General features: G+C 69.3%; 48 protein-coding genes and 2 pseudogenes (2 of these 50 only partly in view). 31 read left to right on the forward strand and 19 right to left on the reverse strand.

Features of this window, described 5'->3' with window-relative positions; all coding sequences use genetic code 11:
- From ATK30_RS25210 to ATK30_RS25245, 8 genes are all read left to right on the forward strand, one after another.
- Positions 1-1,190: the 3' portion of a serine hydrolase domain-containing protein gene (locus ATK30_RS25210; protein WP_101437691.1), read on the forward strand. It extends 202 nt beyond the left edge of the window; the window shows 1,190 of its 1,392 coding nt (coding positions 203-1,392); the start codon falls outside the window, past its left edge; its stop codon occupies positions 1,188-1,190.
- Complete coding sequence (locus ATK30_RS25215) at positions 1,187-2,080, forward strand: serine hydrolase (protein WP_101437692.1); 894 nt, start codon at positions 1,187-1,189, stop codon at positions 2,078-2,080. Before ATK30_RS25210 ends, ATK30_RS25215 begins: the two co-directional genes overlap by 4 nt.
- 10 nt (positions 2,081-2,090) lie before the next feature.
- The gene (locus ATK30_RS25220) at positions 2,091-3,689 is read left to right on the forward strand and encodes an ABC transporter substrate-binding protein (RefSeq protein ID WP_101437693.1); all 1,599 of its coding nucleotides are present in this window, start codon (positions 2,091-2,093) and stop codon (positions 3,687-3,689) included.
- 8 nt (positions 3,690-3,697) lie between these two features.
- Complete coding sequence (locus ATK30_RS25225; protein WP_101441057.1) at positions 3,698-4,678, forward strand: ABC transporter permease; 981 nt, start codon at positions 3,698-3,700, stop codon at positions 4,676-4,678.
- A gap of 1 nt (position 4,679) precedes the next feature.
- The gene (locus ATK30_RS25230) at positions 4,680-6,587 is read left to right on the forward strand and encodes a dipeptide/oligopeptide/nickel ABC transporter permease/ATP-binding protein (protein WP_101437694.1); all 1,908 of its coding nucleotides are present in this window, start codon (positions 4,680-4,682) and stop codon (positions 6,585-6,587) included.
- Positions 6,584-7,555, forward strand: coding sequence for an ABC transporter ATP-binding protein (locus tag ATK30_RS25235; RefSeq protein WP_101437695.1), 972 nt, complete (start codon positions 6,584-6,586; stop codon positions 7,553-7,555). The genes ATK30_RS25230 and ATK30_RS25235 overlap by 4 nt, the downstream gene beginning before the upstream one ends.
- The gene (locus ATK30_RS25240; RefSeq protein WP_101437696.1) at positions 7,552-10,860 is read left to right on the forward strand and encodes a serine hydrolase; all 3,309 of its coding nucleotides are present in this window, start codon (positions 7,552-7,554) and stop codon (positions 10,858-10,860) included. The genes ATK30_RS25235 and ATK30_RS25240 overlap by 4 nt, the downstream gene beginning before the upstream one ends.
- A gap of 546 nt (positions 10,861-11,406) precedes the next feature.
- On the forward strand, positions 11,407-12,174 hold the full coding sequence (locus ATK30_RS25245; RefSeq protein ID WP_101437697.1) for a S1 family peptidase: 768 nt from the start codon (positions 11,407-11,409) through the stop codon (positions 12,172-12,174).
- A 4-nt stretch (positions 12,175-12,178) separates the two neighbouring features.
- Here ATK30_RS25245 and ATK30_RS25250 read toward each other — a convergent pair whose 3' ends face one another.
- Positions 12,179-12,919, reverse strand: a complete 741-nt coding sequence (locus tag ATK30_RS25250; protein ID WP_101437698.1) for an IclR family transcriptional regulator — start codon at positions 12,917-12,919, stop codon at positions 12,179-12,181.
- 120 nt (positions 12,920-13,039) lie between these two features.
- Here ATK30_RS25250 and ATK30_RS25255 point away from each other — a divergent pair, with 120 nt between their 5' ends.
- The 3 genes from ATK30_RS25255 to ATK30_RS25265 all read left to right on the forward strand — a co-directional run bounded on the left by ATK30_RS25255 (position 13,040) and on the right by ATK30_RS25265 (position 16,960).
- On the forward strand, positions 13,040-14,317 hold the full coding sequence (locus tag ATK30_RS25255; protein ID WP_101437699.1) for an MFS transporter: 1,278 nt from the start codon (positions 13,040-13,042) through the stop codon (positions 14,315-14,317).
- Positions 14,314-15,207, forward strand: a complete 894-nt coding sequence (locus ATK30_RS25260; RefSeq protein WP_101437700.1) for a 2-hydroxyacid dehydrogenase — start codon at positions 14,314-14,316, stop codon at positions 15,205-15,207. Before ATK30_RS25255 ends, ATK30_RS25260 begins: the two co-directional genes overlap by 4 nt.
- 574 nt (positions 15,208-15,781) lie before the next feature.
- A complete protein-coding gene (locus tag ATK30_RS25265; RefSeq protein ID WP_101441058.1) occupies positions 15,782-16,960 on the forward strand; it encodes a thioester domain-containing protein in 1,179 nt (392 codons plus the stop codon).
- 642 nt (positions 16,961-17,602) lie between these two features.
- Here ATK30_RS25265 and ATK30_RS25270 read toward each other — a convergent pair.
- Entirely contained in the window at positions 17,603-19,075 is a 1,473-nt protein-coding gene (locus ATK30_RS25270) for an LCP family protein (RefSeq protein ID WP_101437701.1), read from the reverse strand.
- 209 nt (positions 19,076-19,284) lie between these two features.
- Between ATK30_RS25270 and ATK30_RS25275 the strand changes: the two genes are divergently transcribed.
- Both ATK30_RS25275 and ATK30_RS47770 read left to right on the forward strand, forming a co-directional pair.
- Entirely contained in the window at positions 19,285-20,295 is a 1,011-nt protein-coding gene (locus tag ATK30_RS25275; RefSeq protein ID WP_101437702.1) for a glycosyltransferase, read from the forward strand.
- Positions 20,292-20,735 (forward strand): annotated as a pseudogene (locus ATK30_RS47770) (polysaccharide deacetylase family protein); the annotation flags it as partial. The gene ATK30_RS25275 and the pseudogene ATK30_RS47770, both read left to right, overlap by 4 nt.
- Positions 20,736-20,891: 156 nt before the next feature.
- Here ATK30_RS47770 and ATK30_RS47775 read toward each other — a convergent pair.
- Together ATK30_RS47775 and ATK30_RS25290 are read right to left on the reverse strand one after the other, a co-directional pair.
- The gene (locus ATK30_RS47775; RefSeq protein ID WP_208637419.1) at positions 20,892-21,890 is read right to left on the reverse strand and encodes a M56 family metallopeptidase; all 999 of its coding nucleotides are present in this window, start codon (positions 21,888-21,890) and stop codon (positions 20,892-20,894) included.
- Positions 21,891-21,893: 3 nt separating this feature from the next.
- Positions 21,894-22,271 carry a BlaI/MecI/CopY family transcriptional regulator gene (locus tag ATK30_RS25290; RefSeq protein WP_101437703.1) on the reverse strand — a complete coding sequence of 126 codons (378 nt, stop codon included), beginning with the start codon at positions 22,269-22,271 and terminating at the stop codon, positions 21,894-21,896.
- A gap of 90 nt (positions 22,272-22,361) precedes the next feature.
- Between ATK30_RS25290 and ATK30_RS25295 the strand changes: the two genes are divergently transcribed.
- Genes ATK30_RS25295 through ATK30_RS25310 form a run of 4 tightly spaced genes read left to right on the forward strand, consistent with a single transcriptional unit; the run spans position 22,362 to position 24,636 of the window.
- Positions 22,362-22,964 (forward strand): DedA family protein, encoded by a 603-nt coding sequence (locus ATK30_RS25295; protein ID WP_101437704.1) that lies wholly within the window; start codon positions 22,362-22,364, stop codon positions 22,962-22,964.
- Positions 22,961-23,530 (forward strand): phosphatase PAP2 family protein, encoded by a 570-nt coding sequence (locus ATK30_RS25300; protein WP_101437705.1) that lies wholly within the window; start codon positions 22,961-22,963, stop codon positions 23,528-23,530. Before ATK30_RS25295 ends, ATK30_RS25300 begins: the two co-directional genes overlap by 4 nt.
- Entirely contained in the window at positions 23,527-23,895 is a 369-nt protein-coding gene (locus ATK30_RS25305) for a DUF1707 SHOCT-like domain-containing protein (protein ID WP_101437706.1), read from the forward strand. Before ATK30_RS25300 ends, ATK30_RS25305 begins: the two co-directional genes overlap by 4 nt.
- Before the next feature lie 9 nt (positions 23,896-23,904).
- Positions 23,905-24,636: an SDR family oxidoreductase gene (locus ATK30_RS25310; protein ID WP_101437707.1), complete on the forward strand. Its 732-nt coding sequence runs from the start codon at positions 23,905-23,907 to the stop codon at positions 24,634-24,636.
- On the opposite strand, the gene ATK30_RS25315 is transcribed toward ATK30_RS25310, so the two are convergent.
- From ATK30_RS25315 to ATK30_RS25325, 3 genes are read right to left on the reverse strand one after another with little or no spacing between them, the layout of a single operon-like run.
- Positions 24,627-26,177 (reverse strand): acyl-CoA synthetase, encoded by a 1,551-nt coding sequence (locus ATK30_RS25315; protein ID WP_101437708.1) that lies wholly within the window; start codon positions 26,175-26,177, stop codon positions 24,627-24,629. The two genes, ATK30_RS25310 and ATK30_RS25315, sit on opposite strands and share 10 nt — an antisense overlap.
- A gap of 16 nt (positions 26,178-26,193) precedes the next feature.
- Complete coding sequence (locus ATK30_RS25320; protein ID WP_101437709.1) at positions 26,194-27,315, reverse strand: DUF5938 domain-containing protein; 1,122 nt, start codon at positions 27,313-27,315, stop codon at positions 26,194-26,196.
- 29 nt (positions 27,316-27,344) lie between these two features.
- Positions 27,345-28,193, reverse strand: a complete 849-nt coding sequence (locus tag ATK30_RS25325; protein ID WP_244194720.1) for an SDR family NAD(P)-dependent oxidoreductase — start codon at positions 28,191-28,193, stop codon at positions 27,345-27,347.
- Positions 28,194-28,271: 78 nt separating this feature from the next.
- Between ATK30_RS25325 and ATK30_RS25330 the strand changes: the two genes are divergently transcribed.
- The 4 genes from ATK30_RS25330 to ATK30_RS25345 all read left to right on the forward strand — a co-directional run bounded on the left by ATK30_RS25330 (position 28,272) and on the right by ATK30_RS25345 (position 31,426).
- Positions 28,272-28,886: a TetR/AcrR family transcriptional regulator gene (locus tag ATK30_RS25330; RefSeq protein ID WP_101437710.1), complete on the forward strand. Its 615-nt coding sequence runs from the start codon at positions 28,272-28,274 to the stop codon at positions 28,884-28,886.
- Positions 28,887-28,981: 95 nt separating this feature from the next.
- Entirely contained in the window at positions 28,982-30,013 is a 1,032-nt protein-coding gene (locus ATK30_RS25335) for a Dyp-type peroxidase (RefSeq protein WP_101437711.1), read from the forward strand.
- On the forward strand, positions 30,010-30,807 hold the full coding sequence (locus ATK30_RS25340; protein WP_101437712.1) for a family 1 encapsulin nanocompartment shell protein: 798 nt from the start codon (positions 30,010-30,012) through the stop codon (positions 30,805-30,807). Before ATK30_RS25335 ends, ATK30_RS25340 begins: the two co-directional genes overlap by 4 nt.
- Before the next feature lie 82 nt (positions 30,808-30,889).
- Positions 30,890-31,426, forward strand: coding sequence for a M15 family metallopeptidase (locus tag ATK30_RS25345; protein WP_101437713.1), 537 nt, complete (start codon positions 30,890-30,892; stop codon positions 31,424-31,426).
- Between the two features lie 22 nt (positions 31,427-31,448).
- Here ATK30_RS25345 and ATK30_RS25350 read toward each other — a convergent pair whose 3' ends face one another.
- The gene (locus ATK30_RS25350) at positions 31,449-32,654 is read right to left on the reverse strand and encodes a glycosyl hydrolase family 8 (protein WP_101437714.1); all 1,206 of its coding nucleotides are present in this window, start codon (positions 32,652-32,654) and stop codon (positions 31,449-31,451) included.
- Between the two features lie 580 nt (positions 32,655-33,234).
- Here ATK30_RS25350 and ATK30_RS25355 point away from each other — a divergent pair.
- A complete protein-coding gene (locus ATK30_RS25355) occupies positions 33,235-34,110 on the forward strand; it encodes an ion transporter (RefSeq protein WP_101437715.1) in 876 nt (291 codons plus the stop codon).
- A gap of 355 nt (positions 34,111-34,465) precedes the next feature.
- Entirely contained in the window at positions 34,466-34,606 is a 141-nt protein-coding gene (locus tag ATK30_RS46345) for a hypothetical protein (RefSeq protein WP_220816877.1), read from the forward strand.
- 111 nt (positions 34,607-34,717) lie between these two features.
- Here ATK30_RS46345 and ATK30_RS25365 read toward each other — a convergent pair whose 3' ends face one another.
- From ATK30_RS25365 to ATK30_RS25385, 5 genes are all read right to left on the reverse strand, one after another.
- A complete protein-coding gene (locus tag ATK30_RS25365) occupies positions 34,718-34,951 on the reverse strand; it encodes a hypothetical protein (protein ID WP_101437717.1) in 234 nt (77 codons plus the stop codon).
- Positions 34,952-35,096: 145 nt separating this feature from the next.
- The gene (locus ATK30_RS25370; protein WP_101437718.1) at positions 35,097-36,479 is read right to left on the reverse strand and encodes a GH1 family beta-glucosidase; all 1,383 of its coding nucleotides are present in this window, start codon (positions 36,477-36,479) and stop codon (positions 35,097-35,099) included.
- A gap of 2 nt (positions 36,480-36,481) precedes the next feature.
- Positions 36,482-37,336 (reverse strand): carbohydrate ABC transporter permease, encoded by an 855-nt coding sequence (locus tag ATK30_RS25375; RefSeq protein WP_101437719.1) that lies wholly within the window; start codon positions 37,334-37,336, stop codon positions 36,482-36,484.
- Positions 37,333-38,313 carry a carbohydrate ABC transporter permease gene (locus tag ATK30_RS25380; protein WP_101437720.1) on the reverse strand — a complete coding sequence of 327 codons (981 nt, stop codon included), beginning with the start codon at positions 38,311-38,313 and terminating at the stop codon, positions 37,333-37,335. The genes ATK30_RS25375 and ATK30_RS25380 overlap by 4 nt, the downstream gene beginning before the upstream one ends.
- A gap of 2 nt (positions 38,314-38,315) precedes the next feature.
- On the reverse strand, positions 38,316-39,572 hold the full coding sequence (locus ATK30_RS25385; RefSeq protein ID WP_463672427.1) for an ABC transporter substrate-binding protein: 1,257 nt from the start codon (positions 39,570-39,572) through the stop codon (positions 38,316-38,318).
- A gap of 200 nt (positions 39,573-39,772) precedes the next feature.
- On the opposite strand from ATK30_RS25385, the gene ATK30_RS25390 reads away from it, so the two are divergent.
- Complete coding sequence (locus ATK30_RS25390; protein WP_167442219.1) at positions 39,773-40,801, forward strand: LacI family DNA-binding transcriptional regulator; 1,029 nt, start codon at positions 39,773-39,775, stop codon at positions 40,799-40,801.
- 71 nt (positions 40,802-40,872) lie between these two features.
- Here ATK30_RS25390 and ATK30_RS46920 read toward each other — a convergent pair whose 3' ends face one another.
- The 3 genes and pseudogenes from ATK30_RS46920 to ATK30_RS25400 form a co-directional block, all read right to left on the reverse strand.
- Positions 40,873-41,562 carry a cytosine permease gene (locus ATK30_RS46920; RefSeq protein ID WP_279630017.1) on the reverse strand — a complete coding sequence of 230 codons (690 nt, stop codon included), beginning with the start codon at positions 41,560-41,562 and terminating at the stop codon, positions 40,873-40,875.
- Between the two features lie 148 nt (positions 41,563-41,710).
- Positions 41,711-42,217, reverse strand: a pseudogene (locus ATK30_RS46925) (purine-cytosine permease family protein); the annotation flags it as partial.
- A gap of 237 nt (positions 42,218-42,454) precedes the next feature.
- The gene (locus ATK30_RS25400; protein ID WP_101437721.1) at positions 42,455-43,357 is read right to left on the reverse strand and encodes a CE1 family esterase; all 903 of its coding nucleotides are present in this window, start codon (positions 43,355-43,357) and stop codon (positions 42,455-42,457) included.
- Positions 43,358-43,456: 99 nt separating this feature from the next.
- On the opposite strand from ATK30_RS25400, the gene ATK30_RS45675 reads away from it, so the two are divergent.
- On the forward strand, positions 43,457-44,887 hold the full coding sequence (locus ATK30_RS45675) for a tetratricopeptide repeat protein (protein WP_208637422.1): 1,431 nt from the start codon (positions 43,457-43,459) through the stop codon (positions 44,885-44,887).
- A 19-nt stretch (positions 44,888-44,906) separates the two neighbouring features.
- On the opposite strand, the gene ATK30_RS25410 is transcribed toward ATK30_RS45675, so the two are convergent.
- Positions 44,907-45,878: a glycoside hydrolase family 3 N-terminal domain-containing protein gene (locus ATK30_RS25410; RefSeq protein WP_167441998.1), complete on the reverse strand. Its 972-nt coding sequence runs from the start codon at positions 45,876-45,878 to the stop codon at positions 44,907-44,909.
- A 402-nt stretch (positions 45,879-46,280) separates the two neighbouring features.
- On the opposite strand from ATK30_RS25410, the gene ATK30_RS25415 reads away from it, so the two are divergent.
- From ATK30_RS25415 to ATK30_RS25430, 4 genes are read left to right on the forward strand one after another with little or no spacing between them, the layout of a single operon-like run.
- The gene (locus tag ATK30_RS25415; protein ID WP_101437723.1) at positions 46,281-46,874 is read left to right on the forward strand and encodes a helix-turn-helix transcriptional regulator; all 594 of its coding nucleotides are present in this window, start codon (positions 46,281-46,283) and stop codon (positions 46,872-46,874) included.
- Positions 46,875-46,888: 14 nt separating this feature from the next.
- Complete coding sequence (locus ATK30_RS25420; protein WP_101437724.1) at positions 46,889-48,154, forward strand: ABC transporter substrate-binding protein; 1,266 nt, start codon at positions 46,889-46,891, stop codon at positions 48,152-48,154.
- Between the two features lie 5 nt (positions 48,155-48,159).
- Positions 48,160-49,044, forward strand: a complete 885-nt coding sequence (locus ATK30_RS25425; RefSeq protein WP_167441999.1) for a carbohydrate ABC transporter permease — start codon at positions 48,160-48,162, stop codon at positions 49,042-49,044.
- 26 nt (positions 49,045-49,070) lie between these two features.
- The gene (locus ATK30_RS25430; protein ID WP_341867358.1) at positions 49,071-49,868 is read left to right on the forward strand and encodes a carbohydrate ABC transporter permease; all 798 of its coding nucleotides are present in this window, start codon (positions 49,071-49,073) and stop codon (positions 49,866-49,868) included.
- A gap of 108 nt (positions 49,869-49,976) precedes the next feature.
- Here ATK30_RS25430 and ATK30_RS25435 read toward each other — a convergent pair whose 3' ends face one another.
- Together ATK30_RS25435 and ATK30_RS25440 are read right to left on the reverse strand one after the other, a co-directional pair.
- Positions 49,977-53,597 carry a BTAD domain-containing putative transcriptional regulator gene (locus ATK30_RS25435; RefSeq protein ID WP_208637423.1) on the reverse strand — a complete coding sequence of 1,207 codons (3,621 nt, stop codon included), beginning with the start codon at positions 53,595-53,597 and terminating at the stop codon, positions 49,977-49,979.
- Positions 53,598-53,660: 63 nt separating this feature from the next.
- Complete coding sequence (locus ATK30_RS25440) at positions 53,661-56,900, reverse strand: BTAD domain-containing putative transcriptional regulator (protein WP_101437728.1); 3,240 nt, start codon at positions 56,898-56,900, stop codon at positions 53,661-53,663.
- 319 nt (positions 56,901-57,219) lie between these two features.
- On the opposite strand from ATK30_RS25440, the gene ATK30_RS25445 reads away from it, so the two are divergent.
- Positions 57,220-57,513 carry a WXG100 family type VII secretion target gene (locus ATK30_RS25445; protein ID WP_101437729.1) on the forward strand — a complete coding sequence of 98 codons (294 nt, stop codon included), beginning with the start codon at positions 57,220-57,222 and terminating at the stop codon, positions 57,511-57,513.
- Positions 57,510-57,671 carry the 5' portion of a WXG100 family type VII secretion target gene (locus tag ATK30_RS25450; protein WP_101437730.1) on the forward strand. It continues 102 nt past the right edge of the window, so 162 of the gene's 264 nt are visible here — the first part of the coding sequence; it begins with the start codon at positions 57,510-57,512; the stop codon falls past the right edge of the window. The genes ATK30_RS25445 and ATK30_RS25450 overlap by 4 nt, the downstream gene beginning before the upstream one ends.

Genomic DNA, 57,671 nt, shown 5'->3' on the forward strand with positions numbered 1-57,671 from the left:
GGACGACCACGCTGGCCATGCAACTGGTCGACGAGGGCAAGCTCGACCTCGACCGGCCGGTGCGCGACTACCTGCCGGAGTTCGCGCTCGGCGACGACGAGGCCGCGGCGGCGATCACCGTCCGGCAGCTGACCTGTCACACCGCCGGTTTCGAGGGCGACATCTTCACCGACACCGGACCCGGCGACGACTGCGTGGAGAAGCTCGTCGCGACGCTGTCCGACGTGCCGCAGCTTTTCCCGCCGGGCGAGCGCTTCTCCTACAACAACGCCGGTTACTGCGTGCTCGGCCGCGTCATCGAGGTGCTGCGCGGCAAGTGCTGGGACGACTGCGTGCGCGACCACCTCTTCGCGCCGCTCGGCCTGACCCACGCGGCGTCCGGTCCGTACGACGCCATCCGCTACCGCGCCGCGATCGGCCACGTCTCGCCGAAGCCGGGCGAGGACCCGGTGCCCGCGCCGGTCTGGGCGCTCACCCGCTCGAACTCGCCGGCCGGTTCGACGCTCGCGATGCGCCCGCGCGACCTGCTGACGTTCGTCCGGATGCACCTGAACGAGGGCAAGGCCGACGACGGCGCGCAGGTCGTGCTGCCGGAGTCGCTGCTCGCGATGCGCGAACCCCAGGTGGACGTGCCGTCCCTCGGCATCATGTCGTCCCACTGGGGTCTCGGCTGGATGCTCTTCGACTGGGACGGCGGCAAGGTGATCGGCCACGACGGCGGCACCATCGGCCAGTCCGCGTTCCTGCGCGTGGTGCCCGAGCGCGGGGTGGCGGTCGCGCTGCTGACCAACGGCGGGAATCCGATCCACGTGTACCACGAGATCTACACCAAGCTGCTGGACGAACTCGCCGGCGTGACGGTCCCGCCACTGCCCGAGCCGAACCCCGCCGCCGCGCCGGCCGAGCTGTCCCGGTACGTGGGCGAGTACTCGTCGATGGTCGCCGACACGGTCGTCGTCGAAGAGGACGGCGAGCTCTGGATGACGCGTACCCCGAAGGGGATCTTCGCGGAACTCAGCAGCGCGCCTCCGACGAGGGAAGAACTGCTGCCCTGCCAGGGCGACACGTTCGTCGCCAAAACCGAGCAGCTTCCCGGTGTCTACCTGGCACACGCGTTCGTCGGCGATGACGGCAACGGTCGCGCTCAGTTCCTCCACACCGGACGCGCGGACCGGCGGGTTTCCCCGTGAGCGGGATCCGCGAACAGATCGAAGCTGTCTTCGCCGACGCCGGCGCGGAAGGATTCCTGCACGCCAGGGAAATCGGCGTGCCGGGCCCCGAAGTGTCGGCCGGCGGGGACGCCCCGGTCGTCCTCGCGTCGGTGTTCAAGATCCCCGTGGCGCTCGCCTATGCCCGCGAGGTCGCCGCCGGACGGCTGGACGACACCGAACGGACCAAGGTGGCGGCGCGGTACCGGATCGGCGGCATCGGCACCGCGGGCTGCGCCGACGACGTCGAGATGAGCTGGCGCGACCTCGCGCACTTCATGCTCACGATGAGCGACAACGCCGCGACCGATGTGCTCTGTCACCGGCTCGGCCAGGAAACGATCGACCGGGTGCTGGCCGACCTCGGGCTCGCCCGCACCCGGCTGATCGGCTGCTGCGAGGACCTGTTCGCGTCCGTCGTCTCCGATCTCGGCGGCACTCCGGAGTCCGATCTCGAAGCGCTGCTGGGCGAAGCGACTCCCGAGCAGCTGGACAAACTGTCGGTCCGGGATCCGGCACGCACCACGTCGTCGACGCCGCGCGAGATCACCGCGTTGCTCGACGCGATCTGGACCGACCGGGCGGGCGAACCCGAAGCCTGCGAACGGGTCCGCACGATCATGGCGCAGCAGATCTGGCCCCACCGGCTGTCGTCGGGCTTCCCGTCCGGTGTTCGGGTCGCGGCGAAAACCGGGACGCTGCCCGGAATCCGCAACGAAGCAGGCGTGGTGACCTTGGGGGACGGCCGCCGGTTCGCGGTCGCGGTGTTCACTCGCGCGCACTCTCTCGAAGACCGCCTTCCCGCGGTCGACGCGTCCATCGGCGCCGCCGCCCGGCTGGCTGTCGACCACCTCCACAGCGTGACCCCGTAGGAGAAATCCCATGAAAACTGCCCGGCTCACCGCCGCGATGGCGGGCGTGGTGGCCTTGACCGTGAGCGCGTGCGGGGGATCAGCGCAATCCGGGACGGACCGGACCGCGAACCAGAAACTGGTCGACGGCAAGACTTTCACCTATGCCATCCCGACCGATCCGGGAACGCTCGACCCCGCGATCACTGTGCTCTCGGTCGCCCGCAACCTCGACGGGTTCCTCTACGACAGCCTGATCAATCTCGACTCCAAGGGGCAGCCGGAGGCAGCGCTCGCGGAGAAGTGGGAAGCCACCACGACCACCGCGTCCTTCACCCTGCGCAAGGGCATCACCTGCGCCGACGGGAGTCCGCTGACCGCGTCCGACGTGGCGGCGAACATCAACTACGTCGGCGACCCGGCGAACAAATCCCCGCTCGCCGGCGTCACGGTGACGACGGGCACGAAGGCCGTCGGCGACACCGCGGCGGGGACCGTCAAGATCACCAGCGGGTCTCCGGACGCGTTCCTGCTCCGCAACCTCTCCGGGCTGCCGATCGTCTGCGCCAAGGGACTGGCCGACCGGAAGACGCTCGCCAAGGGCGAAAACGGCACCGGCATGTTCACCATGTCCGAGATAGTCCCGAACGACCACTACACGCTGACCCGGCGCAAGGACTACACGTGGGGCGCCGGCCAGTTCGACTCGAAGCAGAAAGGGCTGCCGGACAAGGTCACCATCCGGGTCATCCCGAACATGACGACGTCGTCGAACCTGCTGCTGTCCGGCGAGGTCAACGCCGCGTCGATCAACGGGCAGGACCAGCAGCGGCTGCGGGCGCAGCGGCTGTTCCACTCCGACATGGTCGCCCCGTTGGGCGAGCTGTTCTTCAACCAGGCGCCCGGCCGGGTCGGGGCCGACCAGGCGATGCGCCGCGCGCTGGTGCAGGCGGTCGACCTTCCGCAGGTCGCGAAGGTGCTGACCCGGGACGGCAGCGCGCCGGTCAAGGGCATGGTCACCATCGAACCGCGGCCGTGCGACGGCGATTCGGTCACCGGGAAGATCCCCGGCTTCGACGTCGCCGCGGCCAAGGCGGCGCTCGACGCCGCGGGCTGGAAACCGGGACCGGACGGCATCCGGGTGAAGGACGGGAAGCGGCTCGCGCTGACCGCGGTCTACGGCACGCAGGTCGGTCCGACGATGGCCCCGGGCGCGGAGTTGATGCAGCAGGGCTGGAAGAACGTCGGCGTCGACGTCACGCTCAAGGGCCTCGACAGCCCGGGCATCAGCCAGGCGCTGTTCGCCACCGGCGAGTGGGACATCTCGATGGCGCCGCTCGGTCTCACCCTGCCCAGCCAGCTGGTGCCGTTCGTCTCCGGCGGGCAGCCGCCGCAGGGCACGAACTTCGCGCACATCAAGAACCCGCAGTACGAAGCGCTGGTTGCCAAGGCGGCCTCGCAGGCCGGCGAAGCGGGTTGTGCGGACTGGACGGCCGCCGAGTCGGCGCTGTTCGAGAAGCAGGACGTGGTGCAGTTCGCGAACTCGGTGGTCCCGACCTACGGCAACAACGCGAAGTTCGAGATCGTCAACGGCTACCTCAAGCCGACGACCATCCGGATGTACGCCTGATGACGGGAATGACGGGCACTGTCGCCGTCGCGGGCCCGAAGGTCAGTCCCTGGCTGACCTTCGGCGCCCGCCGCCTCGGGCGGTTCGTGGTGTCGCTGTGGGTGCTGGTGACCATGGCGTTCCTGATGATCCAGCTGATCCCCGGCGATCCGGTGCGCGCGGCGCTCGGGCTGACCGCGCCGATCGAGCTGGTCAACGCCCGGCGGGCCGCGCTGGGGCTGGACCATCCGCTGTGGCAGCAGTACCTCGACTACTTCGGCGGGCTCTTCCGCGGCGATTTCGGCACGTCGATGCTGAGCGGGCAGCCGGTCAGCGACGTCATCTCGGACCGGCTGCCGGCGACGCTGCAGCTGGCGCTGCCCGCGTTCGTGGTGGTCATCGGGCTCGCGATCCCGCTGGGCCTGACCTTCGCCGTGCTGACCCGCGGCGGCCGGCGGCGCGGAGCCGAGCTGGGGTTCACCTCGACCACCGTGCTGCTCGCCGCGATCCCGGAGTTCCTGGTCGCGGTGGCGCTGGTGGCGTTCTTCGCGGTGCAGCTCGGCTGGTTCCCGGTGGCCGGACACGACGGCGCGGGTTCGCTCGTGCTGCCGGTCATCGCGCTGGCGCTGGGCCCGACCTCGACACTGTCGCGGATCGTCCGCGTGGAGACGCTTTCCGTGCTGGGCAACGATTTCGTCCGCACCGCGCGGGCGAAACGGCTGCCCGCCCGGCTGGTCTACCTGCGCCACGCGCTGCCCAACGCGCTGACCGCGACGCTGACGCTCGGCGGGTTGATGCTCACCAGCCTCGTCGCGGGAACCGTGCTGGTGGAGAACGTGTTCTCCTGGCCGGGCCTCGGCTCGACGATCTCGCAGTCGATTCTGCAGAAGGACTACCCGCTGGTGCAGGGCATCGTGCTCGTCTACGGCATCGGCGTGCTGCTGGTGAACCTCATCGTGGACCTGTTGCTGGCGGTCCTCGATCCGCGTTCGACGATCCGGGAGAACTGAGATGGCGAAACGGCGCGGACACCAGTGGCTGGCCGCCCTGCGCACCCCGCTCGGCGCGTTCGCGGCCGCCATGCTCGTGCTGGTGGTCGCGGTCGCGGTGCTGGGCCCGATTCTGTGGCAGGACGCGGCTTCGGCGGTCGACACCAACGCGATCAGCCAGGGCCCGTCGGCGGAGCATCTGGTCGGCACCGACGAACTGGGCCGCGACATCTTCTACCGCGTGCTCGTGGCGACCCGGCTTTCGGTCATGCTGGCGCTGATCGCCGCGGCGCTCGGCGTCGCGACCGGCCTGGTGCTCGGCATGCTGCCCGCGGTACTGCCGCGGCCGCTCGGCAGGCTGCTGACGGCGGCGGTGAACATCGCGGTCGCGTTCCCCGGACTGCTGCTGGTGTTGTTCTTCGCGGTGATTTTCGGCGTGGGCACGCGAGGCGCGGTGATGGCGATCGGGTTCGCGCTGGCCCCGCAGTTCGCCCGGTTGACGCAGACGCTGTCGGCCTCGGTGGCCGGGCGGGACTTCGTGTCCGCCGCCCGGGTCGCCGGAGTGGGCCGGGTCCGGTTGCTGTTCCGGCACATCCTGCCGAACATCGGCGAGCCGCTGGCGATCAACGCGACGATCGGCGCGGGCGGTGCGCTGCTGGCGTTCTCCGGGCTGTCGTTCCTCGGGATCGGCGTGCAGGCCCCGGAGTACGACTGGGGCCGGCTGCTCAACGAAGGCCTCAACGGCATTTACGTCAACCCGGCGGCGGCGCTCGCACCCGGCGTCGCGGTGGTCCTCGCGGGGCTCGCGTTCAACCTGTTCGGCGAGACTGTCGCCGGGGTGATCGGCGTGCGGACGCGGTTGCCGCGACTCGCTCCCCGGGTCCTGCGCAAGTCCAAAGTGGATTCTTCACCTGCGGACGACTCCGTGCTGGTGGTCGAGAATCTGGAAGTCGCCTTCCCCCGGCCGACCGGCTGGACGGTTCCGGTGCGCGGCGTGAGCTTCACCGTGCGGGCGGGCGAGGCGATCGGGGTCGTCGGCGAATCCGGTTCGGGCAAGAGCTTGACCGGGCTCGCGGTGTCGCGGCTGATCGAAGCGCCCGGTTCGGTGACCGCGGACCGGCTGGACTTCGCCGGGACTCCCGTGCTCACGACGCCGGAACGCGAACTGCGGACGCTGCTCGGGACGTCGCTGGCGATGGTGTTCCAGGACCCGATGACGTCCTTCAACCCGACCCGGCGGATCGGCCGCCAGCTCGCCGAGGTTTCCGAACAGCACCACGGGCTTTCCCGGGCCAAGGCGTTCGAGAGGGCGGTCGACCGGCTGCGCGCGGTCCGCATCCCGGCCGCGGAACGGCGGGCGAAGCAGTACCCGCACGAGTTTTCCGGCGGCATGCGGCAGCGCGCGATGATCGGCATGGGCCTGATGGGCGACCCGCGGCTGATCATCGCCGACGAACCGACGACCGCGCTGGACGTGACCGTGCAACGGCAATTGCTGCGGTTGCTGGCCCAGACCCGGGCCGAACGGGACACCGCGATCATCCTGATCAGCCACGACATCGCGGTCGTTTCTCAGACGTGCGAACGGATTCTGGTGATGTACGCCGGACGGATCGTGGAGGACCTGCCCGCCGCCGGACCGGACCTCGCGCCGCGGCATCCGTACACGCGGGCGCTGCTGGCCACGACGCTCGACCTGGAAACGGACCCGGACGCGCCGCTCGCGGTGATCCCCGGCCGCCCTCCCGAGCCGGACCAGATGCCGTCCGGCTGCGCGTTCGCGAGCCGGTGCCCGGTGGCGACCGACCGATGCCGCGAGGAAGACCCGGAACTGACCGTGCTCGCGCCGGAACACCGGGTGGCGTGCTGGCACCCGGATGCGGCACTGTCGGAAGCAGTCGGCGCGACCGCCGCCGGAGGTGGGGAATGAGCGAACTGGTCTTCGATTCGGTCAGCGTCCGGTACGGCGGACGGCGCGGGCTCACCGCGGTGGACGGCGTTTCGCTGACCGTCCCGGCGGGCAAGGTCGTCGGCCTGGTCGGCGAATCCGGCTCGGGCAAGTCGACGCTCGCCCGGGCGGCCGTCGGATTGTCGCCGGTGAGCGCGGGACGAGTGCTGCTCGGCGGCGTGGACGTGCGGAAACTGCCGCGCCGACGCCCGCTGCAGATGGTGTTCCAGGATCCGTATTCCTCGCTGAATCCGCGGATGACCATCGGCGAGTCGATCGCCGAAGCCATGCCGCGCGGGACGGACCGCCGAGCCGAGGTGGCCCGGCTGCTGGAACTGGTCAACCTCGATCCCGAACGGGCCACGCACCTGCCGGGGCAGCTGTCCGGCGGGCAGCGGCAACGCGTCGCGCTCGCCCGGGCGCTCGCGGGCCGGCCGGAGGCGCTGATCGCCGACGAGATCACCTCCGCGCTCGACGTTTCGGTGCAGGGCGCGGTGCTCAACCTCGTGCGGTCCGTGCAACGGCAGTTCGACCTGTCGATGCTGTTCATCTCGCACAACCTCGCCGTGATCCGCTACCTCAGCGATTTCGTCGCGGTGATGTACCTCGGCCGGATCGTGGAAGCGGGACCGGCCGCACAGGTGCTCACCGATCCGCAGCATCCCTACACCCGTGACCTGCTCGACGCCGCTCCCTCGGCGCACAAGCCGCTGTTCGACCTCGACCCCGGCGCGACCGCGGACGCGGAACCGCCGGACCCGCACCATCCGCCGGCCGGATGCCGGTACCACCCGCGCTGCCCGGTCGGCCCGCTCGTGCGGAGCGACCGCGAGATCTGCCTCCGGGCCGATCCGGCCGAGGACGCCGCGCCCCGGAAGCACGCCGCGGCCTGCCACTTCTCCGAATCAGAGGGCCACGAGCCCGCGATCTCCCAAGGAGCCAGCGTATGACCCGCCGTCTCGGCATCGATGACCTGTACGACCTCGCCGCGCCCAGCCAGCCCGCGCTCTCGCCGGACGGCAGCCGGATCGTCTACGTACTCCGGACCGCGGACCGGGAGGAGGACCGGAACGTCGACGCGCTGTGGACGGTCGGCGTCTCCTCCGGCGAGGCTCGCCAGCTCACGCGCGGAAACGCCGACGCCGCGCCGAAATGGGCTCCGGACGGTTCCCGGCTCGCGTTCCTGCGCGCCCAGGACGGCCCGCCGCAGGTCTGGGTCCTCCCGGCGGACGGCGGCGAAGCCGAGCAGCTCACCAAGCTTCCGCTCGGCGCGGGAGCACCGGTGTGGAGCCCGGACGGCAGCAAGATCGCGTTCTCCGCGGCGGTCGACCTCGCCGCGATTGTCGAAGAGCCGCCGGCGAACACGCCGATCGTCGCCGAGCGGCTGGACTACAAGTCCGACGGTTCCGGCCTGCTGAAGACTCTCCGCAGCCACGTGCACGTCCTCGATGTCGCCACCGGCGAAGTCCAGCAGCGCACCTTCGGCGATTGGCACGCGGGTCAACCTGCCTGGTCGCCCGACGGCACGCACGTGGCGTTCACCGCCGCGCTGGACGACGACGCCGATCTCACCCTCCGGTCCGCCGCCTACGTCCTCGACGTCACCGAGCGGAACGCCGAACCGCGGCTGGTCGGCACCGACCAAGGCATGGCGGGCACGGCCGGCTGGACCAAGGACGGCAAGGCGTTGCTGGTGGTCGGCCGCACCGACACCGCCACCGGCCACCTCGGTCTGCTGCGGGTTCCGCTGGACGGCGGAGAGACGGTCGACCTGGCCGCCAGCCTCGACCGCAACGTGATGCCCGGCGGTCCCGGCTACCCGGGCGCGCTGCCGCAGCTGACCGCGGCGGGCGACGTCGTGCTGTTCGCGATCCGCGACCGCGGCTGCACTCATCTGTACGAAGTGGACCTTGCCGGTGGCGAACCGCGTGCGGTGCTGACCGGCGACGGCAACGTGGTGTCCGGAGTGGACTTGGTCGGCGACCAGGCCGCGATTGTGCTGGCTACCGTCGATTCCTTCGGCGAGATCGCCGTCCTGGACCGCGCCACCGGGTCGGTCGACGTGCGCACGAAGCACGGCGAGACAGTGTCCGAAGTGGAATTGTTCACCCGCGAATCGCGCGAATTCACCATCAGCGACGGCACGGTCGTGCAGGGCTGGCTCATCCGGGACCCCGAACGCACTGGCGCGCAGCCGTTGCTGATCGACATCCACGGCGGCCCGCACAACGCCTGGAACGGTGCCGCGGACGCGATTCACCTGTACCACCAGACCCTTGCCGCCCGCGGCTGGGCAGTGCTGCTGATCAACCCGCGCGCCAGCGACGGTTACGGCGAAGCGTTCTACACCGCGGCGATCGGCGCGTGGGGCCACGCGGACGCGCCGGACTTCCTCGAACCGATCGACCAGCTCGTCGCCGAGGGCCTCGCCGACCCCGACCGGCTCGCCGTCACCGGGTACAGCTACGGCGGCTACATGACCTGCTACCTGACCAGCCGCGACGACCGGTTCGCCGCCGCGGTCGCCGGTGGGGTGGTTAGCGACCTGACCAGCCTGGCCGGCACGTCCGACGGCGGGCATTTCATGGCAGTCAACGAATTCGCCGGGCTCTCGTGGGACAAGTACGAGAAGTCGTCGCCGCACGCGCAGGTCGAGCAGGTCCGCACGCCGACGCTGATCCTGCAGGGCGGCGAAGACGTCCGGTGCCCGGTGGGCCAGGCCGAGCAGTGGTTCACCGCGCTGCGCGAGCGCGACGTGCCGTCCCGGCTGGTGCTGTACCCGGGCGGCGCACATCTGTTCATTTTGGACGGTCCGCCGTCGCACCGCGCCGACTACAACCAGCGCGTGGTCGACTGGGTCGAGCAGTACGCGGGTTCGCGAGTGCCGATCGACGCCGCGCACTGGAGCCGACGGCTGGCGGAACTGGCGCGCAAGCACGACGTTCCCGGTGCGTCGCTGGGAATCCTGCGCGTCGACACCGGCGAGGAGGTATTCGCGGCCCACGGCGTGCTGAGCAAGACGACCGGCGTCGAGGTCACCGAGGATTCGCTGTTCCAGATCGGCTCGATCTCCAAGGTGTGGACGTCGACCGTGGTGATGCAGCTCGTCGACGAGGGCCTGCTCGACCTCGACGCGCCGATCATCGACGTGCTGCCCGAACTGCGCCTGTCCGACCCGGAGGTGGCCAAGCGCGTCACCATGCGGCATCTGCTGACGCACACCAGCGGCATCGACGGCGACATTTTCACCGACACCGGCCGCGGCGACGATTGCGTCGAGAAGTTCGTGGACTTGCTGGAGGACGCCGCGCAAAACCATCCTCTCGGCGCGACTTTCTCCTACTGCAACTCGGGTTTCGTCCTGATGGGCCGGGTGATCGAGAAGCTGACCGGGAAGACCTGGGACGCCGCGCTGCGGGACAAGCTGTACACCCCGCTCGGCCTCACGCACACTGTCACGCTGCCGGAGGAAGCGCTGCTGTTCCGCGCCGCCGTCGGACATGTCGACGCGGACGGCGGGGACCCGACTCCGGCACCGGTCTGGCAGCTGCCCCGCTCGGCCGGACCGGCCGGCCTGATCACCGCACGTGCCGCGGACGTCCTCGCCTTCGCCCGCCTGCATCTCACCGGCGGCCTGACCGCGGACGGCACGCGGATCCTGTCGGCGGAATCGGCCGCGGCCATGGCGGAAAAGCAGGCCGACGTCCCGGACAAACACACCCTCGGCGATTCGTGGGGCCTCGGCTGGATCCGCGACGAGTGGGGCGGCCGCCGCGTCATCGGCCACGACGGCAACACGATCGGCCAGTCGGCGTTCCTGCGCTTGCTGCCGGACGCGGGCCTCGCCGTCACGCTGCTGACGAACGGCGGACACGCGCGCGACTTGTATGTCGAGCTGTACCGGGAGATTTTCGCCGAACTCGCCGACGTCGCCATGCCGCGTCCGCTTGAACCCCCGGCCACGCCGGTCACCGTGGACGCGAGCCGGCACCTGGGCGTGTACGAACGGGCTGGCGCGCACATCGAGGTGGTGGAGCGCGAGGGCGGCTTGCGCCTGATCCACACGACGACCGGAGCGCTGGCGGAGCTGATGCCGGAGAAGTCTCAGGAACTCGACCTGGAGGCGGTCTCGAACACGCTGTTCGTGTGCCGCATGCCGGGCGGCCAGTTCTGGACGCCGGTGCTGTTCTACACCTTGCCGACGGGCGAGCCGTACCTGCACTTCGGCGCGCGGGCGACGCCCAAGGTGGCCTGAGGCTCGAGGGGCTGGGCTTCGCGGCCCAGCCCCTTAGCCGGTCAGCCCTTGCGACGGGCAGAAAACGCACGAGCAGCGGGGGAGAGCGAACCAGGGCGCGAACCCCCAGTTCGTGGTAGCGCTACCGCTCCGCACATAAGCGCCGTCACCGGGCTCAGCCCCACCGCGGTGCGACGCCACTCTGGGTGCATGGACTCGTGGGTGTTCCGCTGATCGGGAGCCGCTCCCACAATTCGGCCCCTGCCGCCGAATGGCCCAGCTTCCTAGGCGAAACGCCTGCGCACCGAGAGCAATCCGTGATCACACCCGAACGCCGCGTATCGGCGGCGTCAGTTTCTACCCTGGTCATCGGATTAATCGGGCACACTCACTCATTCGGCTTAACAACTTCGCTATCTTGGTCTCCGTGGTGAACGCAAAGTCACGCTCCGCTCAGCGGGCGAGCCGTCGGCTGGGTGCCGTGGCGGTTGCCACCATCCTGGGGCGGGGCTCGCCGGGGCCTACGTCGGCCTGCAGCGGACCGCTCAGGCCGAGACCGCCAAACCGGTGCCGAACCTCGCCGTCGCCCGGGGCGCCGGCGGCAACGCGGGCAACGCCAGCGGCACGGTCAGCGGCGGTCCGGGCGGCACCGGCGCCACGGCGTCCGCACTGCCCGATCACCCGACCCCGTTCAGCGTCAAACTGTCCTCAAAGGACATTCCGGAGAAGGACGGCGGCGTTCGCACCGGCGGGTGCAGCGGTTCGCTGATCGCCCCGCAATGGGTCGTCACCGCGGGCCACTGCTTCCACGACCTCGACGGCACGCGCGTCAGCGGCAAGCCCGGCTACACCATGACCGCCGCGATCGGGAAGCTCACCGACTCCGACCCGCGCGGGCATGTGCTGAAGATCGTGGACACGCGCCAGTCCGCGGTCAACGACCTCGCGCTCGCCAAACTGTCCGAGCCGGTCACCGACATCGAACCGCTCGCGCTGCCGGACGGTCCGCCGGAGCCGGGCGAGCACACGACCTTCGTCGGCTGGGGTTCGCTGTCGTCGAAGGTCATCGTGCAGACCGACCACATCAAACGCGGCGATTTCCAGGTCGCCGAAGTGCGCAAGGACGAGATCACCCTGGAGCCGCTGAAGAAGCGGACCGTGGAGAACAGCCCGTGCCCGGACGATTCGGGTTCGCCGTTTTTCGTGCCGGTGAAGGGCAAGAACACGCTGATCGCGGTCGAGGACTTCGGCCCCGACTGTCCTCAGCCCGGCATCGAAACCGCGGCGCGCGTCGACCAGCTCGTCTCGTGGATCAAGGGACAGATCGGCGAGTAGGCCGTCACCGGGGCAGCACGGCCGCCAATTCCCGGGCAGCAGCGCGTAAAGCGGGCACGAACTCCTCTAGCTGCGCCACTGTCAGCCGGTAAGCCGGTGCCGCGGTGGACAACGCGGCGATCGCGGTCCCGTCCGGCGTCCTGATCGGAACGCCGACCGCGCGGATGCCCTCCTCGTGCTCCTCGTCGGCGATCGCGAAACCACGTTCGCGCACCGCCGCGATCTCCGCCGCGAACGCCTCTCGCTCGGTAATGGTGCGCGGACCCAGCGCGGGCAGTTCCAGCGAAGCGACCAGCTCATCGCGGTTCGGTGCGAACGCGACCAGGCATTTGCCCATCGACGTGCAGTGCAACGGTCCGCGCGCACCCGGTTCGCCGCGGATCTGCAGCCGCTGCGACCCCTGAACCGAGTGCACGTAAACCTGGTTGTGCCCGTCGAGCACGGCCAGCAGCGTCGGCTCGCCGGTCTCCGCGGACAGCTTCTGCATCACCGGCAGCGCGACGCCGGCGAATCCGCGCGCCTGCGACACCGACTGGCCCAGTTCGAACAGCCGCAACCCCAGCGAATACCGCTTCGACACCGGGTCGTTGCGCGCGAATCCCTCGCTCTGCAAGGAACTGAGCAATCGATGCGTGGTGCTCACCGGATACCCGGCCGCGCGCGCGAGCTCGGACAGCGGCACGCCCTCGGGGTAGCCGCCGAGCAGGGACAGCACCCGCAAAGCCTTGCCGACCATGTCCGCCATCGGACCCCCTTGACGTCCCGCGCGCGGCGACGCACACTGCTGCTCACCGCATTGCGGAATAGCTTTCCATATTACGGAAAGCACGTCAAGGACTTGGGTCAGCGGCGACAGGAGTACCGGATGAACACCGTCGAGCAGGCGGGCACGCTCGGGCGGCAGCGCTGGCTGCGCCTGATCCCGATCGTCTTCGTCACCTACAGCCTCGCCTACCTCGACCGGTCGAACTTCTCGATCGCGACCGCGGGCGGCATGGCCGAGGAACTGCACCTCACGCACACGACGTCCGGGCTGATCGCCGCGTCGTTCTTCCTCGGCTACTTCCTCCTGCAGGTCCCCGGCGTGCTCTACGCCGACCGCCGCAGCGTGCGGAGCCTGATCTTCTGGTCGGTGCTTGCCTGGGGCGTCCTGGCGACCGCGCAGGGCCTGCTCAGTTCGGTGCCGGTGCTGATCGCGGTCCGGTTCCTGCTCGGCGCGGTCGAAGCGGCGGTGCTGCCCGCGCTCGTCGTGCTGCTCGCGCGGTGGTTCACCAAGGCGGAACGCGGCCGTGCCAACGCGTTTCTGATCCTCGGCAACCCGGTCACGGTGATGTGGCTGTCGGCGGCGTCCGGGTACCTGATCGAGGCGACGTCCTGGCGCGGCATGTTCATCATCGAGGGAATCCCGGCGCTGATCTGGGCTTTCGTGTTCCGTGCACAGGTCCGCGACCGGCCCGCCGACACGCAGTGGCTTGACCCGGCCGGTCGCGACGCGGTCGAGCGCGCGATCGCCGCGGAGCAGGCGCACCTGCCGGAACCGGCTGAGCGTCCGGTGCGGGAAGCGTTGCGCTCCAAGGCGGTCCTGCTGCTGTCGGCGCAATATCTGTTGTGGAGCATCGGGGTTTACGGCTTCGTGTTCTGGCTGCCGTCGATCGTCAAGGCGGGTTCGTCGGCCGGGATCGGCGCGACCGGTTTGCTGTCGGCGATCCCGTACGCGTTCGCCGTGGCGGCGATGCTGATCAACTCGCGCGGTTCGGACCGCTCCGGGGTGCGGCGGAAGTACGTGTGGCCGTGGCTGATCGCCGGTGCGGTCGCGTTCTACGGCTCGTACCTCTTGGGCAAGCAGCACTTCTGGTGGGCATTCGTGCTGCTGGCGATCGCCGCGGTGGCGTTGTACGCGCCGTACGGCCCGTTCTTCGCGATGATTTCCGAACTCTTGCCGCAGCGGACCGCTGGGGTCGCGGTAGCGGTGGTCAACGCCGCCGGAGCGCTCGGCGGGTTCCTCGGGACCTACCTGGTCGGCTGGCTCGAATCCGCCACCGGCAGCACGGCCGCCGCGTTCTTGATGCTGGCGGGGACAATGGCCGCAGCCGCGGTGCTGGTGCTCGCGGTTCCGGTGAAGACGAAGGAAAGGCGAGCATGACCGCGCGTGTACTGGTGCCCTGGTCCGACATTTCCGTTCCGGCGGAACTGGACGCGGTCGTCTGGGACGGCCGCGGCGCCCCTCCGGACGGCCTCGACGACGTCGAGTTCTACGTTCTGCCCTACGACCAGGGTCCGGCGGCCGCGAAGCTCATCCCGCACCTGCCGTCACTGCGCGCGGTCCAGACGCTCTCCGCTGGCTACGACAACCTGCTGCCGCTCGTCCCGTCCGGGGTGCGGCTGGCGAACGGCCGGGGCCTGCACGACCTCAGCGTCGCCGAGCACGCGCTCGCGCTGATCCTTGCCGCGCAACGGTATTTCCCGCGCTGGTTCGCGCAGCAGCGGACCGGTTCGTGGGACCGGGTGCACACGCGCTCGCTCGCGGACTGCCGCGTTCTGCTGGTCGGCTACGGCTCGATCGGCCGAGCCATCGAGCGGTACCTGGAGGCCGGCGAGGCCGAGGTGGTCCGGGTCGCCAGCGCGGCTCGCCCCGGCGTGCACGGCATCGCCGAACTGCCGGATCTCCTGCCGACGGCGGACATCGTGTTGCTGGTCCTGCCGGACAACCCGCGGACGCGCGGTCTCTTCGGCGCCGCGGAACTGGCCCTGCTGCCGGACACCGCCCTGGTCGTGAACGTCGGCCGCGGCACCGCCGTGGACACCGACGCCCTGACCGCCGAGGTCTCCGCCGGCCGCCTGCGCGCGGCGCTCGACGTCGTGGACCTGGAACCGCTGCCCGCCGACCATCCACTGTGGACGCTCGACGGCGCGATCATCACCCCGCATATCGCGGGTGGTTCGGACTCGTTCTACCCGCGCGCGAAGCGGCTGGCCGAACGCCAGCTCGCGCACTACGCGAAGGGCGAGCCGCTGGAGAACCTGGTCAACTGAGCACAGCCGGGACGGCGGCGCGCCAGACGGCGGATCACCGTGGGCAACTCGACCGGCGGCGAGCGATCGGGTCGGGGAGCATCCGGGGCGTCGACGGGCACCTCCGCCCGGCGACGCGGTCTGGGGATCTCCGGACGCGTTCCCATCGCCGAAAGGTCGCTGATGGGAACGCGCTGTGCGCGCCGCCGCGTTTGCGGAGCGAATTCCACCGGTTTCCGCACCGCGTCCGCGACCTGCCAAGCGCTGCCTTCCAGTCGAACCCGCACCCCGGCGCGGCCGAACGCCGCCAGCACGTCCGCCGGGCGGCGTAATCCATGTTGCGTGCCCAGCGTTCCACCCGGTTTCCGCAGCTCTTTCCACCTCTGCCCAGAGCAACACAAGGGGTGGAACGACTCCGACTGGTGGTACGAAAGCGCATTCAGGGGACCACCGAGAGTGCATATGTGAGCCCTGTGTATGCTTCGCCATCGCTTGACTGGGTGGATTCTTCACCCGAATTGGTGGCCGTCGTGGTCGGGGAGATGTGGTCTCACGCGGTCCGTCGTTCGTGGTTCGGGACTGGATGGGAGAAAGCATGCACGGCAGGTCAATGCTGGTCCGGGGAGGGGCCGCGGTGGTGTCCGCGGCGGCGGCGCTCATGATCGCCGCACCGGTTGCCCTCGCGGATGACAACGCCCCCTCGGCGCGCAGCGGCGCGGCCTCGGGCACCTTGGAGCACGGCGGTTCGTCGGGCTTCGACGTCAACATCACCGGCAAGAAGGACGCGCTTCAGACGACGCTGTTCAACCTGAAGCTGTCCGACGGCGCCGTTTCGAAGATGTACTGCGTGCAGATCGAGGTCGGCGCCCGGTTCGGCGAGACCATGGTCGAGCACGCGTGGAACGACTACCCCGACGCGGGTTCGCCGTTCCGCAAGAACAACAAGAACATCAACTGGGTGCTGCACCACAGCTACCCGTCCGAGGACACCGCGTCCCTCGAGAAGACGCTGACCGGCAAGGGCATCACGCTCCACGACGGTCTGTCCGAGAAGGAAGCGCTGACCGCGACCCAGGCCGCGGTGTGGCACTACAGCGACGCGGCCGACCTCGACGCCAAGAACCCGCTGGCCAACGGCTCCCCGGACGACGCGGCCGACGTGCTGGCGCTGTACGACTACCTGACCGGCGACGCCAACACCGGCGTCGAGGAGACGAAGCCGGCGCTGAGCATCACCCCGGCCAAGGCGACCGGCGAAGCGGGCACGAAGATCGGCCCGTTCACCATCGCCACCACCGGCAGCGTCACCGACTTCACGAGCAAGCTCCCCGAGGGCGTGGAGGTCGTCGGCGAGAACGGCGAAGAGATCAAGTCCTCCGCGATCAAGAACGGCACGAAGCTGTTCCTGGACGTCCCGAAGGACGCGAAGGCCGGCACGGCCGAACTCGCGGTGAAGGCCACGGGCGACGTCAACACCGGTCGCCTGTTCGTGGCCAAGAACTACGCGGACAAGCCGGCGCAGTCGCTGATCGTGGCCCAGTCGCAGAAGAGCAGCGTCCAGGCCGCCGCGACCGGCACCTGGACCGAAACCGGCCCGGTGACCACCGCGCCGGCGACGACCGCCCCCGCCGCCCCGGGCGGCAACAACTCGGGCCAGACCCCGCTGGCGAACACCGGCGTGAACGCCGCGCTGCCCATCGGTGTCGGCGCAGCCCTGGTGATCGCAGGCGGCGCGATGCTGCTGGTGGTCCGCCGCCGGCGCAGCAACGCCTGAGTCACGCATAACCGCTAGAGCAACGGGCCGGTCCGCACAGGACCGGCCCGTTTTGCTTTCCCCCCGGCCCGGCCCCCCGCAGTGTCCGCCGACGGTTCCCCCGCTCCGCCGAAGTCCGTGAAGGACTCCTTGCGGGAATCAGATTCCCTCAAGGAGCCCTTCACGGACTCCAAGTCCCTTCAAGGGTTCCCCTCGCAGCCGCATGAGGAGTCGGGTGGGTTCCGTTCTCCTGGACCGGAGTTGGTCTGCACGTGCCACCGGCGACCCGCAGCGCGTGGCGAGGGGAACCCCTTCGCGGACTTAGCTTCCCGCAAGGGGTCTTGGGCCATGGGATTGTTGCAACGCTGCCTGGTTTGAAGAAGTGGGTTGTGATGGCGAGGGTGCGGAAGCGCCACCGGTGGTTGCCGCATTCGGCGCGTCGCATGCAGCCAATGCCACATCGGGGCTAACCGCAGCCCGCACACCCAACCAGCCGAGCACCCACACCACCCCCGCACCCCGATACGAAGCCAAAAACGCGGTCTGGGGTGGCTTGTCAAGGCATCTTTCCCGCCTTGACAAGCCACCCCAGACCGTCGTCACACTCAGCTACGGGGTGCCCCCACGCACCACTCATCCCCGCGATGTGCGAAGCACGAGCCGTCAGTTCACGCAAGTAACCCCGTCAGCAGTAATCTCCGGCGCACTCCCGGCCGGAGGCTCCATCACCGCCGGAGCGGCAGCCGGATGCACCCCGGAATCATCCGAATACTTCTGCCCCAAATAGACCCGGAAATGGTCCTTCTCAAGAGAATTGTCCGAAGCCACCGCAACCCCGCCCAGCTTCTCGGCGATCGCCTCGGCCTGGCTGCGCTGTCCCCGCCCGTAGTACACCGTCGACGTCCGGCGAGTAGCGCTGTTAGTGACCGACCCTCGCTGATACCCAGCAGCGGCAAGCTTGTCCGCCACCCGGTTGGCCAATCCGTCCACCCCAGACGAGTTGCGCACGTCCACCACATACGAAGCCAGCGACGGATCCCCAGCGGACGAAGACGGCGGCGCAGAAGCAGAAGAAGACGGCGACGAAGGGGAAGCCCCAGTCTGCTCTCGAATAAACTGCTGAACCTGCTGAGGATCAACCTGAACCGCATCGCCGTCGTTAGGTGTCTTCAACGTAATGCTGACCACCGGCACGGTGACGAAGTTGATGCTCCCCGCACTCATCCCGTGCAACTGCTGAGCAAACCCGAGCAAATCCCAGTTGGTATCGACAACAACAGCCTTCTTGACCGCGCCGATCAGCGCGTCCAGCTTGCTCGGATCAGTGAGCGTCCCCGCGGAAAGGATCGTCTTGGCCATGCTGGCCATGAAAACCTGCTGCCGCTTGATCCGGTCCAAGTCGCCATTGGGCAACCCGTGCCGCTGCCGCACGAACTGCAACGCCTGGGCCCCGGAGACATTCTGCTGCCCAGCCCGGAAATCCGCCCCCGAGTAACTGTCCTTGACCGGAGCTTTGAGACAGACCGGAACTCCGCCGACAGCCTGGCTCACGTAGTAAAACCCAGCCAGGTTCACCGCGGCGTAGTGCGTGATGGTCAACCCGGTCAACTGCTGCACGGTCTCGATCGCGGTCTTCGCCCCGGCCTGAGCCGAGTCCGTCTCCAGCTGCGTCCCGGATTCGCCCTGCGCCTTCAGCTCGTTCTTCCGAGCTATCTGGCCGTAGGTGTACGCCGAGTTGATCTTGTGCTTCCCGAACTTCCCGGCGAGCTGGACATACGAGTCACGCGGGATCGAGATGGCGGTGGCGTTCCCGCCGCCCGCCGGGATGTGCACGACGATCATCGTGTCGGTCGTGTCGCCGCCGTCCTCGGCGCCGCCCGCGTGCAGCTGGTCGAGCACGTCCTCCGGCAGCGGGTTGCCCTGCGCGTCGGTGCGCGTGTCGAGGCCGACCAGCAGGATGTTCTGCTCGCCCATCGGCGAGTCCGCACCGGCGCCGATCACGTCGGACCTGGTCAGGCCGTCGGTGATCTGGTTCAGCTTCGACCAGGCGAACGCGGTGCCGCCGAGGACCAGCAGCGAAACAACGGCCAGGAGCACCTGGGCGACACGCAGCGCGCTGGAGGTCTTGCGACGCATCGGGGTTCCTCTTCCTGCCACTTCCGGTGGTCGAAAGACCCACGGTAGCGGGCGTCTCACCTGGACGGGTTACCGCTTACCCCAAATTGCGGAGACGGTGCCCGGAATGTCGGACCGAGGGTGCATCTGTGTGCCCGGGTCGGTCTCGACTCTCATTCTACAGCGATGTAGTTTTACTACAGTCGTGTAGAAGCAGAAAGAGGTGCCCGATGGCCCGCGTGGTGATCGTGTCCGCCCGGATCGGAGCGGGCCACGACGGTGCCGCCAGGGAGCTGGACCGGTGGTTCTCCGGCCGCGGCGCGCACGTCGTCCGCGCCGATTTCCTGGACCTGCTGCCCGGAAGACTCGGCGAGCTGCTCTGCGGCGCCTACCACCAGCAGCTGAACACGGCACCGCGCAGCTGGGACTGGTTGCTGGCCGCACTGGGCACCCCCGCGCTGGCCGGTGCCGCGCGACGGTTCGCCGGTCTCGCCACGCCCCGGCTGCGGGAACTGCTCGGACAGGACACCGATGTCGTCGTATCGACCTATCCGCTCGCCACGCACGCGGTCGCCCGGCTGCGGCGGTCGAACGAACTGACCGCGCCGCTGGTCGTCTACCTCACCGACCCGTCGGTGCACCGGCTGTGCGTCAGCCCGGACGCGACGCTCACGGTCGCTCCCAACGAAACCGCCGCGCGCCAAGCCAAAGCGCTTGGAGCCGGTCGCACGCTCGTCTCGCGTCCGCTGGTCGCGCCCGCGTTCCGGCCCGCCACCGGGATCACCGAACGGCTGCGGCTCCGGCTCGCGTTCGGTCTTCCGCACGACCGCCCGCTCGCGTTGGTGGTGGCCGGATCCTGGGGCGTCGGCCAAATCGAACAGACTGCCGACGACCTCCTCGCGACCGGCCTCGTCGAGCCGGTGGTGGTGTGCGGCCGCAACGAAGCACTGGCCGAAAAGCTGCGAAAAACCGGACATCGGCACGTATTCGGCTGGGTCGACCGGATGCCCGAGCTGATCCGCGCATGCGACGTCGTGGTGCAGAACGCGGGCGGGCTGACGACGTCGGAGGCGCTCGCGACCGGTCTTCCGGTGTTGACTTACCGCTGCCTGCCCGGCCACGGCCGCGCCAACGCCGCCGTGCTGCACAACGACGGCATCGTGCCGTGGGTCCATTCGCCGAGCGAACTGACCGAGGCGCTGGAGTGGCTGCTGCGCCGGCCGGTCAAGGCGGCGGGATGATCCGGGGACTCGCCGCGGCGGCCGTCGCGCACGCTGCTCCGGCCGCGTTGTTCCTACCGCAATTGCGCCCGCCCCGGCTGGCTGGGCGAGGCGACTCCGGTCATGTGGCCTTGACCTTCGACGACGGCCCGAACCCGGAATCCACCCCGCAGTTCCTCCGGGCGCTCGAAAAACTGGACGTCCGCGCGACCTTCTTCGTGCTGGGCCGGGAGCTCGCCGCCGCGCCCGAACTAGGCCGGGAGATCGCCGCGGCCGGGCACGAAATCGCGGTGCACGGCTGGGATCACCGCTGCTTCCTGCGCCGCTCCCCGAAGGCTCTGCACGAGGAGCTGACGCACACCGTCGACCTGATCGAACTCGTTACCGGCACGCGACCGCAGTGGCTGCGCGCGCCGTATGGAGTGTTCAGCGCGAGCGCCCTGGTGTCGGCGCGCATGCTCGGACTTCAGCCCGTTTTGTGGAGTACCTGGGGATTCGACTGGACCAGTCGCGCCACTCCGCGCTCGGTCGTGCGCACCGTGTGCCGAAGGCTGACCGGCGGTGGCACGATTCTGCTGCACGACTCCGACATCGCCGCCGCGCCGGGAGCGTGGCGATCAGCGCTTGGCGCAGTCCCGGTGCTCGTGGCGGAATGCCGGGAACGCGGGCTCGCTGTGGGGCCCCTGTGCGAGCACGCAAGCGGCCTGCTGCGCGGTCTCGAGTCCGGAATGGAGATCGGTCGCCGCGTCGAGAGTGCAGGCCGCTGACCAGGTGCACGCACCGAGCACGACCGCGACGGCGACCGCCGCCAGTGGCTTCCGCCGCGAACCTGGCGAGGGGGAGGAAAGCAGCGCGCTGACGCGTTGCGGCACCGGTCCGCCGGTCGCGGCAAGCGCGAGCGACGGCTGGGACCGGCCGGCCAGCGCGGCCTTCGCGACCGCCGTGGCCACAAGTTTCCGGTCGCCGACGCGGTCCGCGGCCGCCTCGTCCGCCCAGCGTTCCAGCGCGAACCGGGCGGCCGAGCCCAGCGGACGCAACACCGGGTTGACTGTGGTCGCGACCGTCACGATCGCGGCGAAAACATGGTGCCGCAGCCGGAGATGCGCGCGTTCGTGCGCGAGCAGCGCGCGGCGTTCCCGCGGTTCCAGTGCCGCGAGCATCCCGCTGGACACCGCGATCCGGCCGCCGCCTCCGGCCACCGCGAACGCGACCGGCTCCTCGCCCGGCAGCAGCACGAAGCCAGCCTCGCGGGTGTGCGTGTCCAGCTCGGCGTGCACCTTCCGGTGCCAGCGCACGTACTGGATTGCCGTGCGGGTCAACGCGACCCCGGCGACGACGAGCGCGACCCCGCTGGCGATCGCCAGCGGCAGGTTCACCGCGTCGGCCCCGCGGAACGCGACAGCGGAGAAATCGCCCAGCTCGCCGACAAACGGCAGCTGCGCGAGACCCGCGGCGGCGAGGACCGCGAGCGTCGCCGTGCTGCCGACGGCGAGCACCAGCGCGGACCCGGCGAGCAGCCAGCTGCCGAGCCGCGGCGACAGCCGGGGCGCGACCCAGCGCGCCACCGGCCAGGACGCCAGCGGAAGAAGCAGCGGAGCGAGCAGGTCGAGATTCACGGGTCAGCCGCCGTTCTGGCGCAGAAGGTCGCGCAACACGGCTTCGTCCGATTCGGACAGGTTCGACACGAATTTCGCCAGCACGCTGGAGCGGTCCGCTTCGGCGTCGAGCACCTTGCTCATCCGGCGGGCGGCGAGCCCGGGTTCGTCGTCGGCGGCGCGGTAGGTGAACGAGCGGCCCTGCTTCTCCCGGGTCGCCACGCCCTTCTCGAACAGCCGGGACAGGATCGTGACGACGGTGGTGTAGGCCAGTCCGCCGCCGATCCGCTCCTGGACCGCGGTGGCCGACAGCGGCTCGTCGGATTCCCACAGCACCGCGAGCACCTCGGCCTCCAGTTCGCCGGGAGCCCGCCGGGCGCTCTCGCCCCGTCCATTGCGCATGGTCCAAATTCTACCTGTTTGTCGAAGCGGCTCGGCCCACTACTACGTTCATGTAGAATTTCGACAGTTGTGTAGTAGTTGGAGGTGGGCATGCTCGACCCGAAGTGGCTGCTGGCCGCGTTCGGCCCGCTCGGCGTCTTCGTGGTGATGTTCGCCGAAACCGGACTGCTCGTGGGGTTCTTCCTGCCGGGCGATTCGCTGTTGTTCACCGCGGGGGTCCTGGCGGCGTCGTCGACGCTGCACCTGTCCCTCGCGGCGGTGATCGTCGCGGCCGCGGCCGGGGCGCTCCTCGGCGCGCAGGCGGGATACATCCTCGGCCGGCGAGCCGGCGGCGCGTTGCTCGTCCGGGTGCGCAGCAAGCACCTGCACGAGGGCGTCGCGCGCGGATCGGCGCTGCTCACCCGGTACGGGCTCGGCAAGGCGGTGGTGCTGGCGCGGTTCATCCCGGTGGTCCGGACCGTGCTGAACCCGCTCGTCGGCATCGCCGGGATGCCCGCCGCGAAATTCGCGTTGTGGCAGGTCATCGGCGGTCTGTTGTGGACAGCCGGCGTGACGCTCGCCGGATACGCGCTGGGGGCGTCGGTGCCGAACATCGACACGTACCTGCTGCCGATCATCGCCGTGGTGGTGCTGCTTTCGCTGAGCCCGCTGCTGGTCGAACTCGTCCGCGCGCGAAGGAGCGTGACGCGATGATCGACGCCGGGTGGTACCGCGACATCACGGATTTCGCGTGGTCTCAGCACTGGCTGGCCGGAATCGCGACGACGTTCAGCGAATACGGGGTCTTTCTGGTGGTGCCGGTGATCCTCGCCGTGCTCTGGCGGGCGCGGGTCAAGGGACCGGCGGCGCTGGCGGCCGCGGCATGGGTGCCGATCGCGATGGCAGTGGCCATCGCCGTGGACACCGTGTTGAAGTCGGTGTTCGCCGAGGTCCGGCCGTGCCGCGTGGTTCCCGGCGTGCACCCGCTGCTGCCGTGCGATCCGCCGGCCGACTACGCGTTTCCCAGCAACCACACGGTCATCGTGGCGGCGTTCGCGGTGGCATTGCTGCTGGTAAATCGCAAATGGGGGCTTTGGGCGCTCGTTTTCGCGGTGCTGATGGGGATTTCGCGGGTGTACGTCGGGGCGCACTATCCGCACGACGTGCTCGCGGGGTTCGTGGTCGGCGCCGGAGTCGGGGCGCTCGGACTCATGGTCCGCGAACCGCTGACCAAGGTGGCGGTTCGGGTGATGCCAGTCGTATCCGGGAGGAAGGCATGACTGATGATCGACCCGTCCGCTGCTCCGACGCCGAACGGGACCAAACGGCAAAAGTCCTGAACAGCGCCGCGGGCGAGGGGCGACTGAGCCTGTCCGAAGTGGAAGAACGGGTCACGACCGTCTACGCGGCGCAGTACCGGCACGAGCTGGACGCCGTGGTCGCGGACCTGCCCTCACCTGCGACGCGGGCTCGCTGGCAGCCGTTGCTGCTCCTGGCCGGACACCAGCTGGTGACGGAGTTCGGGGCCGCGCCGGCGCGGCGCAAGCTGGCCGTCGGGATGCTGCTGGTGATCGCGGTGGCGATGATGGTTTTCCTTGCCGCGCACGGATTCGCTGACGAAGGGCATCACTTCGGCCACCGCTAGACTGACGCCGTGCAGAGAAAAGCGGCGCTGGTCACCGGGAGTTCGCGCGGAATCGGCAGGGCGATCGCGGAGCGGCTGGGTGCGGACGGGTTTTCCGTCGCGGTCAATTACCGCGCCGATCAGGACTCGGCCGAGGCTGTCGTCGCCAAGATCCGCGCGGACGGCGGCCAAGCGGTCGCTCTCCGCGCGGACGTCACCGACGACACCGAGTTGCGAGGCCTTTTCGACCGCACGGAACAGGAATTCGGCGGTCTCGACGTGGTCGTCGCCAACGTGGGGATCGCCCGGTTCGTGCCGCTCGCCGAGGCCTCCGACGAGATCTTCGACCTGATCTTCAGCACCAACCTCCGGCCGACTTTCGTCTCCTTGCGCGAGGCGGCCCGGCGGGTGCGCGATGGCGGCCGGATCGTCGTGGTGTCGAGCGGAGTGGTCGCGACGGCCCGGCCCGGCACCGGGATCTACGGTGCCGCGAAGGCCGCCGGGGACCAGTTCGTGCGCGTGCTGGCGAAGGAACTCGGCCCGCGCGGGGTGACGGTGAACAGCGTGCTTCCCGGCGCGGTCCGCACCGAGGCCCTCCTCGCTGACGGGCCGCCGGGCGTGGTCGAGTACAGCGCGAGGCAGACTCCGCTCGGCCGGATCGGCGAACCCGGCGACATCGCGGACATCGTGGGTTTCCTGGCGTCGGACCAGGCCCGCTGGGTCACCGGCCAGACGGTGCACGCGGGCGGCGGTCAGTTCTGAGGGACGGTCCGCTCGGCGAGCAGCTGCGTTCGCACGTCGGTTTTCAGCACCTTGCCGACCTTCGACCGCGGCAGGTCCGGCCAGAGCAGGACTTCCTTCGGCGTCTTGACGCTGCCCAGCAACTCCTTCACCGTGGCCCGCAGTTCGTCCGCGGCCGCCGTCCGTCCTTTGTGGAGCTGGACGACCGCGGTCACCTGCTCGCCCCATTTTTCGTGCGGCAGGCCGACCACCGCGCAGTCCTGCACCGCGGGATGCGTCATCAGCGCCTGTTCCACCTCGGCCGAGTAAACGTTGAAGCCGCCGGTGATGATCATGTCCTTGGCCCGGTCCACGACGTACAGAAAGTTCTCCTCGTCGAGGTAGCCGATGTCGCCGGTGTGGTGCCACCCGTGCCTGCTGACGTCCGCGGTGGCCTCGGGATTGCGGTAGTAGCCGGGCATCACCAGCGGTCCGCGCACGACGATCTCGCCGCGTTCGCCGCGCGGCAGCAAGGTTCCGTCTTCGGCCATGATCGCCACCTGGGTCAACGGCGTCGGACGGCCCGCGGAGGTGAAGCGTTCGCGGGCCAGTGTGCCGTCCGGATGGAGGTGGTCGGCCGGGGAGAGCGTCGAGATCATCATCGGTGCTTCGCTTTGCCCGAACAACTGGCCGAGCACCGGTCCGATCCGGGTGATCGCTTCCTCCAGCCGCGAAGCCGACATCGGCGCGGCCCCGTACCACAGGCATTCCAGCGAGCTGAAGTCCGTTGTGGACAGTGCGGGATGGTCCAGCAGCAGGTAGATCAGCGTGGGCGGCAGGAAGGTGTGGGTGATCCGGTGCCGTTCGATCAGGTCGAGGAACCGGCCGAGATCCGGCGACCGCATCACCACGATTTCGCCGCCCAGCGCCAGCACCGGGAAACACAGCACCCCGGCGGCGTGCGTCAGCGGGGCCAGCGCGAGGTAGCGCGGACGCGGCTGGAACGGGTAGCTCATCAACGTCAGTGCCGACATGGTTTCGACGTTGTGCCCGGTCAGCATCACGCCCTTCGGCCGACCGGTGGTGCCGCCGGTGCCGACGAGCATCGCCGTGTCGTCCGGCGGATCCGCTTGCCAGGGCGAATCGGGAAGCCCGTCGAGCCATGCGGCCAGCGGGATCGCGCCGTCGAACGAGCCGTCGAGGCACACCACGGTGGCGAGCTTCGGCAGCTGTCCGGCGATGCGGGAAACGAGCGGTGCGAACGACTCCTGCACGAGCAGGCACGTGCAGTCGAACAGGTCCAGCAGTTCCCGGTTCTCCGCCGCCTCGTTGCGCGGATTGACCGGGCACCAGACCGCCCCGGCCCGGCTGATGCCGAACACGCACCCGAACGACACCGGGTCGTTGGCGGAGAGGATCGCCACCTTGTCGCCCGGCCGCACGCCCGAACGCGCGAGCGCACGGGCGACCTGCCAGGACAGCCGCTGGACCTCGCCGTAGCTGAGCGAGCCGCCGTCCGTGGTCAAACACGGAGCCGACGGGCCCAGCGAGGCGCCCTTGTCGAGGTAATCGGTCAGTCGCACCGCTCGTCTCCCGCTCTCAGGACTGCACGGTCAGGACCGGGTTCGAGACCAGCCCGAACGACCGCAGCACGCCGAGCAGCTCCCGGTGCCCGAACGCTTGGCACGCCGACGCGAATCCGGCCCGCCGCGGCGGTTGCTGCAGCAGCGAGTACGCCGCGTACGCCTGCATCAGCCCGGTCTGCTTGTAGTTGCAGGTCCCGTGGATCACGCAGTGTGCGCGGCCTAGCGGACCGGACGCGTGCACCGAATCCAGCGAGGTGTTGATCCGCTGGTTCTCCCGTGGCGGCATTTCGTCCCGTACCGCGGCCGCCTGCTCGTGCAGCACCTTGAGTTTTTCTTCCAGCGGAAGGTCTTTCACCTGTTCCAGCACGGCCGCGACGATCTGCGGCACGCCCTGCATCAGTGCCCGGTCGAACACGCCGCCGACGGCTTTCACGTTGGCCACGCGCGGATCGTTCTTGAACCACACCGGATGCGAGGTGCCGCCCCACGGCAGCGCGAGGCCGATTTCGTGGTGTCCCGGAACGGCCACGTCCTGCAGCCCGCCGTCCGGCGGCCAGGCCACGTATTCGTTCTGCTCCAGGTAATACGCGGCCGACAACGCGGCGTTCACCAGGATCGTCTGGGTGGAAGCGACGGTGGGGTAGCCCTTCCAGAACACCAGGATGTCCAAAGTGTCCAGACCGGGCGTCTCGAGGCAGAGGTTCGCGGCGATCTCGCCGGTGGTGTACATCTGCGCGATGCCGGGGGAGAGCAGCAGGCCCTTGGCGGCCATGTCCGCGCCGTAGCGTTCTTCGGCGGAGATCAGCCAGTCCTGCTCGCCGGTGGTGTCGAGGTAGTGCGTACCGGATTCGAGACAGGCCTGAACGACCTCGTGGCCGTATTCGCTGAACGGGCCGACGGTGTTGCACACGACCGACGCGTCGCGGAATAGCTCGGTGAGCGGGCCGGTTTCGTGGGAGACCTCGACGACCTCGTGGTCCACGGTGTCGAGGCCGGGAATGTGGTCGAGGGCGGCCTGCACCCGGGCCTTGTCCCGGCCGGCCGCGGTGAAGGGAACGTTGTACTCGCGGAGGTATTCGCAGATCAGGCGGCCGGTGTAGCCGGACGCGCCGTACACGACGACGGGCTTGGTCACGACGGGTTTTCCTTTCGCTGAAGGGGGATTCACATGCCCATGCCGCCGTCGACCGGGAGGCCGGCGCCGGTGATGAAGCGGGCGGCGTCGGAGGCGAGGAACACCACGGCGTCGGCCATGTCGGCGACCTCGCCGAGCCGCCCGGCCGGGGTCTGTGCGACGACCGCGCCGATCGCCTCCTCGACGCTCGGGAACAGCCCGACTTCGACCACGTCGGTCGCGAGCTGGTTGCCCATCTGCGTCGGGACCAGACCCGGGTACACGCAGTTCACCCGCACGCCGTAGCCGAGCTTCCCGGCCTCCATCGCCGCGACCCGCGTGAGCCGGTCGACCGCCGATTTCGTCGCCGAATAGCCCGCGATGCCGGGGAAGGCGATGGTCGCGGCTACGGACGCGATGTTCACGACCGCGCCGCCGCGTCCGGCCGCGCCGCCGGGCCGCATGGCGCGGAACGCGTGCTTCACGCCGAGCGCCGTGCCCAGCACGTTGACCTCGAGCATTTTCCGCACGTCAGCCGGGTCGAGGTCGGCGACGAGGCCGGTGATCTCGACGCCCGCGTTGTTGACGACGATGTCGAGCCCGCCGTGTTCGCCGACCACGGCCTCGACCGCTCGCGCCCAGTTGTCGTCGTCGGTGACGTCCAGCCGGACGAATCCCGCGCTGGCCCCGCTCTGCTTGATCGCGTCGGCGGTCTTCCGGCCGAGGTCCTCCTGGACGTCGCCGATGACAACCGCCGCACCCGCCTTCGCGAGCGCCTCGGCCATGCCCTGGCCCAGGCCCTGAGCGCCACCGGTGACCAGCGCGGTGCGCCCGGTCAGGTCGTACGAACCCATCGACATCTCCTCCTTGAGACGTGCCGCCACTGCGGTGTAGGTCACACCGTAGCGAACTTTGGACAGTCGTCAAGATTTTCTTGGACACTCGTCAAGAAACTGAGCCGCGCTAGACTCCCGGGTGTGACACAGGCGAAGGAGCGCATCTCCCGCCGCGCCGTGGACAAGTTCGCCCAGCGGCGCGAGCAGCTGGCCGAGTCCGCGCTGCAGGCGCTGGCCGAGCTGGGGTACGCCCGCACGAGCCTGCGCGAAATCGCCCAGAAATCCGACTTCTCGCACGGCGTCCTGCACTACTACTTCGCCGACAAGGTCGAGCTGCTCACCTACGCGGTCCGCAAGTTCGAAGAGGTCTGTGTGACCCGCTACGACGACGTGGTGGCGACGGCGGGTTCGGCCGACGAGCTGAAGCACGGCTTCGGCGCGGCGATGGCCGCCACCCTGCGGTCCGACGCGGCGATGCACCGCCTCTGGTACGACCTGCGCAACCAGAGCCTGTTCGAGGAGTCCTTCCGCGGCGACGTGCTCGACATCGACGAACAGCGTCAGGACATGGTGTGGCGCGTCGTGCGGCGCTACGCCGAGTTCGCCGACCGGCCGGCCAAGGTTTCGCCGGAGGTCGCGTACGCCGCGTTCGACGGACTGTTCCAGCGTGCTTTGCTGCAACAGCTCGCCGACCAGGACGCGGCGGCGGACCGGTTGGAAGCCGACGTCGCGGCTCTGCTGACGCACTTCGTCTGACGCCTACCCCGCCTGAGTGGTGATGCCGGGTGTGCTCGCCCGTCCGTGGTTAGGATGCGCTCGGACGATCACCGGGCGAGAAGGGGTGCGCGAGCGTGCAAGCGGGGGACCTCGAACCGCCTGAGCCGCAGGCCGTTTCCGCGCCGTTGACCAGGGCGGCGATCTTTCTGCTGGTCCAGGTCGACGCCGGGGGCGAGCAGACCGCGAAAGACCTCCTCGCTGACCTGGCCGGACTGCAGCGCGCGGTCGGCTTCCGCGACGCCGGCGCCGGGCTCACCTGCGTCGCCGGGATTTCGTCGGCGGCGTGGGACCGGATCTACGGCGGCCCGCGGCCCAAGGAACTGCACGAGCTGCCAGTCTTTTCCGGCGAGAAGCACACGAGCGTCGTGACCGCCGAGGCCGACCTGCTGTTCCATCTCCGCGCCGACCGGCACGACCTGTGCTTCGAGCTCGAAACGCTGATCATGGACCGGTTGCGCGGCGCGGTGACGGTGCTCGACGAGGTGCAGGGCTTCCGGTACTTCGACGCGCGCGACGTGCTCGGTTTCGTCGACGGCACGGAAAATCCGACCGGCCGCGGCGTCGAGCAGGCGGTGCTGGTGGACGACGACGAACCGTTCAACCGGGGCAGTTACGTGGTCGTGCAGAAATACCTGCACGACATGCGGGCCTGGAACGCGCTCACCACCGAACAGCAGGAGCTGGTGATCGGACGGCGCAAACTGTCCGATGTGGAGCTTTCGGACGAGGAAAAGCCCGCCGATTCCCACATCGCGCTCAACGTGATCACCGACGACGAAGGCAACGAGCTCGACATCCTGCGCGACAACATGCCGTTCGGCCGTCCCGGGCACGACGAGTTCGGCACCTATTTCATCGGCTACACCAAATCTCCGGCTGTGATCGAGAAGATGCTGGACAACATGTTCGTCGGGTCGCCGCCGGGCAACTACGACCGGATTCTCGACTTTTCCACGCCTCACACCGGCGCGCTGTTCTACGTGCCGACCGCGGACTTCCTCGAAGATCCGCCGGACGCCCCGCCCGAGCCGGAACCGCCGGCTGCCGCGACGCCCGCCGGGACGTCGCTGGGCATCGGAAGCCTGCGAAGGAGCACTCGGTCATGAACAACCTGCATCGCGAACTCGCCCCGATCTCCGCCGCCGCGTGGGCGGACCTGGAGGAGGAGGCGAAGCGCACGTTCGCCGAGTTCGCCGCGGCGCGCCGGGTGGTCGACGTCGTCGTCACCGGAGACCCGGCGCTCGCCGCGGTCGGCACCGGACGCCGCGAACGGGTCGGCGGCAAGTTCGACGGCGTCGCGACGAGCCTGCGCACGGCGCAGCGGATCGTGGAATTGCGGGTGCCGTTCACGGTGTCGCGCGAGGAAATCGATTCGGTCGAGTGGGGCGCGAAAGACGCCGACTGGCAGCCGGTGAAGGACGCCGCGCAGCAGATCGCGTACGCCGAGGACCGGATCGTGCTCGACGGTTTCGCCGAGGCGGGCATCACCGGGATCCGCCCGGCGTCGTCGCTGTCGCCGATCGCGCTCCCGCCGGAGGCCCCGCGCTACCCGAAGGCGATCGGCGACGCGATCGCCGAACTTCGCGACGCGGGCGTGGCCGGGCCGTACACCGTCCTGCTCAGCGACGACGAGTTCACCGCCGCGTACGAGGCGGCCAACCACGGCTATCCGGTGCTGGAACACCTGAAGCAGATCGTGGACGGCGAACTCATCCGTACGCCCGCGATCAGCGGAGCCTGTGTCCTGTCCACGCGCGGCGGAGACTACGAACTCCACTTCGGACAGGATCTCTCCATCGGCTACTCCAGCCACGACGCGTCCACTGTGGAGCTGTACTTCTACGAGACGCTCACGTTCCTCGTGAACACCGCCGAAGCGGGGATCGGGCTGACCGCCTGACGTTACCTGTTCATGCGGTCTTGTTACGCGGCGCGGACATTCGCCGAACCGTCCGGGGATACCCGCTCGCGATAGTTGCGGCGTGCTGCAGAACAAAATCAAGGCCGTGCTGCTCGTGCTGCCCGCGGTACTCGTCGCCGGGTGCTCGAGCCTCCCGACGCTCGACGGTGATCCGGATCACGACCCGGCTCAGGGCGGCATCCCGGAAGGCGTCACGCTCACGCCGTTCGACACGAGCTACCCGGCGGTCGGGAATCTCGATCCGGCATTGCGGAAAGCGTTGCAGCAAGCGGCAACCGACGCGCGTCAGCGCAAAGTGGACATTCGCATCGCGTCGGGCTGGCGGACGAAGGAGTACCAGCAGAAGCTGCTCGACGGCGCCATCGAAAAGTACGGCAGCCTGGAAGAGGCGCGGAAATACGTGAACACGCCGGAAAAATCGACCCATGTGTCCGGCAAAGCCGTCGACGTCGCTCCCACCCGTGCTGCCGACTGGCTGATCCAGCACGGCGAGAAATACGGCCTCTGCCAGGTGTACGCGAACGAGATGTGGCATTTCGAACTGCTGACCGCGCCAGGCGGGACGTGCCCGCCTGCCCGCACGGACGCCGCGGGTTAGCGTCCGCACGGGCAGGTCGCGGTCACGGGGCCCAGTAGTTGCCGGACATCACCAGGTAGACGAGCAGCTTGATGGTCTCGCCGTAGTAGGTGTCGCCGTACGGGTTGCCTGCCAGGTACTTCCACAGCGAGTCTGTCCAGGCCTGGTCGCCCGCGACCATCGCGGCGACGCCGACCGGGTTGGGTGCGACCTCGGACTGGTCGCTGGTGTTGGTCGGCGTTCCGTCGAGTTTGGTGTGCGGGTAGATCTTCGCCGGGTCGCCGCCGGAGTGGCTCTGGTAGCTGGCCGATTCCTTCTTGGCGACCTCGGTCGCGACCTTGCCGCCGTACAGCAGCGCGTCCGTGCCCATGTGCCAAGGCACGCGGACGGAGTTGTAGCCGACGATGTTGTCCGGCTGGTTCTCCAGGTAATCGGCGGGCGCGGGCTTCGGGCTGGTGGTGTTCGCGCCGACCACGAAGTCGGACAGCAGGTTCGCGTTCGGCGAATACTTGGCGGTGAACTGGGTGATCAGCTGCTCGGTCCGGGTGACGACCCTGTTCCAGTCGTGCCCGGTGTCGTACTTGGCGAACGCGCGCAGATGATCGAGCATGAAGTCGGATGGCCGGGTGCCGTCGTCGTCCGCGTCGTCGGCGATCTTGAGGTGCCCGTCGGACGCGACGTCGTGCTGGTAGATCTTGGCAAGCCAGTCCTTCGCGGCGGCGCTGTACCCGCCCCACTGCTTGTCCGCGAGAATCAGCCCGTAGCCGACGTCGAGGTCGCCGTCGGTCGCCGAGTCAGGCGTGCCGTTGTCGGCGTACTTGCAGGTCTTGCCGTCGATCTTCCACTGGAAGAGGCCCTTGCCGTCCCGGTGGTCCTGGACGAACTTCCACATGCCGTCGAAAATCGTCTTGGCCTGGTCGTCGTAGCCCGCCATCAACGGGACGATGTTCATCCCGTAGCCCTGCGCCTCGGAAACCGTGCCCTTGTTGGGCGCGTCGTCGGTGGCCCAGACGAGGTACCCGCCGCAAGCCTGACGGAGGTAGGTTTTCTTCCAGGAGTCGTACTGCTTCTTGACCGCGGCGTCCTGCTCGGCCTGAGTCGCCGAAGGCCGGACACCGGTCTGATAGGTGACGTGCGCGGGAAACGGACGCGCGACGGAAACCGCGGCAGCGGGCCCAGCACCGGCCAGCACAGCGGTAACCGAAACGGAAACGGCGGCGAACAGCGCCACCTTCCGGGAAGCAGGCATTTTCGGGGTCTCCTTGTTAGTAAACTTTCCTAACTATGCGGCGTGGGAAAAGCCTGCTGTACCGCGTGTTTGGTGTCAAGATGTCGGGCTTGGGAAGTCTCAGGTGTACCGGTTCCGTAGCGTTCCGTGAGGGAACTTCAAGGAGCCTGACGCCGCCCAAGGGTTCTCCTCGCAGCCCGCCGTCATCTGTGAGGGACCCCTTCGCGGACCTAGATTCCCTCAAGGGCCCCTTCACGGACCAACCCGCCGCCGCCCGCCAAGATCCGCCCCAACGTTGGCATCGCCCACGCAACCCGACCAGCCGCCCAATCCCCGCGCCTACTCCCGAAACCGCATCCCGCGCACTCAACGCGACCAGGCACCCACACCACCCCCGCACCCCGATACGAAGCCTCCCTGCGGTCGGTGGGTGCTTGTCAAGGCATCTTTCCCGCCTTGACAAGCACCCACCGGCCGTCAGCACACTCCAGCTTCGGGGTGCCCCACCCATCACCCAAGGCAATGTCGCCGCCAGGCGACGAGCCACCCGGCCATGCGATCATCACCCCCAGCACCACACCCCCGGGACCAGGGAGCCAGCATGACCACCGGCCGTTCAGCCCAGCCTGAACGCACCACCGACGCCTCCAGCGGCGAGCTCAACAGCGGCATCCTCCCCGGCAACGTCCGGGCAGACGACTGGATCATGCTCGCCCTCGCCGTCGTCTCCACCGGGATGCTGGCCTGGCTCCTGATCGGCCCGCCGCCGTCGGACCTCAGCCGCTGGTTCTTCCTCGCCGACTGCATCGTCTGCGGCATCTTCTTCCTGGAGCTCCTCCACCGCTGGCGCAAACAGGCCTGGCGAGCCGCCTTTCTCGCCCGCACCTGGTACGAAGTCTTCGCGATGATCCCGGTGGCCCACCCGGCCTTCGTCGCGCACCACCACGTGATCGGCGTGATCCTGCTGATCGTCCGCCTCGGCCGCGCCGCCGACCGCGCCGTGGGCGAGCAGTTCACCTACCGCCTCGTCGACAAACTGTCCGAGCCGATCGTGCACGCCATCAAGAAACCGGTCACGATCGCGGTGCTGGACGAGGTCGTCAAGGTCCTCGAAACCGGGAACTACCCGGAGAACCTCGCCAAATCCCTCAGCGAGAACAAGGCCGAACTCCGCGCCATCATCACCGAGAAGATCTCCGAGGACCCGCAGCTCGGCAAGCTGCGCCGGCTGCCGTTCCACGACGAGATCGTCCGGGCGACCGTCGACACGTCCTTCCGGGTGCTGCTGGAGGTCCTGCTGGACCCGCGCATCGACGACTTCTTTTCCGCCGTCGTGCGCGACAACCGGGAGCAGATCCGCCGCGCGGTCGCGCTCGGACTGGCCGATGTGGACGACTCCTCGCACGAGCATCTCCTGCGCACCCGAACTCAGCGCTCCGCCGTGCACGAGTACGACGCCAGCCATCCGCGGCCTTGATCATCCACTGTGGACATCTCTACCGTACGCCGCCGGCCGCTGACTCTCCGTTGCGGCACAGGAGATTCGTCGCGGACGCCGGGTGCTGGACGCGTCAACCGCTGAAAGAGTGCACTGTGGTCGCTCGGCATGCGCACAGGTGGCTGGAGTAGGGTGAGATCTCCCGTTCCGTTGCTGCACAAGGGTTGTGTTGGCGCGAGTGCGGGGCGTTCCCGCCGGAGCCGAGGCAGACTGGAGCCGGCGGGGAGGTTGAGCGCGGTTTGGAGTCGTGGACGTGATTGATAGCGGGCAGCAGGCACGCAGGTGCCGTCGGCGGGACTGTGCGGAGGATTCCTTGTGGCGCGGACTGTGCTCCGTGCACTGGAACCGCTGGCAGAGCGGCGCGGACGAACTGGAACTTCCGGACGATGACGTTCCCCCGCCGCCCGCGCAGGTCTGGTGGCCGCCGGAGCGCCCGCACGCGCCGCTGAGCAGCCGGATCCTGCCGGGCTCGTAACAGCTTCCGGCGCGCGTCGGACACGGTCGGCGCGCGCCCGGTTACCTCACGCCACGGGCGAAGTCCGGATACGGCCGGGTCCCCGGACGCGCGGTCCGGGGAACGACCGGCTTACCGGCGCGAACGCGGGATATGCGGCTCGTCCGGTGCGTCGAGCATCCGCACCAGCCGGGCCCGCGCCACGCGGTACAGCAGGTCGCCGCGCTCATCCGGGACCACCCGGCCGTCGAGGTCCCGTCCGGTCGCGCGCACCACCACCTCGACCGCCTCGGCGGGCACCCGGCCCGCGAACTCACCGGCCAGCCACGTGGTGACCTCGTCGGCCACTCGGCTTCGCACCGTCATCGGACACTCCAGTCTCCGCTCGCGGGACCGTTCGGGGCGGCCCCGGCACTGGTCCGACGGCCGCGCCCGGACGCCGTGACGCGAAGACCGGAGAGAAAGTCTTTCCCGGCGGCGCGAAAGAACCCGGTAGTAGGTCACTTCCCGCTCAGCCGAGCGCGTTGCGCGCGATCACCTCCGCGTACCATCGCGCGCTGCGCTTCAGCGTGCGCTGCTGGGTGTGGTAGTCGACGTGCACCAGGCCGAAGCGTTTCGCGTACCCCTCGGCCCATTCGAAATTGTCCAGCAGCGACCAGTAGAAATAGCCGCGCAGATCAACTCCGTGGGCCAGCGCGTCGTGCGCCGCCCGCAGATGTGCGTCGAGAAACGCGATGCGGTCGTCGTCGGAGACCTCGCCGTCTCGGAGCGTGTCCGGGTACGCCGCGCCGTTTTCGGTGACGTACAACGGCACCGGCGGATAGTCCCGATGCACTTGCAGCAGCGATGCGGTCAGTCCGGAGGGATGCACTTCCCAATCGGAATCGGTGCGCGGCGCGGCCAGGTCCGGGACGAAGTGCACCTGGTCGGCGCCCGGCCATTCCCGGCCCGCCGGGGTGCTGCCCGGACGCGCCGAACCGGCTACCCGGTAGCCGCGGTAGTAGTTCACGCCCAGCCAGTCGATCGGCTTGCCGAGCACCGCCTCGTCGCCGTCGCGCACCACGGCGTCGAAGCCGAACCGGGACAGGTCCTCGCGCAAGTCAGCGGGGTAACCGCCGCGCAGCAGCGGGTCGAGGAACAACCGGTTCTGCAACCCGTCGATCCGGCGGACGGCATCGGCGTCGGCGTCGTCCGGGGTGTCCGCGACGACCGGGTACAGGTTCAGCGTGATCCCGGACGGGGTGCTCGCGTGCTGCCGGAGCACGTCCATCGCCAGCCCGTGCCCCAGCAGCAGGTGATGCGTCGCGGCCACCGCGCCTTCCGGCGACGTCCGGCCGGGCGCGTGGACGCCCGAGCCGTAGCCGAGCATCGCCGCGCACCACGGTTCGTTCAGCGTCGACCAGCTCGCCACGCGGTCGCCGAGCCGGGCCGCGATGGTCTCGGCGTACTCGGCGAACCGGTAGGCGGTGTCGCGCGCGGTCCAGCCGCCCCGGTCTTCCAGCGATTGCGGAAGGTCCCAGTGGTACAGCGTCGCCCACGGCTGGATGCCCGCGGCCAGCAGCCGGTCCACGAGCCGGTCGTAGAACTCGATCCCGCGCGGTTCCGGTGTGCCGTACGGCAGGATCCGCGGCCAGGAAAGGGAAAACCGGTACGCGGTCAACCCGAGCGAGCGCATCAGTGCCACGTCGTCGGCGTAGCGGCGGTAGTGGTCGGCCGCCGGGTCGCCGGTGTCGCCGCCGGCCACCGCGCCCGGGCGCGCGGCGAAGGTGTCCCAGACGGACGTCTCGCGCCCGTCGGAGGTGGTCGATCCTTCGACCTGGAAGGCCGCCGTGGCGGCGCCCCAGACGAACGCGTCCGGGAACGCGAGCACGTCGGGGATCGGCTGTGCGGACATGGTCACCCTTTCACGGCGCCTTGCATGATCCCGGCCACGATCTGGCGGCCGAGCAGGAGGAAGACGATGAGGATCGGAATCGTGGCCAGCGTCGTGCCCGCGAGCACCAGCGAATAGTCGACGTAGTAGCCGCTCTGCAGTTTCTCGAGCGCCACCTGCACGGTCGGATTGCCGGCGTCGAGCACCACCAGCGGCCACAGGAAATCGTTCCAGGACGTCATGAACGTGAACATGGCGAGAATCGCCGCGGCCGGACGGACAGCGGGCAGGCACACGTTCCAGAAGACCCGGATCATGCTGCAGCCGTCCACGCGCGCGGCCTCGATCAGCTCATACGGCAACGCGTCCACTGTGTACTGTCGCATCCAGAACACGCCGAACGCGGTGACCAGGTTCGGCACGATCACCGATTGCAGTCCGCCCGCCCAGCCGAGTTTCGACATCGCGATGAACAACGGGATGATGCCGAGCTGAGTGGGCACCGCGAGCGTCACCACGATGAACACGAACAAGCCATTGCGGCCGCGGAAGCGCAATTTCGCGAAGGCGAACCCGGCCAGCGACGAGAACAGCACCGTGGTCAGCGTGACTGTGCCGGACACGATGATGCTGTTGGCCAACGCCCGCCAGAACGGCACAGTGTCGAACACTCGCGCCGCGTTGGCGAAGAAGTTTCCTCCCGGCAGCAGCGGCGGGATGCGTTCGGTGAGCATTCCGTTGTCGCGGCTTGCCACGAGAAACGACCAGTAGAACGGGAACAGCGAGCCGAGCACGAACACGATCAGCACGCCGTAGGTCGCTTTGCGCGGTTTGCCGAGCCGGGCCGCGCGCGCCCGCAGGCTGGTTTGCGTGGTCATGTCCGCCTCCCCGCGAGCCGCCCGGTGAGGAAGTAGTTGATCAGCGCGATCACGACGATGATCAGGAAAAGCACCCACGCGATCGCGGACGCGTAACCGAGATCGAAATTCTCGAAAGCGGTCTGGTACAGATACAGCGTCACGGTCTGGAACTGGTGAGTGGAACCGCCGTTGTTCGACCCGGGCATCGCGTCGAACAGTTTGGGCTCGGTGAAGATCTGCAGACCGCCGATCGTCGAGGTGATGGCGACGAAGATCAGTGTGGGCCGGAGCAGCGGCAACGTCACGTGGGTGAAACGGCGTACGGTTCCGGCGCCGTCGATCAGCGCGGCCTCCTGCAACTCCTTCGGAATAGCCTGCATGGCGGCGAGAACGATCAGCGCGTTGTAGCCGGTCCACCGCCAGTTCACCATGATCGCGATGGCGACGTGGCTGGCGAACCGATTGGCCTGCCAGTCCACAGGGGACAGTCCGAGGGTCTGGAGGACGCCGTTGACGAGTCCGTACCGCGGGCCGAACAGGTTCGCGAAGATGATCCCGAGCGCCACCAGGCTCGCCGCGTAGGGCAGCAGAATGCCGACACGCCAGCCGGTCGCGCCGCGCAGCCGCAGCGTGAGCACCGCGGCGAGCAGCACCGCGATGATCAGCTGGGGCACGCTGGAGAGGAGGAAGATGCTGACCGTGTTTTCCAGCGCGTGCCAGAACTGCGCGTCCGCGAACAGTTCCTTGAAATTGTCCAGTCCGATGAAGTCCGGGTTGTCGTCGCCGGCTTTCCAGGAAAACAGCGACACGTACGCGGTGTACAGCAAGGGGAACATGCCCACGATGGCGAAGACGATGAAGAACGGCGCCACGTAGAGATAGGGCGAGATTTTGACGTCCCAGCGCGCCAGCCGGTCGCGCAGGCCGGGCCGCGGCGCGGCGTGCTGCCGCGTCGCGGCCCGGCTTTCCGGAGCGGCCTTGTCGGTGACTGTCATCGTCAGCGGGTGAGTTTCTTCGCGCCGTCGACCAGCCGCTGCCAGCCGTCCGCGGCCGAAGCGCCCTGTTCCACCGACTGCAGCGCCGGGCTGGCCACGTTTTCCTGGATCTGGCCGTCGTTCGGGCCCTTGTACTGCGGTTTCGCGACCTTCTTCGCTTGCTCGGCGAACAGTTCGCCGATCTTCGCGCCGCCGAAGTACGCGTCCGTCGAATTCAGCAGCTGCGGGCTTTCCAGCGCCTTTGTCTGGCTCGGGAAGTTGCCCTTGGCCTCGAACGCCTTGATCTGCTGCTCCGGTGCGGTGAGCCAGGCGGCCAGCTCAGCGGCCTCGCGCGGGTGCTTGCTCTGCGTCGGCACCGTCAGATAGGAACCGCCCCAGTTGCCGCCTCCGCCGGGAAACGCCGCGGTGACCGCCCATTTGCCCGCGTTGTCCGGCCCGGCCTGCTCCTTGATGACCCCGAGCATCCACGCCGGACAGACCTTCGTGGCGAACGCACTCTGCTTGAACCCGGAGTTCCATTCGTTGCTGAACGCGGTGAGCTTGGCCGATTCGCCCTTCGCGACCGCGCCGGTCACCTTCGTCCAGGCGTCCTTGATGCCCTGGTTGGTGTCCAGGGTGAGCTTGTCATTGGTGTCGAGGTAGCCGACCGGCAGCTGGTTGACCATGGAATTGAAGTTCTGCGCCGCCGAATCGAACCACGCCTTGCCGGTCTTCGCGGTGTACTGGGCGCCGGCCGCGAAGTAGCTGTCCCACGTGGCGAACAGCGGTTTCACCGCCTCCGGGTCGCTGGGCAGCCCGGCCGCGGCGAGCAGGTCCTTGCGGTAGCACATGGCGAGCGGGCCGATGTCCGTGCCGTAGCCGATGAGCTTGCCGTTTTTGTCTTTGCCCGCCTCGTATTTCCACGAAAGCCACCGGTCCGGCGAAACGTCCGAGGGGCCGATCTTGCTGAGGTCGTTGAACTTCGAGGACTTGCTGAGGATGTCCGACAGGTGGCCTTCCTCGACGGCCTGCACGTCCGCCAGTCCGGAGCCCGCCGCGAGCTTCGTCATCATGTCCTGGGCGTACGGGCCGCCCTGGCCGGTTTTGCGGTGGGTGATCTTGATGTTCGGGTGCAGCCGCTCGTACTCCGGGATGAGCGCCTCGTAGCCGAACTCCGTGAACGTCGCGAGCGTCAGTTCCACGTGCTCGTTCGGCCCGGCCGCCGCGGGCACGTCGCCGCTGCCGCCACCGCCGCACGCCGTGGCGCTCACCGCGGTCATCGTGATGCCCAGTGCCAGCACCAGGCCCTTCCGGAACGTTGTCACCGTCGTCAACCCCTTGGAAGTCGTTCTGGGAGCGCTCCCAGATGCCGAACGAGTGTGTTGCAGGTAACGGGGGATGTCAAGGCTGGAGTCTCCGGGAGCGCTCCCGGTTGGACCCGGTTAAGCTGAGCCCGATCGACAGTCAGGGGGTGGGCGAAGTGGCGCCTCGGTCCGAGGACGAGCGGCCGACACTGGAGGACGTCGCGGCGTTCGCCGGGGTCTCCCGGTCCACCGCGTCGCGCGCGCTGAACGACGACGCGTACGTCAGCGCGCGCTCGCGCGAGAAGGTGCTGGCCGCGGCGCGGGATCTCGGATATTCGCCGAACCAGGCCGCGCGCTCGCTCGTCACCCGGCGGACCGGCGCGATCGCGGTGGTGCTGTCGGAGCCGGAAGCGCGGCTGCTCGACGATCCGTACCGGACCGCGGTGATGCGCGCGGGCTATCGGGAACTGGCCGATGTGGGCTGCCAGATGGTGCTGCTTTTCAGCGACACCCGGGAGGACCTCGGGCGTACCGTGCGGTTTCTCGAGGGCGGGCACGTCGACGGCGTCCTCGTGTTCGCCCCGCACCGCGCCGATCCGCTGCCCCGGGCGTTGCGGTTGCTGAAGCTGCCGACGGTGTTCGGCGGACAGGCCGCCGATCTGCGCCGAGGCGTGCACCTGGTGGATTTCGACAACGAAGGCGGCGCCCGGCAGGCGGTGACGCATCTGGTGGAATCCGGCCGCCGCCGGATCGCGACCATCGCGGGCCCACAGGACCAGGGCGCGCCGATCGACCGGCTCGCCGGCTGGCGCAAGACGCTCGTGGACGCCGGGATCGACCCGTCCGGGCTGGCCGAGGAGGCAGACTTCACCCTGGCCGGCGGTGCGAAAGCGATGGCGACTCTGCTGGAGCGGGTACCTGACCTCGATGCGGTGTTCGTCGGCAGCGACATGATGGCGGTGGGTGCGTTGCGGACGTTGTCCGACGCTGGTCGTGCCGTGCCGGGCGATGTCGCGGTGGTGAGTTTCGACGACAACGCGGCGTTGGCTCCGGCGATGACACCGCCGTTGACGTCGGTGCACCAGGATCCGCGTGAGCAGGTCCATGCGATGGTGTCGACGTTGATGCGGTTGCTGGACGGCGAGGACGTCGCGCCGGGAGCGCAGATCCTGCCGGTGTCGCTGGTCGTGCGCGAGTCCAGCTAGGCCGGCTATTTCGTCAAAGGACAGTCGGTACGCGTGATCGGTCACGGCGTCGCTGTTCCCGCGGCGGACGGTCACACTCGAACTGCGGCCGGCCGGCGCATGAACGCCACGTACAGCGCGCCGGGCACGATGAGGCCGAGCAGCCACGAGATGTCCGCGCCGCCGAGCAGCGGGGCGATCGGGCCGACGAAAATGCCTTCGACGTTGGCGAACGGGATCTGCACCGCGATCCCGAGCACGTAGGCGGCCAGCGCGGGCCAGGCCCAGCGCCCGTAGCGGCCGTTCGGGTCGTACAGCGCCTCGAGGTCGTACTTTTCCTTGCGCAGCAGGTAGAAATCGACCAGGTTGATCGAGCTCCACGGCGTGAGGAAGTACAGCAGGAAGTCGAGGAACAGCACGAAGTTCGACAGGAACTGGCCGCGGCCGAGGATGGCGATCACGGCGCCGACCACGCCGACGCCCGCGATGTAACCGATCCGTGTGGCCTGGGAAAGCGCCGCGCGTCGGCCGAAACCGGTCAGCGCGGTCGCGACGGTCATATAGCCGCCGTAGATGTTCAGCACGTTGACCGTGAACTTGCCGAGCGCGATGGCCAGCAGCAGCGGGATCAACAACGCTTCGCCGCCGAGGCCGACGACGTACGCGACTTCGTGGCCCTTGAACGCTTTCCCGGCAATGGCGTAGGCCAGCGCACCGAACGACATCGCCCACACCGCGCCTAGCACGGTGCCGCCGTACGTCCACCAGAACGTCGCGCGCACCGACGTCGCCGACGGCGACGTACGGGCCGAAGGTCAGCTGCCAGGACGCGGTCAGCGAGACCGCGAGCAGGAACTTCGGAAAGTCGAGGTGCGGCGCGGCGAGCACGGTGCCGAGGTCGTGTCCGCTGACCAACCGGATCGTCAGGTAGAAGAAGACGACCACGGACAGCGCGGACGCGAGCCAGCCGAACCGGTGGATCAGCCGGTATCCGACGATCGCGATCAGCGCCGAGGCGAGCGCGTAGACCGCGATCGCGGCGTCCGTCGGCAGGTGCGTGATCTGGGCGACCGCCTGGCCGCCGAGCAGCGAACCGCTCGCGAAATAGCCGAGGTACATCACCACGACGAGCACCAGCGGGAGCGCCGCGCCGTACACGCCGAACTGCGCGCGCGACTGGATCATCTGCGGGATGCCGAGCTTCGGCCCCTGCGCGGCGTGCAGCGCCATCGGAATGCCGCCGAGCGCGTTGCCCACCACGACCGCGACGATCGCCCACAGCGGATGCACGCCGACCAGCACGGTCAGCGCTCCGGTGACCGCCGAGGTGATCTGCGTGTTCGCGGCGAACCACAGGGTGAACAGGCTGCGTGGATGCCCGTGCCGCTCGGACTCGGGGACCGGGTCGATCGAGCGCCGCTCCAGTGTGGCAGCCACGTGCTCCTCCTGCGGTTCTTCGGTGAATTCGCTGGACGAACTCAACGTCAGCGCGGCCTGGCGGCCAAGTAGCAGCCCGGGGATTCTGTCTCGGATCCCAGACTGTGACGCGCTGTCAGAACGTGGCGGCGGACTGCCAGGAGCGTGCGGCCGGGCCGGAGGCAGGCCGCTTGGCGAGCATCCGGCGGAATCCCTCGGCCACGACCTTCGCGCGAAGCGGGAGCACGCCAGCTGAGCTCAGAGGTGGTGCGCTTTGAAGAACTGAAGGATGACCGGAGTGGCGTCGATCGTGGTGGGGGTGTCGGAGTCGTTGTTAGGGCGGGTGCTCGGCCAGACGTGTCCGGCTCCCTCGACCCGGAAATGCACCAGCGAACATCCGGGCCACCACTGCTTCACCACGTGGGGAACTGGAGAAACCGAGACAGGGTAAGGGAAACACCGGTCTCGTGCGGCCCAGCCGTTCAGCCAGTCCGGAATGGACGGCAGGCCTTTAGCCGGATTTCCGGAGTAAGGAATGGTGGTGTCGGCCGTGCCGTGGAAGTCGAGCAGCGCGACCTTCCGGCCCGGATCGCAGGCGCCGCCCTGGGGGTAGAACGCGCCGGAGACCGGGGCGAACGCGGCGATCCGGTCGGCCATCCGGCAGGCCAGCACGCCGACGAACCCGCCGCCGTTCGATTTGCCGGCCGCGTAGATCCGCGTGGGGTCCACGCACATCCGGTGCTGCACCGAGGTAAGGAGGTCGCCGGTGAACTGGACGTCGTCGACGGGGGCCGAGTAGGGCGCGCCGGTCCAGGCGGATTTGCCGTCGGTGCCGGCGACGCCCTGCGGGTACACCGCGATCACGTCCGAGCCGGAGAAGCCGGACAGTTCCTCCTGGTACTCCGCCGTGCGGCCGTGCCCGTGATAGGAGAGGACGACCGGGTACTGCCGGTGCGGGTGGTACCGCGCGGGAACGTAGATCCGGTACTCGCGATCGATGCCGCCGGAGGTCAGATGCTCGACCGTCGTGGTGCCGGGGTTGGCCACCGCCTGCCCGCATCCGGTCGTCGGCACCGGTTCGGCCGACGCTGGCGCGGCGAGCACCCCGAGCCCGAAGGTCGCCGCCAATACGGCAACGCCTGCACGGAAAAGTCCGGACATCCGATCCTCCTCGATCGACGGACGAGCGCGACCATCGTCACCCCGCGTCCTCCCCGGACGACTCTTTCGTTCATTGAGTTAACGGCTAGGCTCGCTCGAGTGACGGACGCGGAAGAGTCCTCTGTCAACCGCATCTCCGGCGGCCAGTTCGACAAGGTCGTGATGGCCGGGGCGGTGCACGGCGACATCAACGTAGGCCGTTCGGGCGACTCTCCGGCGGACCTGGCCGACCCGCTCATCGCCTCGGTCCGGCTGAAACCCGGCGGAACCCTGGCCGACCTGGTGCTCGACACCGATCCGCCGCAGGTCGCCGTGCCCGGCGGAACGGTCCACATCATCACGGTGGAAGCCAGAACGAACCGTGCCGTAGTCCTGCAATCCGCGCGGGTCGTGGTCGTCTCCCGGACGCCCCCGCGCCCGGCCTGCCTGCAGGTCCGGATCGGCGGGCTCCTCGAACCGCGCCCGTTCACGACCGACTTCGACGCCCCGTCGCCGCGGCTGGTCGCGCAGGGCCCGGACTTCCCGTTCACCGTCAGCGCCACCGACATCGAGCAGTTCGAGATCGAACCGGTCACCACGACGCACGAGGTCGCCTGGCGGCTGGAAGTGGACTGGACCTGCGCGGGCCGCCACGGCACCACAGTCATCGACAACCAGGGCGAGCCGTTCCACGCATACCCGGTGCCCGCTCTCTTCTCGGGCCGCTCGCCTTCGGTGCTCAGCTCCGGCTGCGACCTGTTCCACGAACGCGGCTGCCCGGCGAACCTGCTCGCGGCGTCGGGTGCTCCCGCTTCGCTCTGGGACCGCGAACAGCCTCCGCCCTATCCCGTGCTGCCGCCGCACTCGGCGACCGAGACCTCCGAGCTGGGCCTGGACCCCGATCTGAAGGAATCGTGGCCCGAATACCGCCGCGTCGCGGTGGCCATCCGGATGTCCGCCGCTCAGCCAGACTTCCGCAGCCACGAACCGCCGGAGTACCGCGCGCTGCTCATCCGGGTGCTGCGCTACCTGTTCGTCTCCGGTCAAGCCCACCCCGGCGTCGCACTGGGCCGCCTCGTCCACGCGGAATGGACCGCGGAGCTGGGCGAGGACCACCCGGACACCCTCGCCGTCGCCAACCGTCTGGCCGGGTGCCTGATCGGCACGACCGATCATGCCGAGGCGCGCGACCTGCTGGCGGAGCTTTTGCCCCGGGTCAGCCGCGTCCTGGGCGAGGACGACCCGCTGACGCTGACCGTCGCGAACAACCTTTGCGTGGTGTACCTGAGGTTGAACGAATACGAACGCGCCCGCGAGCAGACGGAGGACGTCCTGGCCCGGAGCCGCCGTGCACTCGGGCCGGACGCCCTGGGGACCCTGCGGACGACTGGCAACCTGGTGCAGATCCACCTCCGCCTGGGCGATCGCGCTTCGGCCCTGGCTGTGCTGGAGGATCTGCTGCCGAGGTGCCGAAGGGCGCTGGGGGAGGACCATCCGCAGACAGTGAGCGCTGCGGCGGTTTTGGCTCAGGTACTGGCGGAGGAGGGATGAACCCGCCACTCACGCCAGGTCAAGGTCGACAAAACCCCTTGCCCGCCAACACTCGCTCGACCGAAGCCGTCACCTGGGCGGCCGGCAGTTCCCCGCTCTCCACTGCCCGCTGCAGCCGATCCACGACAGCCTTCACGTCGTTGTGCCCGGACGAGAACAACGCCTGATCAGCCCCCGCCTGCAGCGCCTTCACCACCGCGTCCGGCAACGCGAACCGGTCCGTGATCGCCTTCATTCCGCCCAGATCGTCCGTGATCACCGGCCCGGTGAAGTGGAACTCGTTGCGCAGCAACTGATACGCCTCAGGCGCCAGCGACGCCGGCTCGTCCCCGGTCAGCCCCGGCACCTCGAGATGCCCGACCATCACCCCGACCTGCCCGTACTCCGAGATATCGCGGTAAGGCACCAGATCAACGCGACGCAGCTGGTCGAGTGGCGGCGTCGTGACGGTCCCCCGGTGCGAGTCGCCGGATCCGTGGCCGTGGCCCGGGAAGTGCTTGAGCACCGGCTGCACCCCGCCCGCGCGCAGGCCCTCGGCGAAGGCCATCGCGTACTGCCGCGCCTTTTCCGGGTCCGGGCTGTAGGAACGGTCGCCGATCACCGCGTCGTCGGGTTCGTCGCTCACGTCCGCGTCCGGTGCGTAATCGACCGTCACGCCGCGTGCTCGCAGTTGCTTGCCCCGCTGCTCGCCGATCGCGCGCACCTCGTCCGGCGTCTTGGAGGCCGCCAGCTGCCGGGCGCTCGGGAGCGAGCCGTCGAGGTCGTCGATGCGCTGTACGCGGCCGCCCTCTTCGTCGACCGCGACCGAAACGGGGATCTTCGCCGCCCGCTGGACGCCGTCGAGAGCATCATTTTGCAACAGCGTGGTCTTTTTGTCTCCCACGAAGATCCCGCCGACCTGCTGCGTCCGCACGAGCTCTGCGACCGCCGCCGGATCACCCGCGTTGACGCCCGGCACCACCAGCTGCGCCACCCGCGCCCGCGGATCCATCGCCGACACCGCCGACGCGCACGTCAGCTGTCCCGGCGCGGTCTGCGAAGGCGAAGTTGACGCAGGTGGAGCGGCTTGCGGCGAACTCCCCGTGCTCGGCGCGGCGAGCGGGCCGGACGTCGCTGTTCCGGAAACGGAACGATCCCCGGAACACGCGGAAAGCGCACATATGAGCGTTAACGCGCTGACGGCTCCTGCGGTGCTCCAGCGGGGTCGTGCGTGCGCCTTCATCATTTCCTTTGGCAGTCCGGACAGGTCTCCGTGACGGTAACCGAACCCCACCGGCGGCCCCAACTTCACGCTGTGAAGAATGAGCGCGTCCCGACTAGAGATTTCGTGAAGCCGCGGTAGGCACACTGGCTGGCACACGACAGGCGAGTGCTCTGCACCGGGGAGGCAGCGATGAATCAGGTCAAGGTGGCGGCATGGGCTTCGGACCCGATCACCCTCGCGGGCCTCATCGACCATCTGCGCACGCGCCGCGAGGTGCGGGTGATGCCGGGCCAGCAACGCGGTGAAGCCGCGGTGCTCGTCTTCGCCGCGAACCGCGTCACTCGCGAGGTGAAAGCGGCGCTGCGGGCCGCGGCCTCGGAGACCCCGGCGGCCATTGTCTTCATCGCCGGATACGTCGACGCCGACGATCTGGCCGAGCTGGCTGCCTGGCACGTCGCCGCGGTGCTGCCGCGCGACGCGATCGGCGGCGACCAGCTGGTGCGCAGCATCGTGGCCGCCGCTTCCGGGCGCGAGACCTCGATGCGCGATCTGCTCCAGCAGGCGGAGACCCTGCGGCGGGGCGGCGAGGCGACCACCCTGTCGCCGCGCGAGGTCGACGTGCTGCGGCTGATGGCCGAGGGCTGGGACACCGCGGAAATCGCGAACAAGCTCTGCTATTCGGAGCGGACCGTGAAGAACGTGATCTACGGCATGACGAACCGGCTCAAGCTGCGGAACCGCCCGCACGCCGTCGCCTACGCGCTGCGCGCCGGAGTGATTTGAAGGATGCTCACCACGTGCGAAAGCTGACCCGGCGTCCGGCCGTTGCCGCGCTCGCCGCCGCATTCCTGTTACTGGCGGCCGCGTGCGGTTCCGCCGCGTCCTCGGGAAAGATCACGCTCAGCGTGGCCACGTTCGGCGAGTTCGGCTACGCGCCGTTGTTCGCGCAGTACCAGAAGGACCATCCGAACATCGAGATCCGCAGCCGGGTCACCGATTTCGACACGCATTTCAAGAGCCTCGCCACGCAGCTGGCGGCCGGGCGCGGCGCGGCCGACGTCGTCGCGGTCGAGGAGCAGTACATCCCGAAGTACATCCGGGCCAAGGACAAATTCGTCAACCTCGCCGATTACGGCGCGGACAAGCTGAAGCAGCAATGGGTGCCGTGGAAGTGGGCGCAGGGCACCTCGGGCGATTACGTCTTCGGGCTCGGCACCGACATGGGCAGCCTCGCGATGTGCTACCGCCGGGATCTGTTCCAGCAGGCCGGATTGCCCACCGAGCGCAAGGCCGTCGCGGAGCTGATGCCGGACTGGCAGGGGTACGCGAACGTCGCCGCCCGCTTTACCGAAAAGCTCCCGAACGTGAAATTCGCCGATTCGGCGGGCACCGTCTACACCGCGATGCTCAACCAGTCGCCGGAGAACTACTTCTCCGCCAAGGACGATTCCTACATCGCCGACCGCAACCCCAGCGTGCGCAACGCTTTCCAGTTGTCCGGCGGTCTCGCGCAAGCCCATGAAACCGCCGGTGCGACCACCTACACGCAGGCCTGGAACGTCGCGATCAAACAGGGCAGCTTCGCGACCATCGCGTGTCCGGCCTGGATGCTCACGCAGATCAAGGAAGCCGGCGGCGACGCGGTCAGCGGCAAATGGGACGTCACGACGGTGCCGGGCAACAGCGGCAACCAGGGCGGTTCCTTCCTCGCCGTGCCGAAACAAAGTGCGCACCCGAAGGAAGCCTACGATCTCGCGCAGTGGCTGACCGCGCCCGCGCAGCAGAAACGGCTCTTCCTTTCCGACGGAATCCTGCCGAGCGAACCGAGCGTGTACCAGGACCCGCAGGTCGTCGCGCACACCGATCCCTATTTCTCGAACGCGCCGGTGGGCCAGATCTACGCGGCGTCGGCGGACCGGCTGCGGCCGAACTACCGCGGCCTGCACGACGCGGACGTGCGTCCCGAATTCGGCCGGGCCCTCGGCCGGATCGAGGACGGCAGCGAGAACGTCGAGCAGGCGTGGGCCGACGCGGTCCGGATGGGCCGCGACGCGATCAAGTAGCCGTCGTGGACCGCAAGCTCACCCCCTACGTCTTCATCCTGCCGTTCTTTGTCCTTTTCGGACTGTTCGGCGCGTTCCCGCTCCTGTACACGTCGTGGGTCTCGCTGCACCGCTGGGATTTGCTGTCCGGCCCGGAAGGCGGGCTCGGCCTCGCGAATTACGTGGAGCTGTTCGGCGACCCGCGGTTCTACAACGCGCTTTTCAACACCGTCAGCATCTTCCTGCTCGCCGCGATTCCGCAGTTCTTCCTCGCGCTCGGCATCGCCGCCCTGCTGAACCGGCCGCTGCGGGCGGCGACCTGGTGGCGCGCCGGGCTTTTGCTGCCGAACCTCGTGTCCGTGGTCGCCGTCGGGCTGGTGTTCGCGCAGCTGTACAGCTCGGGCTACGGCGTGGTCAACGAGGTGCTCGGCTGGTTCGGCGTCCCGCCGGTTTCCTGGCAGGCGCACCAATGGTCGTCGCATCTGGCGGTGGCGAGCATGGTGATGTGGCGGTGGACCGGCTACAACGCGCTGATCTACCTGGCCGCGATGCAGGCGGTGCCCCAGGATCTGTACGAGGCAGCGGCACTCGACGGCGCCTCGCGCTGGCGGTCGTTCTGGTCGATCACCGTGCCCGGCATCCGCCCGACGATCGCGTTCACGGTGGTCGCCGGCACGGTCAACGGGCTCCAGTTGTTCGCCGAGCCGCAACTGTTCGACGCCACCGGCAATAGCGGCGCGGGCGGCAACGACCGCCAATTCCAGACGCTCACGATGTATCTGTACGAAAAAGGCTTCGGCAAATTCGACGCCGGGTACGCCGCGGCCTTGTCCTGGGTGATGTTCCTGATCTGCCTGGTGTTCGCGATCGTCAACTACCGGCTGGTGCGCCGGTTCGTGGGCGCGCCGTGATCCGCCGGGGCCGGGCCGGAGCCTGGGTGTACGCGGTGCTGGTAGGGCTGGTCGCCTCGTCGCTGTTCCCGCTGTACTGGTCGTTCGTGGTGTCCACCCGGGACAACGCGGCGATCGGCGAGACCTCTCCACTGCTGCTGCCCGGCGGCCATCTCTTCGACAACATCCAGCGCGTCTTCACCACCGTCGACTTCTGGCTCGCGATCGGCAATTCGCTGATCGTCGCCACGACGGTGATGGTGTCCAATGTGGTCCTGTCCAGTTTCGCGGGCTTTTCCTTCGCCCGGCTCCGGTTCCGCGGCCGCAACACACTTTTCCTCATCGTGATCGGCTCGGCGATGGTGCCCGCACAGCTGGGCGTCGTCCCGCTTTACCTGGTGGTGAGCGACTTCGGCTGGTACGGCCGGCTCGAAGCGGTGATCGTGCCCGCGCTGGTGAGCGCGTTCGGCGTGTTCTGGATGCGCCAGGCGTGCGAGGGTTCGATCGACCAGGACCTGGTGGACGCGGCCACTGTGGACGGAGCGTCGATCCTGCGCACGTTCTGGCACGTCGCGGTCCCGGCGATCCGTCCACAAGCGACCGTCCTGGCCATGGTGACCTTCCTCGGCGCGTGGAACGACTACTTCTGGCCGCTGGTAGTCCTCGACCCGGCGCAAACGCCGACCGTGCAGGTGGTCCTGTCCCAGCTGGCCAGCGGCTACTTCACCGACTACGCCCTGATGCTCACCGGCGCGACGCTGGGCGTGCTGCCGGTGATCGTGCTCTTCGTGCTGCTCGGCCGGAACCTGGTGCGCAGCATTTCCACTGGCCTGACCGGGGCGTAGGTCACAAGACGTAACGCCCGAAGAACCCGGCGATCGCGGACCGCAGCTGGTGGAGGGTGAAGCGGACGCCCGCACCTGCCGACCGCCGGCGACAACCCCCGACGCTCGTCAACCCGTCCGTCGCGCCACGGTGGTGGCCAGTTCGCTGCGCGACGGCGCGTCCAGCTTCCCGAGCAACCGCACCACGTGTGCCTGGACCGTCCGACGCGGCAACCGCAGTTCCGTCGCGATCTCGGGATTGGACCGGCCGGCGGCGACGAGCCGGGCGATGCGGACTTCCAGCGCGGACAGCGATTCCCAGCCGCGCTCGGGCCGCGCCGATGCCAGCGAAGTCCCGCGCTGAACCCCGACCGCCCGCAACCGATTCTCCGCGTGCTGCAGGTTCCACGCCGCTGAGAGTTCCGTGTACAGCGAAGCCGCCTCGTCGAACGCGGTCTGCGCGGCGTCCAGCCGACCGACTCCCGCCAGCAGCACCGCGGCGTCTTCCAGCGCACTGGCCAGTTCCGGTTTCCGCCCCACCGCGCGGAAATGCTCCACCGTCCGCAGCACCGGCTCCGGATCCTCGCCCAGCAACCCACGACACCATTCAGCCGCCGCGAACGCCCGCGCCGGTTCGAGTTCTTTGTCGGCTTCTTCGACGCATACCGCGAGCGCCCGCTCCGCCGCTGCCCGGTCGCCCGCCGCCAACGCGATCTGCGCGAACTGCGGCAACCACTGATGCCGCAACATCATCTGCGCGTAAGTCGGGTTCAGGATCGGCTCGAACACGGTGATCGCCTGCTGCAAGTCACCCTCCTGATAGGCGACCAGCGCGTGCGCGGCGAGCAAAAAGTCGAAACTCTCCCGCTCGGCACTGGTCGCGGGCGCGTGCTCCTCCGCCGCGTCCAGCAGCGCGGCCGCCTGCGCGTGCTCGCCTCGCCGGGCAGCGATGAGTGCCGCGACCCCGTGCAGCAGCAGCGCCGCGGCACCCGGTTCGCGCAGGCCGAAGAAGGTGATGGCTGGGCCGTCCTCGGTCACCGTGTCCAGCTCCACCAGCGCTTCGTCCCACCGGCCTTCCCAATACCGGTGCACCGCCACGGAAACCTGCAGCCCGCTCGGCATGCTGTGCCGCCGCGTCACCTCGGCGGCCTCCTGCAGCGTGCGGTTCGCGTCGTCCAGCCGGTCTAGGTTCTGCAGGGTGAAGACGCGGTTGTCCAGCAGATCCAGGTGCAGGTCGGCCAGTTCGTGCTCGTCACCGACCGCCGCGATCGCCTCGTCCACGTGCTTCAGTGCGCTGGCGTGGTGCCGCCGCACGGAATCGACCAGCCACAAGGTCTGCAGCGCATGCGCGGTGAGGTAACCGTCGCCGTTCGCCTCGGCCCGGGCGCGATGCGCGTTCTCCTCCGCGACGTCGAGGTCGTCGAGCCCGCCCCGCCGGAAGTTCGCCAGCAGATGGCGGCCCCGGACCCGCCACAGTTCCGGGACCCCGGGGTCCTCCGCCGGATTCCCGAGCGTCTCCACCGCCAGCTGCACGTCGCCGCGGCGGAACCGTATCGCGGACACGACGTGGCGCATCTCCGCCGCGTTGTCCGGATCGCGGGACACCTCCAGCGCCCGCAGCGCAAGGTCTTCCGGACTCCGTTCGAGCCGGAACAGCACCCGCACGAGCGCGACGAGCAACGGCTCGCGGCGCGGATCGTCGTCCTCGACCACCGCCAGCGCGCGCTCCAGCAGTTCGACCGCGATCAGCGGGGCCCGGTTCGACACCGCGGTCTGGTGCTCTACCAGCCAGTCCAGCACCCAAGGGTCCACAGTGGAGGGAACGGCCACGAGCTGCTCGGCGACCCGCTTCACCGGCGCGCCGATCTTGGCCAGCGCTTCGGCCGCCTGCCGGTGCTGTGCGGCCCGGGTTTCCGGCGGCAGATGGTGATACAACGTCTGGCGCAGCAACGGAAGCCGGAACGCGAGCTGGGTTCCGGTGTCGAGCAGGATGTTGTCCGCCACGGCGGCTTCGAGCGGGCCGAGCAGGTCCGACGGACGCTGTCCGAGCACGGCCGCGATGTCGCCGACCGCGAACTCCATGCCGAGGATCGCGCCCCAGCCGAGCACGTGCCGGGTCTCCGCGGGCAGCAGCTCCAGCCGCCGGTTGACCGCCGCGACAATCGATTCCGGCGGCTCGAACCGCAGCGGATCCGGGACGTCGGCAAGGCCGTCGCGGTGCTCGACCGCGTCCGAGTGCACCAACGCGTCCAGCATTTCCTTGAGGTACAACGGATTGCCGCCGGCGCGCGCGGTGAGATCGCGCAGCCGCGGCCCGGGGTCCGCACCGATCTGCCGCCGCAGCAGGCGCAGGACGTCGTCCTCGCCGAGCGGACCGAGATCGAGCACGACCCCGTCGCGCGTTTCGACGCCCCGGCGCAGCTGGGTCATCTCCGGGCGCTCCGGTGCCGGACGCGTCGCGGCGACCAGCAGCAACGGCAGCTGCCGGGCGGCCGCGGACAACCGGTGCCACACCAGGACACTCGGCTCGTCCGCCCACTGCAGGTCGTCGACCACGAGCAGCAGCGGCGATTCGGCGCACAGTTCGTCGACGAGCGCCAGCAGCCGGTCCACCGAGTCCAGCACCGGGTCGCCGACGCGCCGCACCGGCTCCTCGCTGTTCAGCGCGACGCGAGCCCGGCGCGGATCCGGGGAATGCGGGTCGATCGCCAGGCATTCGTGCATGACCTGCAACGGGAACCGCATGCTCAGCTCGTCCGCGGCGACCCAGGCGACCTGCAGGCCGCCGGCGTCGCCGAACGCGTGCGCCAGCAGCTCCGACTTCCCGATCCCGGCTTCGCCCTCGATCCACACCGCCCGGCCGCGGCCCGCGCGGACCCCGTCGAGCAGCTGGTGCAGCTTGCCGACCTCGGTTTCCCTGCCGAGCAACGGATCCCGCGGCGCACGCACGACCGGCGCCGGCACCGCTGGCCGCCGAAGATCCAGCGCCGGGTCCTCGGCGAGCACACGCTGGTGCAGTTCGCGCAGTCCTGGCCCGGGCTCCACGCCCAGCTCGGCGCGGATCGTGGCCCGGGCGTCGCGGAACACGTCGAGCGCGTCGGAATGCCGGCCGCCGCGGTAGAGCGCGAGCATCAGCGAGGCCCGCAGCGATTCGCGCAGCGGGTATTCGGCGGTCAGTGCGGTCAGCTCGGCGATGATCTCCTGGTGGCCGCCCATTTCCAGCTTGCTGCGGGCAGCGCGGTCCAGCGTGTCCAGCCGCAGCTCGGCCAGATACGCGCGGTGCCGCTCGGCGAAATTGCCGGGCACCCCGGACAGCGCTTCGCCGTGCCAGAGCTTGAGCGCGGCGCTGAATTCGGCCACCGCCCGGTTGTGCGCGCCGGCCTCGGCCTCGCGTTTGCCGTTCTCCCGGTGCTGCTCGAACTTCGCCGCGTCCAGAGCTTCCGGCGCGAGGTCGAGCGTGTAGCCCGCCGGGCCGGAGCCGAGCACGGTCGACGCGGACCACCGGGTGCGTTCCGGCTCCAGCGCGCGGCGGAGCCCGGAAATGTAGGTGTGCACGCTGCCTTCGACACTGGCCGGCGGCGAATCGCCCCAGACTCCGGCGATCAGCTCGGCGCGGGGGACCGGCCGTCCGGCGGCGACCGCGAGCATGGCGAAGACCGCCCGCTGCCGCGCGGGTCCGAGCGAGATTTCGGTCTTCCCGCGCCAGGCGCGCAACGGGCCGAGTGCCGTCACCCGCAAATCCCCTGGCATGCCGTCCCATTCGCCGTGTTGACCGAGTCTACCGATCGATCATGGACGCGAGTCCACCCCGGTTCACTCTCCTGCCGCACGCGCGCGGACCGGACTGGCCCGCCGGATGCCGTACGGCTGCATCCGCGTCTCGGCCCGCCGGACGTCCCACGCCGCACCGACCGAGGTATAGCTGGTGAGTGCCGCGAGGAAAGCCATGCGCGCCTCGTCCAGGCGGCGGTACTCGGCGAGCAGGATCGCGGCGTCCTCGCTCGCCCGAGCGTGCTTGAGCATCCGCCCGGCGGTCTCGTAGTGCGTGGCGGCGCCGAGGATCGCGTCCGGATCGGCGGTGACCAGGCCCCGGCAGTGCGCGGTCGCCGCGGTGTGCGATGGGGGAGTGTCGTAGCCGCTGGTGTCGCCCATCAGCCGCAGCGCCCGGAACCCGTGCGACTGATCGCCGAGTTGCATGGCGAGCCGGGCGAGGTCGGGCAGCCATTGCTGGCGGGCCGCGGGCGGATAGTTCTGTTCCAGCAACGGGAGAAGCGCGGCGAGCGCGGCCTCCGGGTCGCCTTGCAGCTCGGCGAGCTGGGCGCGCGCGGCGAGCAGGTAGTCGCCCCCGTTCGGTTCGAGACCATGCGGGAACTGGTGCCGGGCCGCGGCGTCGAGATGCGCGCGCGCCTCGACCGGCTCGTCCCGGTGACTCGCGATCAGCGCGCCGACCCCGTGCACCAGCAACGCTGATCCGGGGCTGCGCAACACATATGACGCGGTTTCCGCGCCGCCGCGGATCACCGTGTCGAGTTCGGCGAGCGCTTCGCCCCAGCGGCCGCGCCAGTAGTAGTGCACCGCGCCGGCCAGGTGCATTTCGCCGGGTACCGCCCGGATCGCGGCCAGCCGACGCGCGGTGCTCAGGTCGGCGTCGTTGTCGAGCCCGTCCAGCACGCCCAGTTCGGACAGATCCGGCGCGGCCGCTCGATGGTCGACCGCGAACCGTTCGATGGTCGAGCGCAGGGTCTCGTGCCGTCCGCGCCACATCTCCGGCACCTTCGGATCGGCCAGCGTGCGGCGGACTTCCGCGGCCGCTTCGGCGAATTCGCCGCGGCGGTAATAGATGTAGGCGAGGATCCAGCGCATTTCCGCGGCCTGCCTGCTGTCCTTGGTGCGCGCGACGACCGACCGCGCCTCCCCTTCCGGCTCCCGGCCGAGCCAGAACAGCAGCCGGGCGAGCGTGGCGGTGAGCGGTTCGCGGGCCTCGGCGGGCAGCACGGCCTGTTTGACGACCTGTTTGAGCAGGTCCACCGCGATCCGCGGCGACTGCGCGGCGACCGTCCCGATGTGCTCGACCAGCCAGTTCGCGACCCACGGGTCCACCTGCGCGGGGGCGGCGGCCAGCTGCTCGGCGACGCGTTCCGCGCCCGCGCCCGCTCCGTCGAGCGCCTCGGCCAGCTGCCGGTGCAGCGCGACGCGCATCGCGGCCGGGGTCTTTTCGTACAACACGCGGCGCAGCAACGGATGCCGGAACGAGAGCAGATCGCCGGACTCGACCAGCACCCCGGCGGTGAGCGCCTCCTCGACCGCGGCGACGAGCGCGGTCGGCGCGCGTTCGGTGACGATCGCGATGTCGCCGAGCGAGAATTCCTTGCCCAGCAAGGCCGCCCAGCGCAACAGGTCTCGCGCGGAGCTGGAGAGGAAGATCAGGTACAGCGTGATCCGCGAGCCGAGCGGCGACGGGATCGAGCGGCACGAGGTACCGTCGACGATCGCGTGCGCGCCGTCCAGCAGGATCATCGAATTGGCGAGCAGTGTTTCGACGATTTCCGTGGCGTAGCGCGGATTTCCGGCGGCGTGCCCGAGCAGCACCGAGAACATCCGGTTCGGCGGCGCCCCGGTGAGGTCGGCGGCGATCTTCCGGATCTCGTTCTCCGGCATGGGTTTCAGGCGCAGCAGCGAGGTCGCGCCGGACGCCAGTTCCGCGGCCAGCGCTTCGAGCGCGGCCGAGCGGGGGAGCGGACGGCTCGCTCCGACGAGCAGCAACGGCAGCCGCCGGGTCTCGCGGGCGAGGTGCTGCCACACCTGCAGCGTGGTTTCGTCGGCCCACTGCAGATCGTCGACCACGAGCGCGAGCGGCCCGTCCGCGCAGAGCTGCCGGACCAGTCCGAGGATGCCCTCGACCGGGTCCTGCTCCGGGTTCTCGGCGAGCGCCACCGCCAGTTCCGCGCGGCGCAGATCCGAGGCACGCGGGTGCACGCCGAGCGCGTCCAGCAGCGGACGCAAGGCAAAACCCTGGTCGAGCGAGTCGGCGGCGGCGAACAGTGCGGGGTAACCGCTTTCGTGTGCCAGCGCGACGGTTTCGGCCAGCAGCGCCGTCCGGCCGATTCCCGGTTCGCCCTTGACCCACACCGAACGGCCGAGGCCGCCGCCGAGACCGGCGATGGCCTCGCCGAGCACTCGCAGCTCGTCCTTCCGCCCGACAAACGTCGCCGGGCGCGGCGGCAGCACCGGCAGCGGGAAACGGGGGACTTTCGTGGCTGGCGCGGGGGCAACCGCCTCATCGGCGGCCAGCAGCTTCTCGTAAAGCTCCCGCAGCGCGGGCCCGGGCTCGGTTCCGGACGCTTCGATCAGCCGCTCGCGCAGTTCGGTGTAGACGGTGAGCGCCTCTTGGCGCCGGCCCGCCTGGTCGAGTGCTCGCATGAGCAGACCGTGCAGCGGCTCGCGGAACGGGTGTTCCGCGGCGAGTTCGCCGAGCTGCGCGACGAGCCCGGCCGGCTCGCCCGAGTCCATCGCCAGCTCGGCCCGGCGTTCGACGGTGGCCAGCCGGAGTTCCTCCAGCCGGACCCGCTGCGCGGTCGCGTAATGTCCGGACAGGCATTGCAGCGGTGTCCCGTCCCATTCCGCGAGAGCCTCGTCGAGCACGCTCCGCGCCTCGGCCCGGCGTCCCTCCGCGAGCAGCCGGTTGCCGAGGTCGCGCAGGGCGCTGAAGCGGTGGACGTCGATCTGCTCCGGTTCGACGCAGAGCGAGTAGCCGGATCCGGTGGAGGCGATCAGCCGCGATTCGGCCCCCTTGCGGCGGCCCGGTTCGAGGACGCGGCGCAGACCGGAGATGTAGGTGTAGATGCTCCCTTGCGCACTGGCCGGTGGCGCGTCGCCCCACACTGCGTCGATGAGCGCTTCGCGGGAGACGGTGCGGTTCGGCGAGAGGGAGAGCACCGCGAAGACTGTGCGCCGATGAGCGGACCCGAGGTCGAGCTGCCGGTCGCCGAGCCAGGCTCGCACCGGTCCGAGCAGCTGGATTTCCGGCGCCGGGACGCCGCCGGATGCCGACATCGGTCTCCCTTCACGCGCTGACGGATCGTCACACGCCGGATGCCTCTGGTGAGCTTACGCCGAAAAGGTGACGTGGAGGGACTGCCCCAGGTTGCTTCCGCCGGTCTTGTCCAGCGAATTGTCCGGTGGACATCGTCGGGCGGGAGGACCCGCGGTGAACGCCGGGCAAACCGGCGGGGCGCTCCGGCAGGCACACCTGCGGCGACAAAGGGGCATCGGGCTCGCGCCCCGGTTTCCGGACGGGAATCCCTGCGGCAGCCTCGATCGCGGACCCGCGCGCCCGATCGCGGCTTCGACGTGCGGACGGTGAGGAGGAGGCGTGGACCCGGTTCCGGCCCCGGCGGGCCTGCCAGAGCAGGCCGAAAGGTTCGCGGCGGCGATCGACGCCGCGAACGTCTGTCTCGGCACGGTGAACAGCGAAATGGCGGCGCTGCAGGCGTCGTGGCGCGGCGAGGCCGCGGTGCGGTTCGGCCAGGCGATGAACGATTGGGAGCAGCAGTTCGATCGCATCCTCGGAAGTCTGGCAGACCTCGTCGACGTCGCGCGCGGGGCGGCCGCGACCGTCGCCGCAAACTGCTCAGATGAGCGCGTGCGGGGCGCCGACCGACCATGAGCGGAGACCCCGGCTTCGAGCAGGCCGCCGAGGTGCTGTCCCGGATCCGCCGGACGACCGGCGACCTCGGCGCGGTGCTCGCCGAACTGGAGTCCGCGGTGGAACCCGAGCTGGCCGGCTGGCCCGCCGCGGCGCGGGCCCGCTATCGCGAGGCCAAA

This window comes from Amycolatopsis echigonensis (assembly GCF_002846615.1).
Taxonomy (GTDB): Bacteria; Actinomycetota; Actinomycetes; order Mycobacteriales; family Pseudonocardiaceae; genus Amycolatopsis; species Amycolatopsis echigonensis.

Excerpts from the sequence above, each read along its gene's own strand:
- ATK30_RS25220 (WP_101437693.1), top strand. The coding sequence starts at position 2,091 with ATGAAAACTGCCCGGCTCACCGCCGCGATGGCGGGCGTGGTGGCCTTG.
- ATK30_RS25225 (WP_101441057.1), top strand. The coding sequence starts at position 3,698 with ATGACGGGCACTGTCGCCGTCGCGGGCCCGAAGGTCAGTCCCTGGCTG.
- ATK30_RS25230 (WP_101437694.1), top strand. The coding sequence starts at position 4,680 with ATGGCGAAACGGCGCGGACACCAGTGGCTGGCCGCCCTGCGCACCCCG.
- ATK30_RS25235 (WP_101437695.1), top strand. The coding sequence starts at position 6,584 with ATGAGCGAACTGGTCTTCGATTCGGTCAGCGTCCGGTACGGCGGACGG.
- ATK30_RS25240 (WP_101437696.1), top strand. The coding sequence starts at position 7,552 with ATGACCCGCCGTCTCGGCATCGATGACCTGTACGACCTCGCCGCGCCC.
- ATK30_RS25250 (WP_101437698.1), bottom strand. The coding sequence starts at position 12,919 with ATGGCGGACATGGTCGGCAAGGCTTTGCGGGTGCTGTCCCTGCTCGGC.
- ATK30_RS25255 (WP_101437699.1), top strand. The coding sequence starts at position 13,040 with ATGAACACCGTCGAGCAGGCGGGCACGCTCGGGCGGCAGCGCTGGCTG.
- ATK30_RS25260 (WP_101437700.1), top strand. The coding sequence starts at position 14,314 with ATGACCGCGCGTGTACTGGTGCCCTGGTCCGACATTTCCGTTCCGGCG.
- ATK30_RS25265 (WP_101441058.1), top strand. The coding sequence starts at position 15,782 with ATGCACGGCAGGTCAATGCTGGTCCGGGGAGGGGCCGCGGTGGTGTCC.
- ATK30_RS25270 (WP_101437701.1), bottom strand. The coding sequence starts at position 19,075 with ATGCGTCGCAAGACCTCCAGCGCGCTGCGTGTCGCCCAGGTGCTCCTG.
- ATK30_RS25275 (WP_101437702.1), top strand. The coding sequence starts at position 19,285 with ATGGCCCGCGTGGTGATCGTGTCCGCCCGGATCGGAGCGGGCCACGAC.
- ATK30_RS25290 (WP_101437703.1), bottom strand. The coding sequence starts at position 22,271 with ATGCGCAATGGACGGGGCGAGAGCGCCCGGCGGGCTCCCGGCGAACTG.
- ATK30_RS25295 (WP_101437704.1), top strand. The coding sequence starts at position 22,362 with ATGCTCGACCCGAAGTGGCTGCTGGCCGCGTTCGGCCCGCTCGGCGTC.
- ATK30_RS25300 (WP_101437705.1), top strand. The coding sequence starts at position 22,961 with ATGATCGACGCCGGGTGGTACCGCGACATCACGGATTTCGCGTGGTCT.
- ATK30_RS25305 (WP_101437706.1), top strand. The coding sequence starts at position 23,527 with ATGACTGATGATCGACCCGTCCGCTGCTCCGACGCCGAACGGGACCAA.
- ATK30_RS25340 (WP_101437712.1), top strand. The coding sequence starts at position 30,010 with ATGAACAACCTGCATCGCGAACTCGCCCCGATCTCCGCCGCCGCGTGG.
- ATK30_RS25350 (WP_101437714.1), bottom strand. The coding sequence starts at position 32,654 with ATGCCTGCTTCCCGGAAGGTGGCGCTGTTCGCCGCCGTTTCCGTTTCG.
- ATK30_RS25355 (WP_101437715.1), top strand. The coding sequence starts at position 33,235 with ATGACCACCGGCCGTTCAGCCCAGCCTGAACGCACCACCGACGCCTCC.
- ATK30_RS25365 (WP_101437717.1), bottom strand. The coding sequence starts at position 34,951 with ATGACGGTGCGAAGCCGAGTGGCCGACGAGGTCACCACGTGGCTGGCC.
- ATK30_RS25370 (WP_101437718.1), bottom strand. The coding sequence starts at position 36,479 with ATGTCCGCACAGCCGATCCCCGACGTGCTCGCGTTCCCGGACGCGTTC.
- ATK30_RS25375 (WP_101437719.1), bottom strand. The coding sequence starts at position 37,336 with ATGACCACGCAAACCAGCCTGCGGGCGCGCGCGGCCCGGCTCGGCAAA.
- ATK30_RS25380 (WP_101437720.1), bottom strand. The coding sequence starts at position 38,313 with ATGACAGTCACCGACAAGGCCGCTCCGGAAAGCCGGGCCGCGACGCGG.
- ATK30_RS25385 (WP_463672427.1), bottom strand. The coding sequence starts at position 39,572 with ATGACCGCGGTGAGCGCCACGGCGTGCGGCGGTGGCGGCAGCGGCGAC.
- ATK30_RS25400 (WP_101437721.1), bottom strand. The coding sequence starts at position 43,357 with ATGTCCGGACTTTTCCGTGCAGGCGTTGCCGTATTGGCGGCGACCTTC.
- ATK30_RS25410 (WP_167441998.1), bottom strand. The coding sequence starts at position 45,878 with ATGGATCCGCGGGCGCGGGTGGCGCAGCTGGTGGTGCCGGGCGTCAAC.
- ATK30_RS25415 (WP_101437723.1), top strand. The coding sequence starts at position 46,281 with ATGAATCAGGTCAAGGTGGCGGCATGGGCTTCGGACCCGATCACCCTC.
- ATK30_RS25435 (WP_208637423.1), bottom strand. The coding sequence starts at position 53,597 with ATGCCAGGGGATTTGCGGGTGACGGCACTCGGCCCGTTGCGCGCCTGG.
- ATK30_RS25440 (WP_101437728.1), bottom strand. The coding sequence starts at position 56,900 with ATGTCGGCATCCGGCGGCGTCCCGGCGCCGGAAATCCAGCTGCTCGGA.